Raw genomic sequence first — 57,671 nt, 5'->3', positions numbered from 1 at the left:
ATTAAATTCGTAATTGCAACTCATAACTCATTACTTTTTAAATATGACTTAGCTCGTCAACATTTTGACCTTCTATTTATAGTAGTAAGGTGTGCATTCTGCTGCATCATCCGGACGTGAGTTATGGTGCGCCGAGGCGCACCTTACAGTTTTATTAAAGTATCGCAATTTCTCGACCAAAACATCGATATAAAGTTCGCTGTTGTGGGTTCACAACCATTTTTTAGCCTGGCTGCGCTTGAGATTCAGCTTCTTGAGGATTTTTTAGCAAATGGACGATCGCCTCCCGCAAACCTGTTGCATCTCCCACATTTACCACTTTGGCAAGATCCGGGGCAGCTAAATAATCGACCCTACCTTGAGTCCCAGTCATGACGACCGGGCGCTTGCAGGCTATTGCTTCCAGTAAAACCTGCACTCCAGCAGTATATTTATTGTCCACCAAACAAACTGCAATTTGGTGCTGGCACAAATTATCTAACCTCAGAAAATTCTATCCTCAACTATTAAAAGTGGTAGTGCGGTTAGTCAGTCGATTTTAGAGTTTAGATTTTAGATTTTAGATTGACTCTACACATGGTGAATCTGGGGGTTCTCCGTCATGTCTAAATTTTTTTAATTCCACCAATCCTGTCTGGGGCTTGTATAGCAACGGCCCTCATGCTTAGGAAACCGGGTTTATGGACAACCGGGCGCAAATCCTGTACGAATCAAAAACAGTGACACGCGCCGATCGATTCAAAGGACTTAAGCTTTTATGCTGAAGTTAGCTAAAGAATTTATGTTTAACCTCATGTATATTTCTCCAGAGCAAGACCAAAAAATTCGCTACACCCTACGCGAGTGCGGTCAAGAAGCTTACAAGCTAGCCGCCGAACCTTTTGAAGTTTCCGAGAAAGGGCCCAACGACTACGTGACGAGTATCGATCAATACCTAGACCGACAACTATCGGCAGCATTTAGCGCTTTGTTTCCTGAAGATGGGAGGATCACTGAGGAAAACAGCGCCTCCAGAGCAGCTTATGGGGGCAATTACCAGCGCCTCTGGTGCATCGATCCCCTCGACGGGACTGAAGAATTTATTCGGGGAAAACTTCACTACGCTTCGATGGTGGGGCTGCTGCTTGAAGGGGAACCGGTGGCCGGCTGGCTCTACGCCCCAGCTTTTGACCAAATGTATTTTGGCGGCAAAGATTGGGGATTGTTTCAAAGTGTGGGAACCCAAGCGCCGCAGCCGATCGCGCTGTGCAAACCGCCGGCTCCGACAGCGGAAAATTGTAAAATTATTCTTGGAGACAAAGACCAGAAAAACTACGCCCGGGCAATCGCCCAAAGCATCCCCGGAGCAGAATTTTACTCGCTGGGCAGCTTTGGCTTAAAAGTGATGGAAGTTATCTTCGGTCGAGCTGGTTTGTACCTGTATCTCAACGGCAGAGTTAAAGTTTGGGATACCGCCGGCCCTCTGGCTCTAGCAAAAGCAGCCGGATTGGTTTGTTGCGACTTGCAAGGTCAACCGCTGAGGTGGACTAAAGATGCGATCGAGCCGGAAACTCTGGCCCACACACAGTCAATCGCGATCGGCTGGCCGGAATACATAGAACCTCTGTTGGGTAAAGTTCAACAGGCAGTGGCCGGCTTGTAAACCCGTTTAAGATTAAAGAATCTGCCGATTTTACGTGAACCGGGCCTCTGCACCCTTATCATCAATTAAAGGAGCAACAGATTGTTTGTGTTCCCAAACATCGATCGTTCCCTAGCTGTTGGGTGTCGCCTAATCATATTTCCCACCTCCGCGAGTTTGCATGAAGACAGAAGCTTTCAGTGAGCTGTTCCCTCTATTTAAGGGTGCTAACCCAGAAACCTTGGGAGGGTTGCTATCAAATGCCGTCAAGCATGAGTATCCCCCGGGCCGAGCTGTAGTGATGGAGGATTCTTGGGGCAACGCGATTTACTTTGTCGTGTCTGGCTGGGTAAAAGTCCGCCGCTTGTCAAACGATCGAGCTGTATCAATGGCTATTTTAGGACGGGGTGCCTTCTTCGGCGAAATGGCAATTCTGGACGAATCTCCCCGATCGAATGACGTACTTGCTCTATCGCCAGTGCGACTTCTCAGCGTCACAGCTCAGCGATTTATCCAAACCCTGTTTAAAGACCCGCAATTGCACCACCGGATGCTGCAACTGATGGTACGGCGGCTGCGCCAAACCAATCTCCGCTATCAACTCCGCAACCGCCAGCCAGCGGTTAAACTAGCAAATACTTTAGTCGAGCTGGCAGAAAACTACGGTCAGAAAACTGCTGAGGGCAAAGATATCTTCAATATTCCTTATGAAGACTTAGCTGATGTCACAGATATCACCCTAGATGAAACCAGCAAAATTATGGAAAAACTTGATAGTAAAGGTTGGATCAATATCGATCCAGACCGCCAAACTATCCATTTGATCAACCTCAAGCACTTGATTAATTTGGCAAGTCAATGACTGATGTTACTTGTTTGGATACTTCGTCCGCCGCCGGCAACAGTCAGGGGCAACTAACAGCACCGACAATTCAATATTCGGTGGCGATGCCCAATCCTGAATCCCACCTCTTTGAAGTAACTTTGCGCGTGCAAGGTTGGTCGGAGCAGGTTCTGGATTTAAAAATGCCTGTTTGGACTCCCGGTTCTTACTTGGTTCGAGAGTACGCCCGCCACCTGCAAGATTTTAGCTCACAGGTGGGCGATTCCCTACGGGATAGCTACGCCGCGCGTGCTTTACCTTGGCGCAAGCTCAGCAAAAATCACTGGCAAATCGAGACAAATTCCGTGTCAGATGTCACGGTTTTCTACCGCATTTTTGCCAACGAACTGACAGTGCGAACCAATCATTTAGACTCGACTCACGGTTATTTCAATCCGGCGGCTTTGTGCTTTTTCTTGCCCGGTTTTGAGAGCAACTGCTACACCGTAACCGTTGTGCCGCCGCAGCCCGAATGGCGCACCGTTACTACTTTGCCACCTGTTTCTGGCCAAAATCTTACTTTCGCTGCTGCGGATTTTGACACTCTGGTAGACAGTCCTTTTGAGATTGGCTATCACGAAGTGTACGAGTTTGAAGTGATGGGAAAAGCCCACCAGCTAGTTGTTTGGGGAAAAGGCAATTTAGAACCAGATCGCACGATTCGAGACATCCAAAAAGTGATCGAAGTCGAGGCAAAAATGTTCGGGGGTTTGCCTTACGAACGCTATGTGTTTTTCCTGCATTTGTCCGGCTCTGGTTTTGGCGGTTTGGAACACAAGGAGAGCTGCACTCTCAACTATCCGCGTTTTGGTTTTCGGGCCAAGGAAAAGTATGAACGCTTTATTCAGTTAGTAGCTCACGAGTTTTTTCACCTCTGGAATGTCAAGCGCATTCGACCGAAAGCTCTGGAAGTATTTGACTACGAAAAAGAGAATTACACTCCTTCTTTATGGTTCTCTGAAGGCACTACCAGTTATTACGATTTGGTGATTCCTTTTCGAGCTGGTCTCTACAACGTCAAAGGTTTTTTCCAAGGTATGGCTAAGGAAATTACTCGCTTGCAGACGACTCCGGGGCGCAGCGTGCAGCCTGTGAGCGAGTCGAGCTGGGATGCTTGGATTAAACTTTATCGCCGGGATGCGAACAGTGATAATTCGCAGATTTCCTATTATTTGAAAGGGGAAGTTGTTTCGTTTTTGCTTGATTTGTTGATTCGAGCTAGACACGGCAACGAGCGATCGCTCGACGATGTGATGCGTTTAATGTGGCAGCAGTTTGGCAATGCTAATTCTGCCCAAAATGGCGATTTTGACCTGAAGTCGGAAACAGACGGCAAGTCGGCGCATTTGACATCAAACGGAGAGTTAAATTCTCCTTCGCTGCCCGCAGAAATAGGCTTTACTCCCGAAGAGTTGCAAAGTGCGATCGAGTCCGTCGCAGGCATCGATTTGAGCGACTTTTTTGCGCGCTATATAGACGGCACAGAAGAGTTGCCTTACAACAAATATCTCGAACCTTTTGGGCTGCAAATTTGGGTAGATGAAACTGACCGAAACCCTCGCATCGGTTGGACGTTGGGAGCCGAAAACGGGCGGGAAATGGTTAAATTTGTCGAAATAGGCTCTCCGGCACAATTGGCGGGAATTGACGCTGGGGACGAGTTGCTGGCGATCGAAGGTTTTCGGGTCAATTCAGAACAAGTGAACGAGAGGCTTAAAGATTATCAACCGGGGGACACAATAGAGGTGACAGTTTTTCACCAAGACGAACTGCGGACTTGTCGTGTGACTCTCGCGCCGCCCCGGCCTGGCCGCTACTCGATCGTGCCGGTGGAACAGCCCACCGCTATTCAGAAACAAAACTTTACTGGATGGCTGGGAGTTCCTCTGTCGAAATTGTGACATAAATGAAGGGGAACGGGAAAGAAAAGACAAGAAGGAATCAGGCTCAATTCCTAATTCCCAATTCCCAATTACCAATTTTCAATTCCCAATTACCCATTTTAATTATGCAAACCCCACCTCCTCCATCAATTACGCCCCGCCAGATGAATCTGCTGAGAATTGTTGCCTCGATGGCTTGGGCTGACGGCCAACTCGCGACAGAAGAAGTTGATTTAATGCTCGATCGTTTTTGTCGTTTGTTTGCCCCAGATACCGACGGACAACAAATGCAACAAGAACTGCGGGATTACATCATGCAAAATATCCCCCTTGATGAGTTGATCGGTCAACTAGAAACTCAAGATGAAAGGGAATTAGTCTTGCAACTCGGCTATGAAGTGATTTCTTCTAGTTCTCGCACTCCCGATGAACCCAAAATTAACGCTGAAGAAGCCGCAGCTTATCAAAAATTAGTGCAGTTGCTGAATCTTTCAGAGGATGTGGTCAAGCGTATTGAAGCTGAATCATCGGCTGCAGATACTTCAGAGGGAATTATAGAGAAGATGGCTCACAAATTAGAAAAGTTCATCAAAGGCTAGTTCGGGACTTGCGCGCGCTTGGCTTAAAAACCCGGTTGATTCCTAGATTTCTCGTTACTCAACCTGGAATTTTTCGTATAAACCGGGAATAAGCCCCCCATGCCTAAGTCTTGTTAGGTAAGTATCGGAATAATAATAATTTTCTGAGTGCAACTATTTACAACTAAATCACAAGGGAAATAAACCGGATTGTGACCAAAAATTTCTTGATGGTATAAGCCCCCGGATCGATCCGTGGAATCAATCCAAAATCTAAAATCCTCAAGCCCCCGAATTCATCCGTGGGGTCAATATAAAATCTAAAATTTAAAATCTAAAATCGAATGACTCCCAATTTCCTAGGATATACTAACAAAAAAACATAGGAAATTTAAGAATATTTTTAATCGCCGGGAACGGTAACAGAATTTGCGCCCCTTCCCGCGCGCTGCCTTCCCCTTAAGGAAAATTAGGGATTTTGGCTTTGCCTAAATCCCTAATTTATCTACAGATTTTGGGGGATATCACAGAAAGTGAATCCAACCCGTCATTAGTGAGGTAACTTGCTGAGGGCGTGCCAAGTTCTGTAGCCGACAATTCCATCTTGCGGTAAAGCGTTGCTGAGTTGCAATTGTCGCACTGCTACATCTGTCATCGTCCCGAAGAATCCGTCAATGAAGCCGAAATAGTATCCATTGATTTTCAAGACATTCTGAACAATTTTAACAGCATTACCAGAACTGCCCTTCATTACTACCGGCATATTCACAGGTGCACCAGAGTATAGTGCTTCCCAAGTGATAGGGCCGACAATCCCATCTTCTTTTAAAAAGACGCGGTGTTGATAACCTTTGACCGCGTTTTGAACTTGCACACCGAAGATACCGTCCATCGGGCCGAAATAATATGCCCAATGATATAGAAGCTGTTGTAGTTCCTTGACCGCTTGACCTGTTGAACCCATTTGTAAAGTGGGTTTGTTTACTCCAGTGGTTTCAGCAAATGGCAGACTTGATTGAGCAGTAGTATCGGCGACAAGAGCCATAGTTTCATTGTTCAAGCTTCTTTCTTCGGTATACATAATGTGGTTCCTCTCAAGATTTAAGTTTTGGTCTTTGATATTTCAGGTATAACTGGTGGGCTTTGTGAGTGCACAGTCACTTTTTGGAGTGTCACTCATGTGAGTGTCACGGGTTTGAGTTACCCGTTGGTTTGTCGTAAGGAATGCAAGTTGTAATATTTTGATGAGGACTTTCGTTGTCACTACAAACCAAGGGGTAAGGTGCGCGGTGCGCACCCTACAAAATACCAAGGTGCGCGGTGCGCACCCTACCAACTACTGTTGATTGTTTACTAAGCAAATTCTCGCAAAGCTGGAATTAAATACTGTGTCAAAGTAAAGGCATCTACTCCTAATTCCGTCCGTTCTTTTGTAGCCATGATTGCGGCTTGAGCGTGCCACCAAGCTGCTGTTGCTGCAACTGATTGGGGGGGGGATTTGCGGGCGATCGCAGTTGCTAATAGTCCCCCTAGCAAGCCTGTAAGAACGTCGCCGGTGCCGCCTCTGGCGAGGGCTGGGGTGCTTTCGGGATTGAGGTAGGTGATGGTACGTGAAGCGTAGCTATCCCCTAGGGAATCGCCCTCCTCCTTCCAACTTATGCAAACTCTGGCTCCTTTGAGCAATACCGTTGCACCACAAAGCTGAGCTGCTGCTTGAGTTGCCGCAATTCGATCCTCGCCCGTTTCGTCGGCTAATTCGGGAAATAAACGCTTGAATTCCCCCGGGTGAGGCGTGATAATTGTCAGTGCTGAGCGTTCGGACAAAATGGGGACTGTGCCGAGTTGAGCGAGGATATTTAAACCGTCAGCATCTAAAACCAGAGGTCGATCGCTCTCCAGTACAGATTCTACAGCTATTGCCGCTTCCAATGTCAGACCTGGCCCTGCGGCGATCGCATCATAAGAACTCAAATCAATTGCTACTGGCAACTCGCTAATTGCACCGCTTTGGGTTTCGGGACATCCTATAATTAATGCCTCTGGCAACTGACTGCTTAACATCGATTTAATTGACTCAGGAACCGCAATTGACAGCATTCCGATGCCGCTTGCTCTTGCTCCCAATGCTGCCAAAATTGCTGCTCCGCTGTAGCGGCGGGAACCTGCAATAATTAGTAAGTGACCGTTGGTGTATTTGTGCGAAATTGGCGATCGGGGTAACGGCAAATGCTGAGTTTCCGAGGCAGTTGTAATGCGTTGTATTGCTGGCGTTTCCCCCAATACTGCTGCAATATCTGCTGCGGGAATATCAAAATCAATTAATTCGGAACTGCCGATATATTCTAATGCTCTGTCTTGCATAAATGCCATTTTCCACAAACCCAAACATAATGTATGTTTTGCCCGAATTGCCGTCCCCAAAACTTCTCCGGTATCTGTATGAATTCCCGATGGAATGTCTATACTTAAAATGGGTATATTTAAATTATTTATTTCGTCAATAGCTGCCGCAGTGGCGTTATTAATTTCTCGTTCTAATCCAAATCCAAATAAACCATCTACGAGCAAATCGCAGCTTTTTAGCGCTTCAATTTTGTCAACAAACCGAATATTTAAACAACGCGCATAATCAGCGTGATTTTTTGTGAGTTCTTTGAGTTTAGAAAACGGGCAGTAAATAACTACTTGGAACCCTTGAAAGTGCAATTCGCGGGCAACAACCAAAGCATCGCCGCCGTTGTGTCCGGGCCCAACCAATACGCCGATAATTGGCAATTGAGAATTAACAAGGTTTTTCCCTTCTTCCCTTTTCCTTCTATCAGTTAAATCCCGTCCACTGCTAGTTGCCCCACTTACTTCCACCTTCAAAAGCTGCTGAATGCGTCTAGCAATCAGTCCCGCGACTTTTTCCATTAAAGCTGCGACTGGCATTCCAGCAGCAAAGATTCTCGTTTCTATTTGCCGCATTTGGTCGGCGGTAACAACAAATTTTTGAATAGTCATATTAGTGCTAAAATTTCAGCTAACAGCAGCAGTGGCAGGTTGTAGTATGCTTGTGGTATAATAAAGTAGCTCGATCGAACTAACTCACAGTAAAATAGCAATTTCTCTCAGAATCATGAACAAGATTGTTGTAGGCCTCTCCGGCGGGGTCGATAGTTCCGCAGCAGCCGCAATTTTACACCATCAGGGATATGAAGTGGTGGGTTTAACGCTGTGGTTGATGAAGGGCAAAGGTCAGTGCTGCTCTGAGGGAATGGTCGATGCAGCTAAAATTTGCGAAGATTTGGGCGTTCCCCACCACATTGTTGACAGCCGCGATGTTTTTCAGGCAAGTATTGTCGATTATTTGGTGGAGGGTTACAGTGCAGGAGTTACGCCTTTGCCTTGTTCGCAGTGCAATAAAACTGTGAAGTTCGGGCCAATGCTTAAGTATGCTCGCGAAGAACTCGGAATTGAAAAAATCGCTACAGGGCACTACGCTCGGATTACTTACGATGCTGCTACAGGTCGCTATCAGTTGCTGCGGGCGATCGACCCTGCAAAAGATCAGTCTTATTTCTTGTACGATCTAACACAGGATTTGTTGGCGGGTACGGAATTTCCTTTGGGGGAAATTACCAAGACAGAAACTCGCAGAATTGCGGCGGAATTTGGCTTGACAACTGCTGATAAGCCGGAAAGTCAGGATTTGTGCTTGGTGGAAAGTAACGGTTCGATGCGGGCTTTTTTGGATAAGTACATTGCGCCGCAAAAGGGTGACATTGTGGACAAGTCAGGGCGGGTGCTCGGACAGCACGACGGCGTTCATCACTACACAATCGGTCAGCGGAAGGGACTCGGAATTGCTGCACCGGAACCGCTGTATGTGATTGAACTTGATGCTGTTGGCAATCGGGTAATTGTGGGCGATCGACAGTTGGCAGTAGAATCTGAGTGTACAGTCCAGAAAGTGAATTGGGTTTCTGTAGCTGCACCGACGGCTCCGATTCGGGCTCAGGTACAGATTCGATATCGATCACACCCCGTCCCCGCTACAATTATTCCTGTGGAACCATTCCAAGCAGAGGAAAAAGTCGGCGGTACAAGAGTTAAGTTGATTTTTGACGAACCGCAGTTGAGCATTACTCCCGGACAAGCGGCCGTTTGGTATGACGGAGACGTGCTGTTGGGCGGCGGCATCATCGAAAGAAACCAACTCCCAAATTAAAGTAAGGGGCGGGCTAGAAGCCCACCCCACAAGAAACCACCCACAAAAAAACTCACTCTTTGTGGAACAGGCATCTTGCCTGTTTGTTCTCCCCACCCACAAGAAAATTCACTCTTTGTGGAACAGGCATCTTGCCTGTTCCAAAAGGAAGTTTATTTTTGATTTCACCGGCTCAAATTTACCGAGCTAACTTTTTTTCCAAACGCAAGATACTTCCCCTAGCATTAGTACGGTAAACCCAAGTTTGCCTACCATCAGAGACCACAACCCGCCAACCTTCGACAATCATTTGACCGCAAATTTCATCCGCTTTCGCGAGTCCTAAACAAGTATTCGGCCAACTTTGTCCGCTGGATTCAGTTACTTTCAACTTGTCAGCAGCAATGCCAGTGGAGTCCGACAACTCTTGCCGAACGGCTGCTGCCACGGTTGCGGGCAATTTGTTCGGGGGATTTTGGCGCGTAGCCCCGGTCAAATTACCCGGTTCAGAAATCAGAGTATTAAGTGCCAATACCGAATAGCTAATTTTTTGGGGCACCGCTGCTGAGGAAAATTGCTGCGCGGTTTGCTGCGGTTGCTTTTCCAACTGGGCAAGGGAAGATTTGAGAGCGCCCGCCTTAGCTTCTGCGGTATGTCTTAGCGCCGGATACATTTCCCATACTAGAATCCCTGTCAGCACCAAAGCCAAGATTACAGGATTGGGCTGCTTTTGGTCTCGGTTTTTATTCTGTTGAGATTTATTTATGGAGATTCTTTTCATCATACGCCCTCTGCCTCACTTTACACAATTCGCGATCGCTCCTGAACACTCAACTGCAGATACTTATTTAGACACTCTTGCTGGTGCTATTGGTTCCTTTGTGCAGAACCGACTTGACTGCTAGTTGCTGGTATGGCACAAGTATTTCCTACTCTCTGCCGGCTATTGTGCTTCAGGAAACTTGCACTACCCAGTTATTACTTAATTTTTACTTTTTGTCTCAGGGTATTAAGAAAAATTTATGCTTAAGTAAATATTCTTAAAAGCCTCTAATCCTACCCCCCAATCTCAGTACAAATTACTATTCTTCGTTCCACAACTGCTAAACGTGTTTTAGACTGTGGGAGGCGAGCTGAGCCAATGATATCACAGGGATGTCGCCATATTTGTTGCAACAGGACGAAAACGCATTAGAAATAAAACCAGCTATCGCTGATTAATTGTATTAGCATTGTGGTTTTCTAGAGCGACCGTCCTCGCAACTAATTTAGTAGCAAAGGCTACTTTCTGAGTACAATTTTGTTGACATCTATCCATTATGAATAGGAAATCCCTGGCAATCCATTTAATGAATCGGCTGAGTTATCCTCAAAAAATTCTCCCGATCGGTTTTCTATTTGCAATACCGTTAACCTTGGTCATGTACCTGTTGATTTCCGAAATTAACAGCAGGGTTGATTTTACTCAAAAAGAAATCTAAGGTAATGAATACCTGCGATCACTGCGCCATTAGAGGGAATACATACCGAAACTTCAACAGCTAAATTATCAGAGTTTAAATCCTAATTTAAGCACTTAAAAATATCTCAAAGGTTTACAAGCAAAAGTAGACAAAAACTTTAAAGCCATAGCAAATACAGATAGCCCGATCGGAAACATATCAATGTCCAGTGAAAGTTTTTATAAAATTTATCAAGATTGGCAAAAATTTAAAATTCGTCGCCAGTTGAGTTGAGAAACTTACGCTTTTGTCTATCAACGTTTAGTTACAGATATTGATAGACTGAACGCTCGCGTAGGCGATACTTCTAATCGGATTTCAGACCCAGATTTGGATACATATTATTTAATAGCTACTACTTTGCGTCAGCTTCCACAAATGGAAAAATTTTTGTCATAAATTAGGTTTATTTCTCAAAAAATCAGTCTAAATTCCGATGCCATACCAGAAGAAAGAGCCTAAGTAATTACTCTTACCAGCCGATTGAGAGAAATCAATGATGATTTGGCACTTAATATGGAAGGTACATTTAGCAACAATTATTAGGGGAATCTGCGCTCGGCATTAACACAGGATTTAATAAAATTCAACTCTCTGGTTAAGCAGCTAAATAAGCAACTATATCAAACAATATATCAAAGTGTATCACTAAAATATTACGCATCCATCACTGGAAGCAATTTGGCTTTAAATGCAAGTTTTACAATTGAAATAAACTGTAAATATGTTATATTTTCTTCAGCATTAGCTTGCTTTTATTGTTAACAAAAAAATAATTTTCATTTTAGAGTTAACAATATTAGCTTTTTTTATTTATCTATTTGTTTATTTTTATACAGCAGTTAGGCAAACTTTATTTGTTTTTTACAAACCTAAAAGAAAATGGCAACTGACAATTTCGACCAGACAATTATTTTGGATAACAGAGATGAATAGGGGCAAGTTGTGGGTGCATTTAACAAGATTGCCGATGTCTTAGTTGTGGCCAATCAAAAAGTTACTGTTCTTAACGATTGCCTAAAAGCTGAAAATATGCGAATGAGCGCTGAACTAAACGTTACTCGGAAGATTCAGCAGATGCTGCTACCGAAAAAGCGAGAACTCAAGAAAGTTATCGGCTTAGATATTGCGGGATTTATGGAAGCTGCTGAGGAAGTAGGCGGCGACTATTACGACGCACTCCAGCACAAAGGTAGAGTAAAAATCGGCATGGGGGATGTGACGGGACACGGATTGGAGAGCGGCGTTTTAATGATTATGGTTCAAACGGCTGTCCGAACTTTGCTCGCCTACAATGAACCCGATCCGGTAAGATTTTTAAGTGTTATTAACAGTGTAATTTACGATAATGTGAAGTGAAGGAAATCCGATAAACACGCCAGCCTTGCTTTGCTAGACTATCAGCAAGGAATGCTGAAGTTGACTGCCCAGCACGAAGAAATGATTGTCGTGCGGTGTAACGGTTCTGTCGAGCGCTTTGATACAATCGATTTGGGTTTCCCGATCGGGCTTGATGCAGATCTTGCTGAATTTGTTGCTGATAAAATTGTGAACTTGCATTCAAGAGATGTGGTTGTGCTGTACACTGACGGAATTACGGAAGCTCAAAGTATGGATCAACTGCTTTATGGTTTAGATAGGTTAATAGAGGTAATAGAAAGTTATTGGCAGCGTTCGGCTACCGAAATTAGGCACGCTGTAATTAAGGACGTGCGATCGCACATCGGTAAACAAAAAGTTTTTGACGACATCACGTTGCAGGTATTCAAACAAAAATAACTACTTGGATATCCCTTCTAAAGTTTAAAATATATTTAGTGATATCCCTCATCTCAAACTTTAGCTTTCAAATCGATATGATTCAGATTTTAGGTGATTTCATCGAGCAGCCCGCTAGCCAAGAATACTTAATAATTGGATTTTCTCCGAGTTCGGTTCCTCTCAAGCAGCGGTGGCGGAACAACGGTTTGTCTGCGGATTTTCTGGCTGACTACCTGACGACTTTTTTTCCGGGCAACCAAGATGATCCCTCGACAATTGAAAGACAAGCTCAAATAAAAAGCGCTGTTAGCTACATTGCCAACGAGTTATTGGAAAATGCCATGAAGTTTAATGATGAAACTTCGGAGTACCCGATCGATATTAAACTGCAATTAGAGAGCGACGGAGTGATTTTCTCAGTTGCTAACAGTATCTCTCCGCAAGGTGTGGAGAAGTTTCAGGCTTACATTCAACAGTTGCTGACCTCGGAACCCAGCGAACTTTACATTCAGCGGCTGGAAAAAAATGCTGCTGATGAAAGCTGCACCAATTCTGGATTGGGTTTGTTGACGATGCTCACCGATTATAGCGCCAAACTTGGCTGGAAATTCCAGACCATGCAAAAAGACCCGCAAGTAATTGCAGTGACAACTATGGTGCAATTAACAGTATAACCAACGCTGGCGATCGATAATATCTAAGGAACTTTTTTTTGTGGCTATGGAAATTAATACAGAAGATTACGAGATCTGTTACGATCCAACAACGGCAACCGTGAGTTTTATTGGATCTCTAAGGCTGAGCGGGCCTGCGGAGTACGCGCCGATAGCGCAATTTCTGACTCAGGTTGCCGACTTGGAACCGACGAAAATTACCCTCAATTTGCAGCAGTTAGAATTTTTGAACAGTTCTGGCATCAATATGCTATCAAAGTTTATTATCGAGGTCCGCAAAACAGCCAGGGTGCAAATGGCGGTACAAGGCTCTCAAAGCATAGGTTGGCACGGTAAATCTTTGAGGAATTTCCAACGCCTGATGCCTGGTTTGCAATTGGATTTTCTATAGAAAAACGATTACGTTTAGGGTGTGAGCTGTAGAGAAATTTTTTGTTAGTCGAGGCGCAAATTCTCGAGTTATGCTGGAAGAACAACCATCTAGAGAACAGCTACTTTTGGAGATAGAAAGATTGCGCCAGCAAGTGGAAGACTTGAAGGAAGAAAAAGCGGATCTGGAAATCTTGCTGGAAACTACTGCTCAACATTCCGATACCGTTGAAACAGAGTTACGATCTCGCGCATTCGAGGCCGTGCGCGAAGGCGAAATCAAGCTGGCTCAATTTCTCGAAGCGATCCCCATAGGTGTGCTCGTGCTGGATTCTCAAGGCAGACCTTACTATGTAAATCACGCCGGACAGCAGTTACTCGGTCAAGGAGTTTTGCCCTTAAATGCAGTTGAGGATTTGTCAGAAAGTTATCAAATTTATATTGCGGGAACTGAGACTATTTACCCTTTCGAGAATTTGCCGATCGTCCGAGCTTTGAGGGGCGAAAACGCGACGGCTGAAAATCTGGAAATTCATCAACCCCACAAGAAAGTTCCCCTTGAGATTTGGGGAACGCCAATTTTTGACGAGGGTGGCAAAGTTGCTTTTGCGATCGCAGTTTTTCAAGATGTCACGGAACGCAAAGAAGCTGAAGCCGATCGCCATTTATTTATTAAGAAACTATTTGACCTCAACCAAAATTTAGAAAAATCCCTGGATGCCGAATCAGAGCTAACTGATGCCTACGGTAGATTTGTGCCTCACCAATTTCTAAATTTGTTGGGATATGAAAGTATTATAGATGTCCATTTAGGCGACCAAGTGCAGCAGGAAATGTCGGTGCTATTTTCTGATATTCGCGATTTCACGACGCTTTCAGAAACTATGACTCCCCAAGAAAATTTTAAATTTATCAATGCTTATCTTTCGCGGATGGAGCCTGCCATTACTAGCAATAACGGGTTTATTGACAAATACATCGGCGATGCAATTATGGCTTTGTTTAGTGACTTTGCCGATGATGCAGTAAAAGCCGGTATTGCAATGCTAAATATCCTCAGAAATTACAACGAATACCGTCAAGGTGTCGGCTACGTCCCGGTTAAAATTGGAATTGGCATCAATTCGGGTTCTTTGATGCTGGGGACAGTTGGGGGTAAAAGCCGAATGGACAGCACTGTGATTAGCGATGCTGTTAATTTAGCATCTCGCATTGAAGGATTGACCAAAGATTACGGCGTACCTCTATTAATTTCTCAGCAGACGTTGGAACGGTTACGAAATCCCACAGATTATGCTATTAGGATTGTGGATAAAGTACAGGTAAAAGGAAAATCTCAATATGTCGTAGTCTATGAGGTATTTGATGCAGATCCGCCGGAAATTTTGTCGGCAAAGCTAGCAAATTTGTCTGTATATAATGAAGCTATGTTACTGTGCGATCGCAAGGAATTCCGAGAAGCGGGAAAATTATTTGAAGAGTGTTTGCGAACAAATCCCAGCGATCATGTAGCTCGCATTTACCTGAAACGCTGTCGGGATTGGCGATCGCTCCTCAAAGGAATTTAAAGCAAGTTAGTCTATTTGAGATTTTAGATTGACTCAATATAGCCATCCTCGCATCACTTGTGAATTTCTTACTTTCTCAGAGCGGGTTCGGGGAGGGTTGGGGTGGGATAAAAAAATTACGACTCCTGTAAGGATTGCTATATATCTTGAGAGTGACGACTGACCTCTGGGATCTGCCAAAGGTGTAAAATATAAACAGCTTTATACCTGTTACTTCTGGGGGTTCTCAAAATAGAACGGCTTAGGGCTCAAAAACCAGCGATGGGTAATTTGGTACGAGAACGGTGGCCAGCGCTGAACCTGTATCAAAAAAAGTTGGCGGATGAATTAGGAATGACCTTTCCCTGATTCATCGTTGGGAAAATGGACACCCTAGGCCTTCTCGCTTGGCACTCAAGGAAAGTTAGATATTGCTGGATGAGTTAGGTAATTTGCCAGATGCAACGCTTCGCGGATGCAGTCAGGCGCTGCGAGCAAGATATTTTTCTGATAAGGAGTACAAAGGGTGAGTTTAGAGGGAATCAACAGCATTTTCAGAGTTAGACTACTTCCCTATGGTGTGGCGACCCTCTCCGTGGCTCTAGCACTGGCGCTAACCCGATCGCTTTTACCGTGGATCTACCCAACCACGACACCCCTGTTTTTCATCGCGGTGATAGTGAGTACCTGGTATGGCAGTTTCGGGGCTGGGTTGCTGGCAATAATTTTATCCACGCTGGCAATTAACTATTTTTTTATTGAGCCGTTCTATTCCTTACAGATAGTTAATGTAGAGACAATTCTTCGGATCGGTATGTTTTTGCTCGCGGCAGGATTGATCGCTTCACTCAATCAATCGTGCCGCACTGCTATAAAAAACGCGAAAGCAGCCTTGCAAAATTTACAGGAGGCAATGGAAGTAGAACAACAGGTGCGCGACGAAGCAGCACAAGCTGCGGCGACTGAGGCAAAAGAACAACTAGAAACGGTACTTTCTAGCATCAACGATGGGTTTTATATCCTCGATCGCGATTGGCGCTACACCTATGCCAACGATCGCTACTGTGAAATGGTTGGAATGTCGCGGTCAGCGCTTCTGGGTCAGAACATTTGGGAGCTATTTCCCGCTGCCGTTGACACCGATGCTTACGTGCAGTTTCATCGGGCAATGCACGAACAAAGGCCGCTCCAGTTTGATTATCTCTACTCACCTTGGAACGGTTGGTATGACTACCGAATTTACCCTTCGCCCCGTGGACTTACCGTTTTGCTTGCTGACATTACCGATCGCAAACAGGCCGAACTCCTGCTAATCGAGCAGAAACGACTGCTGGAGTCGATCGCATTCGGACAGCCACTAGACGACTGTCTGGCAGGGGTATGTGACTCAGTATCCAGGCTGAATCCGGGTACCCGCGCGGGCTTCCTGCTAGCAGATGCTCAGGGGCTGACGTTTAACAGATCCATTACTCCAGACTTTCCAGCGTCTTTTGGTGAAGGACTCCAAGATGCTCCGATTAACGATTTGTGCATTGGAACCTGTGGCGAAGCAGTGTATAGCGGCCAGCCCGTGACCTGCGCCGACATTGCTAACGACGATCGCTGGTCGCAAGGATGGCGAAATTTATGCGTGGCTCATGGCATTCTAGCGTGTCATTCTCAGCCCGTGTTCAGGCACGACCATCTAGCTCTGGGGTCGCTGATGCTGTGCTTTAGCGAGGTGCGGAGGCCGACGGATTGGGAACATAAACTCGCCGAGTTCGGTACCCAAGTTGCCAGCATCGCCTTCGAGCGCGATCGATCGTTCCAGGCGTTGCGCGAGAGCGAAGAACAGCTCCGATTGGCTTGCGAAGGCGGCAATTTTGGTTTGTGGTATTGGGATATAGAAACAGACACGCTGAGTTTTACGGATAGAGCCAAAGCGATGTTTGGTTTACCTGTCAATACAGAAATGTCGATGCAGGTGTTTTTAGAAGCCGTGCATCCCGACGATCGCCCATTCCTTCACACAGTCCTCAGTGAGTTAAAAGCGAATCAACCGCATACTGAAATAGAGTATCGGACGCTGTGGGGCGATGGCACCGTTCGTTGGATTTTGGCAAAGGGCGATTGCGCCTACAACGCTGATGGCATCATAATTTCGACCCGCGGCGTATTAATAGACATCAGCGAGCGCAAACAAGCCGAAGAAGCGTTGCGTCAAAGCGAAGAGCAGAGCCGGAACATTCTGGAAAGCATTGATGATGGATTCTTTTCCCTCGATGAGAATTGGCGTTTCACATACCTGAATCGGTCAGCGGAAATTCTGCTAGACCGCACTTCGGGCGATCTGATGCGGAAGAATTTGTGGGAAGAATTCCCAGGACTCAAGGGCAGCGAGTTTGAGCGGGTTTATCGGCGCGTGGCCAACGAGCGCGCGGCTTTATCAGTCACGGCGTTTTATCCCGACCACGATCGGTGGTATGACGTTCGCACCTACCCTGCCGCGAACGGGATTACCATTTATTTCCGAAATGTAACCGATCGAAAACTTGCCGAGGAGGTATTGCAACAACGAGAAGCAGAACTTCGTTTAGTTACCAATGCCGTGCCTGCCTTGATCACCTTTGTAGACTCAGACCAATGCTACCGCTTCAACAATCGAGCATATGAAGAATGGTTTGGATATCCGGCAACGGAAATCTATGGCAAGCACCTTCAAAAGGTTTTAGGCGAAACTGGCTATGAAGGGATTCGTCCTTATGTTGAGCAAGTCTTGGCAGGAGAGGAAGTGACCTTTGAAACCCAAATTCCCTACAAAGATGGTGTAACCCGTTATGTCAATGCAACCTATGTTCCCCGCTTCAATAGCCAGGGAAAAGTTGAAGGGTTTGTAGCACTGGTCAACGATATCACCGATCGCAAACAAGCCGAAGCCACACTACGGGAGAGTGAGGAACGGTTCCGGCTGATGGCAGATGCCGCCCCTGTGCTGATTTGGATGTCGGGCACCGATAAACTCTGTTATTACTTCAACCTCCCGTGGCTAAACTTTACCGGACGGACGATCGAGCAAGAAAGGGGCAATGGTTGGGCAGAAGGAGTCCACCCCGACGACTTTGAGCGGTGTTTAGGCACCTATGTGACTGCCTTTGATGCCCGTCAACCGTTCAAGATGGAATATCGCTTGAAACGCTTTGATGGCATATACCGTTGGGTTATGGATGAAGCTGTTCCTCGCTACGGATTGGAAGGTGAGTTCTTGGGGTACATAGGCTCCTGTGTTGATATTGAAGACCACAAGCAAGCTGAGGAAGCCCTGCGCCAGAGTGAATCCCGCCTCCGTCTGATTTTTGAAAGCGCCAAAGATTATGCCATCTTCACCCTCGACCTTAACGGCATCATTGCCAGTTGGAACTCAGGGGCAGAAAGGCTGTTGGGCTATACCGAGACAGAAGCTATTGGTTGCCCCATTGGGATGATCTTCACGCCCGAAGATAACGAACAAGCACAACCCGAGTACGAGAGGCAAACAGCTCTACTGCAAGGACGGGCAGAAGACGAACGCTGGCACGTCCGCAAAGATGGGAATCGCTTTTGGGCGAGTGGATTGATGATGCCCCTGCTTAATGAAGCCGATTGTCCGCAGGGATTTGTCAAAATCATGCAGGACAAGACCGCACAACGGCAAGCAAGTGAGCGACTGCAATTGCTGTATGAAACTACCCGCGATCTCATGAAGACAGAACAGCCTCTGGCTTTGATGCACACGCTATTCCGCAAACTTGCAGTGCAACTCGATCTGCACTCTTACTACAACTTCATGGTGGAAGAAAAAGACAACCGCCGGATGCTGCATTTGAGAAACTACGAGGGCATCTCTGAAGAAAGGGCGCAGGCGGTCGCATGGATCGAATTAGGGGAATATCTCTGTGGATTTGTTGCCCAAACGCAGGAGCAACTTGTCTTGAATCAAGCCGAACTCTCCACTCATCCGAATGCTAAAGCAGTCTCTGAACTGGGCATGACGGCTTACGTGGGTCAACCGTTAATCGCTCAAGGGCAGTTATTAGGAACGCTCTCATTTGCCAGTCGGACTCGGACAAACTTTACGCCTGCAGAAATCGAGCTGCTGGGATCTACCTGTGACCAAATCGCGATCGCTCTGGAACGGGCAAACCTGAACGATTCACTCCAGCAGCAAGCGGAACAGCTAAGACAGGCAAATCGCATCAAAGATGAGTTTTTAGCGGTACTGTCCCATGAATTGCGATCGCCCCTCAATCCCATCCTGGGGTGGACAAAGCTGCTGCAAACTGGCAAGCTGGATGCGGCCAAAACTGCACAGGCGTTAGCGACGATCGAACGCAATGCCAAGCTGCAAACTGAATTGATTGAAGATTTGCTTGATGTCTCGAAAATTCTCCAAGGCAAGCTCAGTCTTAATATTCGTCCAGTCGATTTAGCTTTAACTGTGGAATCGGCGATCGAAACTGTCAATTTGGCTGCTGTTGCCAAATCCATTGATATTCGGACTGTGTTAGATCCTCAGATTGGACAAATTTTGGGGGATTCGGGCCGTTTGCAGCAAGTTGTGTGGAATCTTGTTTCCAATGCGGTCAAATTCACCTCAGCCGGAGGGCACGTTGAGGTGAATTTGACTCGTGTTGGCAATCACGCTCAAATTACGGTGGCGGATACAGGGATTGGCATCGCACGGGAGTTTTTACCCTACGTGTTTGACTACTTCCGGCAAAAAGATGGCGCTACAACCCGCAAGTTTGGTGGCTTGGGATTGGGGCTGGCGATCGTGCGGCATCTAGTGGAACTCCACGGTGGCACCGTTGGGGCACATAGCCTCGGTGAAGGGTTAGGAGCTACCTTTACCGTCAGACTGCCCCTATCAGGGAAGGTAAGACAAGAAAACTCTCTTGCAGCACTTTCGGAACGATCGACTGCGGATGAACCGTTATCCGGGATGCGGATACTTGTGGTAGATGATGAGCCGGATATGCGAGAGTTGATTTCCTTTTTGCTAGAAGATGCAGGTGCAGAGGTTCTGACTGTTGCGGTCCCTCAAGAAGTCCTCACAGCGTTGACTAATTTCCAGCCAGATGTCCTGTTGAGCGACATTGGAATGCCGGGGATGGATGGCTATATGCTGTTGGGCCAAGTGCGAACCCTGCCGCCAGAACGGGGTGGGCTGATTCCCGCGATCGCCCTGACTGCCTATGCGGGGGAGTTTAATCAAAAGCAAGCTTTGCAAGCTGGATTTCACCGACATCTGGCAAAGCCGATCGAACCGGATAAATTAATTAAGACGATCGTCGCACTTGTTAGCAAGAACAGTCATCGCCCAGCAAGCTCTAAGGATTGATGCGATCGAGATCAAACTGATCGAACATCACCAAGCTTTCAAGTTGCTGTGGTTAGGCAGCGATATTTGTATTACAGGAGAATCTACGAATAAATCCGGTTTCTCCTCTAACAGTGCGTAAGTCCTGATAATATAATCAATAATTTGGAGTGTCAAAAAAAGACGATGGGAATTAACAAGCACCAGCCTAGAATACATATAAAACCTTCAGTGATTAAAGCGATAGCTCTGTTCTTTCTGTGCTGCTTGTTAACTGCAAGTTGTGGACAGGGATCACGTCGATCGGTGAATGCGAGCGGCGAAAATGCTAATAACCGCATTACTATTGGCACAACCTTAAAATTGCGGACGATCGACCCTGCGGACGGTTACGAAACATTATCAGGACAATTGCTGCGAAATTTGGGCGATACTCTCTACAGCTACGAGTCTGGAACTACAAAGTTAATTCCCCACTTAGCGACAGCGATGCCAAAAGTTAGCCAAGACGGATTGACATATACAATCCCCTTGCGTCAAGGCGTTATTTTTCACGATGACACACCGTTTAACGCCACTGCAATGGAATTTTCCTTGCAGCGGTTTATCAAAAATGGTGGCAGTCCGGCTATGTTGTTGAGCGATGCAATAGAATCGGTAAAAGCCACGGGCGAATACGAATTAACTTTTCAACTCAAAAAGCCTTTTTCTGCTTTTCCTTCCCTGTTGACATTTTCCGGTATGTGTGCTGTTTCTCCGAAAGCATACGAGATTGGACAGGGTAAATTTAAACCCGATACGTTTGTGGGAACTGGACGTTACAAGCTGGCGAAGTACGGCAGCGATTCTCTCAAGTTTGACGTGTTTGACAAGTATTGGGGGGAAAAGCCGGTTAATCAAGGAATTGACATTTTGCTGCTTTCTAGTTCGTCAAATTTGTTCAATACTTTTCAGACTGGTGCCGTTGATGTGGCTTATTTGTCTCTGGATGCAGATCAAGTTCAAAGCTTGGACCAGGGAGCAAAAAAAGGGAAATGGCAGGAAATCGCGGGGGAAAGCAGTACGGTTAATTACATAACGCTGAATACCAAGTCTAAACCGCTGGACAAGTTAGAAGTCAGACAGGCTATCGCAGCAGTGATGGATCGCCCGGTGATTAACGAGCGCGTACTGCGGGGACAAGCACAACCGCTTTACAGTCTGATTCCCACAAACTTCGACGTTCAAAAACCAGTTTTTAAAGAACTCTACGGTGATGCCAACACGACAAAGGCTAAGGAACTTTTAACGAAAGCGGGATACTCGGCCACCAATCCTTTCGTTCTGCCAATTTGGTATGCTTCAGCTTCCACAAAACGAGCTTTAGTGGTGAGCATGATGGAGGCGCAAGCTAAACTCAAAATGGACGGGATAATGAAGGTAGAAATTAATAGCGTGGAATCTCCGACTTTGTTTCAAAACATAGAGAAGGGAATTTATCCTGCGGTTTTAGTGGATTGGTCCGCCGACTTTTTTGACGCTGACAATTACATCCACCCGTTTTTAGATTGTGCGACAGGTTCCGAGGCTGAGGGCTGTTCCAAGGGTCAAAGTCAAGGTCAGGGTTCGTTTTATTATAGCGATCGGGTAAATCAACTAATCGACAAGCAACGAAAAGAAGCAAATCCTGAAACCCGCAAAGCCCTGTTTGCCGAAATTCAAGACATACTGGGTCAAGATGTACCTTTCATCCCTCTTTGGCAGGATAAGGACTATACTTTTGCTCAGAACAGCATCACCGGCGTCCGTCTCGAACCGACGCAATCTTTTCCTTTCTGGTTCCTGAAAAAGCAATAATTCTTTACAAGAATTTCCCGCAGTTGAAACGTTAGTAATTATTGCATATTTTGTACACATTAGGGTGATGATTGTCACAGTTTATCAAAGAGACTGATCACCCTAACCTATTTAATAATGTGGGATATTATTAAAAGAGAGATATTGCTGAGGGTGGGTATATGAAACTTGGGATTTTAACAACAACAGGGCTGGTAATTGCGATGGGCTTAGCCTCGGGAGTAAAGGCAGAAAACGTATCCCACGTCAAGCAATTATTAGAAACTAAAAAATGTAACCAATGCGACTTGACAGGAGCGCAACTTGCTGGTATGAATCTGAGCGGGGCAGATTTGAGCGGTGCGAATCTCAGAGGTGCAAATTTGAACGGTGCAAATTTGGACGAAGCCAAACTGAATGAAGCAAATCTAAAACAAGCGAAATTGCAAGGTGCGAGTTTAATTGGGGCTAAAATGCACGGGGCTAATTTGGAGGGTGCTGATTTGAGCCGCGCTAATTTGAGTTTGGCGGGTTTAGTGATTGCTAGTTTAAAAAATACGAATCTCACCAGCGCTAATTTAATCGGCGCTAATTTAGAAAGCGCCAATTTGGCGGGTGCAAACCTGAGAAATGCTCGCCAGTCTGTAGCGAATTTAGCGAATGTCAGCCTCAGAGGTGGCAGTTTGTCGGGAATAGACGTACAGGGAGTCAACTTGCGGGATGCAAATTTGACCAATGCAAATTTGAACGGTGCAAATTTGAACGGTTCGGACTTGACAGGTGCTAATTTAAAGAATGCCAATATGGCAAATGTAGATTTGAAAAACGCTTCTTTGCCGTAGGACGATCGCCACTTGCTATATCAACTTCTCGTGCTTAACAAACTTAATATAATAACGTAGGGGCAATTCTGAAATTGCCCCTACAGTTTTAATTGTAGGATTTATCTTGTTCCCGATCGCTGCGTAGGTCAATCTATTTTAGATTTTAGATTAAAGAATAGAAGCATTGAGCCCACAGATAAATTCGGGGGCTTGTATCCTGGATGCTTTGCGTCATGGTTCGGTGTGCGAAGCTTTTCCCTGGCGTCTGCGATTGCGCTTCATATTTGGCTTTAGGATCAATCTTCCTCGTGACTATCTTGGGCGAAGCGGATAATGTCATCATCGCCGAGGTATTCGCCATTTTGGATTTCAATCATCACCAGGGGAATAACGCCTGGATTTTCTACGCGGTGAGCAGTATTCATGGGAACATAGGTTGACTGTTTCTGCATGAGAATCGTCTCTTTGTCGTCGCAGATAACTTTAGCGGTACCGGAGACGACAACCCAGTGCTCGCTGCGGTGATAGTGCATTTGGGTGCTGATGTGGTGTCCCGGCTTGACTTCAATGCGATTGATCTTATAACGATCGCCCGCGTCTATGACTGTAACTTGGCCCCAGTAGCGGGTTTGTGTGCGATCGTCAATTTTTTCGATTGTGTCCACTGTTTCCACCATGCTGTTTATCTCGCTAACGGTGTCTGTAAAAATATCTGTAGTTCAAAGTATAGCAGGGATAGGGTAAGTGCGATCGATTTAAAGATTACTGAATTAGTTGCCACTCGCGAGCATCAATAAATTGCGACAAATGCCCCACATTTGTTGTAGCAATTACCACCTCATTGCCTTCACTGGCCTCCAATATTGCTTGAGCCGCCAAAATCACATCCCCGTCAAGTGCATTGGCTTCTGCAGTTGGTCTTCCTCTCCTTCTCGCATCAGCCCACAACTGAGCCGCTAAAAGCATTACTTCTGTAGTCAAATGACGGCAGGGGATTTGCGATTTAAGTTCATCAAGTCGTCTAATGCGTGCCGGCTTACCTGCACGGATTAATTCGCGCCTCACCTCATAGTCAGCAATTTCAGGGAGCATTACAATGTAACCTTTCAGGGGCAAAGATTGCAGCCAAAGTTTGCCCTCTTGATATAAAGGAGAGGTGGCTTTGGGATTGGTAACAATTCCTAACGGCCCAGAATCTAAGAACACTATTCTGCTCATGGAATGCTCTTATATATGCACGGGATTTTCTTCTAGTGCCTTGCGGAGAACTTCAGCGGTTTCTGTTTGCTCCTGTTCATCTCCATCGTCAACCCAAGACTGTAGCAATTTGCTCAGAGCTTGGTGCTGCTTTAGGGGATCGAGGGTCTTAATTTCATCTGTAGCTTTTATCGAACTATCGGGGGTTCCTGGCTTCATTTCTAATGTTTCGCGAAATAGCCGAATCATCTGAAGTAAGTTTGGCCAATATTCTCTCGGAGTTTGCTGAATCTCCCGCAAAAAATCTACAATTTCTTCGCCTATGCGAGTTTCTGGCGCTGAAGTTGCTGTCGCTTGGCTTTCGCTGATTAAAGCTTGCTCAGGCATAATCACTTTTCTCCTTTCTCAGATTTATATGAAGTTCGATTGATTTACGAAAAGGGGAGGGGGGCGGGTCGATCAATATCCTGGACGTGAATTAGAGATGCAGGCGTGAACCCCTACTGCCCTTATAAACAAAGGGCGGGCCATAGCCCGCCCTTTGTTTACTTACTCAACACACCATCTGGAATTCCCAAAATATCCTCAATTCGAGGCATATCTTCCAAAGCAATCACTCGCCCTTCATCCTCAAAACCAGCAATCTGATCGAAATTCAAATAGCGATACAAGTCACTAGCAAAAGGATCGATTCTCTTCGACACAATGTCATTGTATTCTTGGACTGTGGGAATGCGACCTAACAGCGAACAAACAGCCGCCAATTCCGCCGAACCGAGATAAACTTGTGCATCTTTGCCCATGCGGTTGTTAAAGTTGCGAGTAGAAGTGGAAAAAACCGTTGTCGCATCTTTAACCCGCGCTTGATTGCCCATACAAAGACTGCAACCTGGCATTTCTGTACGCGCTCCAGCGGCTCCAAAAATGCTGTAATAACCTTCTTCTTTGAGTTGCTGTTCGTCCATGCGAGTTGGCGGACAAATCCACAGGCGAGTTTTCACTTCCCCTGCACCTTCCAACACCTTCGCAGTGGCGCGGTAGTGACCGATATTTGTCATGCAAGAACCGACAAATACTTCGTCAACGCGATCGCCCGCAACCTCACTCAACAACTTAACATTATCAGGGTCATTCGGAGCCGCCACAATGGGTTCTGTAATGTCGTTCAAATCTATTTCGATGATTTCAACGTATTCCGCATCAGCATCAGCCTCCAGCAGTACCGGATTTGCCAGCCATTCCTCCATCTTCGCTACGCGGCGCATCATCGTCCGCGCATCTTGATAGCCCCGCGCCACCATGTTTTTCAGCAGCGCGACATTGGAGCGAATGTACTCGGAAACAGTCTCTACGCTCAATTTAATCGTGCATCCAGCGCAAGAACGCTCGGCAGAAGCATCGGTCAATTCAAAAGCCTGCTCGACCTTCAAATCGGGCAAACCTTCAATCTCCATAATCCGCCCAGAAAAGACATTCTTCTTATTCTGTTTCGAGACTGTCAGCAAACCTTTTTGAATCGCCACATAGGGAATTGCATTCACAACATCCCTGAGCGTTACTCCCGGCCGCAATTCACCTTTAAACCGCACTAATACTGATTCCGGCATATCCAAAGGCATGACGCCCAAGGCAGCAGCAAATGCCACCAGTCCCGAACCAGCCGGAAAGGAAATTCCCAAAGGAAAACGAGTGTGAGAATCGCCGCCGGTTCCCACTGTATCCGGCAATAACATTCGATTCAGCCAGGAGTGAATAATGCCGTCTCCCGGCCGCAAAGCGATGCCGCCCCGCTGTGACATGAAATCGGGTAATTCATGGTGAGTTTTGACATCAACTGGTTTGGGATAAGCGGCGGTGTGGCAGAAACTTTGAATTACCAAATCGGCGCTAAATCCCAAACAAGCAAGTTCTTTTAATTCGTCCCGAGTCATAGGTCCGGTAGTATCTTGCGAGCCGACTGTTGTCATGACTGGTTCGCAAGATGTACCGGGACGAACGCCGGACAAACCGCAAGCTTTGCCTACCATTTTTTGTGCTAAAGTGAAGCCTTTGCCCGTATCTACTGGGATTGTGGGACGGGTAAAAATAGTGCTAGGTTCTAGTCCTAAAGCTGCGCGGGTTTTGTCGGTTAAAGTTCGTCCAATTAATAGAGGAATTCGACCACCGGCACGAACTTCGTCTATAATTGTGTCGGGTTTGAGGGTGAAGGTGGAGATGATTTCTCCGGCTTCGTTGGTGATTTCGCCTTTGTAGGGATGGATGGTAATTACCATTCCTGTTTCCATTTGGGAGACATCACATTCGATCGGCAATGCGCCGGAATCTTCAGCGGTATTGAAGAAAATCGGGGCGATCGCACTTCCTAAAATATAACCGCCACTGCGTTTGTTCGGCACAAACGGAATATCATTGCCAATGTGCCAGAGTACGGAATTAATCGCCGATTTCCGTGACGAACCGGTACCGACAACATCACCAACATAGGCTACGGGATGACCTTTTTGCTTCAAGTCTGCAATGGTTTGCAAAGCTCCTGGCATCTTACTTTCGAGCATCACCAAAGCGTGTAGGGGAATGTCCGGCCGCGTGGTAGCATGAGGTGCAGGCGATAAGTCGTCAGTATTGGTTTCTCCAGGAACTTTGAAGACTGTAACGGTAATCGCTTCTGGCAACACAGGACGACCTGTAAACCACTCGGCATCCGCCCAAGAATCGACTACCTGCTTGGCGTAGGGATTAGTATCAGACAAAGCTATAACGTCGTGGAAAGCGTCGAATACTAACAACGTTTTGCTCAGTGCCCGGGCGGCGGTGGCGGGAATGGCGATTTCGGCAGTGGGGTTGAGCAAATCGATTAAAGATTGGACGTTGTAACCGCCCATCATTGTCCCCAGCAGGTAAACTGCCCATTTGGGAGCAATTAGGGGGCTGTGGATTTCGCCTTTAGCAATGCCAGTTAAAAAACCAGCTTTGACGTAGGCGGCGCTGTCTACTCCGGGCGGGACGCGATCGCGCAATAATTCTATTAAGGTTTCTTCTTCTCCAGCCGGCGGATTTTTCAGCAGTTCACACAGTTCCGATGTTTGCTGGGCGTCTAGCGGCAGCGGTGGAATTCCCAAAGCGGCCCGTTCGGCAGCGTTACGGCGGTAAGATTCAAGCATTTCTCCTCTCTCCTAGGATAGTATTCGGTGGTTGTTTGTAGGTGACTTTACTTTTTAGATTAGGAGCTTCCGCTGCACATTGGGTAAAGTACCTCGCTCTTATCAAAACTTAACGCAACTTTAAAAACAGTAGATTGTCATACCAAAGACAGATGTGGTCTTTAACGAGAGAGCTGCATATCAAACTTCAGCCGAGCAGTTTAGGGGCGTTCAGTTGCATAGTTCTGGTTAAGATTAATGTGTTGTGGGCTACTGTAGATCGTCCTCTGCATCTGAAATCGTCATTTACCAATAATCTGGACTGTTTTTAGTTCGTAGTTTGAAACCCTTGATTGTCCGTTGATAGCTCGATTGGCGAATCCCCTTGAAACTTTTATTCTACGAATGCTAATTAAAAACCGTCCGCAGTATTGATTGACCACAAGTTTAAAAAAGTTGTCCTGCTAATGGATCGATTAAACAATGGAAAGTTTTATCCCTGAAAAGTCTGAAGACTGTCACGGCTGGGCGTCCAAGCCAGACTTGTACAAAGAGCTGCAAGGAACCAAAGAATTACTGCTGACTATCGCCAACTCGATGCCACTGCCCCTGATTGTCAGCAGTCTGGCGGACGGCACAATTCTTTATAGCAATGATTTATGCCGTCAGGCTTTCGGGTTCACAGGATTCAAGTCGATCGACCGCCAAAAAGCCGAAATGCTTTACCACAAACCTGCAGAGCGCCAGGAATTGCTGTTGCGGCTCGCCCGCAACGGACACGTCCGCGAGACAGAAGTCCGGCTTAAAAAAGCTGACGGCACGCTGTTTTGGGCAAGTGTATCGATGCGGTATCTGACATTGGTGTCGGGGAAAGCTGTTCTGTCGGTGTTCACCGACATTACGGATCGGAAACGAGTCGCCGCCAAGGAGCAGGAATTGCTCACCTCAATCCACTCGCGGGCGCGCCAGCAAGCGGCCGTCGCTTACTTGGGGCAGCAGGCCCTGGCAGAAACAGATTTGTCCGCACTGATGGACAAAGCTGCGGTTTTAATTGCTCAAACCCTGGACGTTGATTATTGCCAGTTGTTAGAACTGTTGCCCTCTGGTCATGCTTTTCTGCTGCGAGCGGGGGTTGGCTGGCAGCCTGGCCTCGTCGGAAGCGCTACTGTTGCCGCTTCTGCTCGATCGCAAGCAGGTTACACATTGCTAGTGGGCGAACCGACAATCGTCGAAGATTTGCGGGTGGAAACGCGCTTTAGCGAGTTGCCACTGCTGCACAATCACCGGGCTGTCAGCGGCGTTACTGTGATCATTCCCGGCAATCGGGGACTGGGGAGGAACTGGGGACAAGCAGAACCAGCGAACAGTTCCTCCTCGCCGGCCTGGGGCATTTTGGGGGTTCATACCAGCCAAGGGCGGGTTTTCAGTCAAGATGACGTTTATTTTGTAGAAGCGATCGCTAACGTATTAGCTGCGGCGATCGAGCGCATTATATCGCAAGAGCGCTTACAAATGATGGAACGGGCGATCGAAAGTTGCAGCAACGGCATTGCAATTACCGACGCAACCGTAGCAGATAATCCAATTATTTATGTCAATCCCAGTTTTGAGCGGATTACTGGTTATCGCAGAGACGAGTTAATCGGGAAGAATTGCCGATTTTTGCAGGGGACAGACACTGATAGCCCCGCTGCCAAAGAATTGCGAATTGCGATTGAAGAAGGTAGAGAATCTCAAGTTATATTACGCAACTTTCGGAAAGACGGCACGCCTTTTTGGCACGAACTGTCGATCGCTCCGGTTTACAACTCGCGGCGACACTTAACCCACTTTATTGGAGTGCAAACAGACATTACCGACCGCCAGCGATCGGAAGAAGAATTATTTTTAAATTCTCAAGCTTTAGCAGCTTTTAGCGCTAATCTCAAACACTTGCACCGGATTACAACTTATCATTATCAAAACTTTGAAGAACTGGTTGACGATTATCTAACAGCAGGCTGTTTGATGTTTGGACTTTCAAGGGGCATCATGGCTGAAGTTGACAACGAGACTTTTATTGTTCGAGCAGCTAAAACAGAGTTAGAATACTTTGTGCGAGGTTTAGAATTGAACCTTAGCGATACTTACTGCGCGGCAGTCATTAAACTTAACAAAACAGTTGCGTATTCTCATATAGGAGCAGATATTGAGATGCGCGAACATCCTGCTTATCAGAACTGCCACGCGGAATCTTACATTGGAACGCCGATATTTGTTAACAATAAAACTTACGGCACTTTAAGTTTTAGTTCGCCAGAAATCAAGAAAAGAAAGTTCAAGTACGAGGAAATAGAAATTATAGAATTGATGGCTCAAAGTATTGGAAAGATTCTGGCGGTTCACCAAATGGAACTCGAACGCCAGCAAGCTGAAAAAGAGCGATGCGAGTTAATAGTATCTCTCAAAGAAAGTGAAGAACGCTATCGCCGTTTAGTAGAACTATCTCCCGAAGCGATCGCCGTTCACAGTCAAGGGAAAATCGCCTACATCAATGCTGCCGGCGCGAAACTCCTCGGTGCGAGCTCTCCCGAAGCGCTCATGGGCTTTCCAATATTGCATTTCGTGCATCCAAACTATGTAGAAATAGCCACAGAGCGCATTCGGCTAGTCGAGACAGAAAATCAGCCAATCGAGCTTGCCGAACAAAAACTGATGCGGCTCGACGGACAAATAATAGACGTTGAAATGGCCGGCATCCCCGCTACTTATCAAGGCTCGACGGCCGGCCAGATTATTATCCGAGATGTCACCGAGCGCAAGCGAGTAGAACGGCAACTGCTGCACGGCGCTTTTCACGATGCGCTGACGGGTTTGCCCAACCGGGTTTTGTTCATCGACAGGCTAGGACAAGCCATCCGCCGCTCCAATCAGTCCCCCGATTACAAATTTGGTTTACTTTTCCTAGATTTAGACCGCTTCAAAGTAGTTAATGATTCTTTAGGACACGTTTTAGGCGACAAATTGCTAATCGCCCTTGCGGAGCGACTGCAAACCTGCGTCCGGGTTTCTGATACCGTCGCCCGGCTGGGAGGAGACGAATTCACCATCCTGCTAGACCATATTCAGAGTCTCAGCGATGCCACCCTCGCAGCTAAAAAGATACAAAAAGAACTGACGAAGCCGTTTCATCTCGAAGGGCACGAAGTATTTACAACCGCTAGCATTGGCATTGTTTTCAGTCGAGGCGAAGCCACCGCCAGTGGCGCATCAAATTCGTACACTCACCCGGAAGAATTCCTACGCGATGCTGACATCGCTATGTACCGCGCTAAAGCTTTGGGTAAGGCCCGCCACGAAGTGTTTAATTTGGCGATGCACGACCAAACTATGTCGCTGTTGCAGTTAGAAACTGACCTGCGGTTGGCTATTTTGGGCAAGGAGGAATTAGGAGAGAGCAAGAATCAATGTTCGCACTTTATTGTGCACTACCAACCAATTGTTTCGATCGCCAGCGGTGCGCTCGAAGGTTTTGAGGCCTTGGTGCGCTGGCACCACCCTGTTCGGGGTTTAGTTCCACCGTCTACTTTTATCCCTGTAGCTGAAGAAACAGGTTTGATCGTGCCTCTGGGAGTCTGGGTGTTGCGGGAAGCTTGTCAGCAATTGCGGATTTGGCAAGAAATGTTAACCGAGGAACAGGGAAGAAGTCCAATGGAAGTCGGAACAAGACCCTTCCACTCCCTTCGGCTTGACTCAGGGCAAGTCGCTCAGGCTAACCAGAAGGAAGAAGGCGCTTCGACTTCGCTCCGGGTAACAACAGGGAAGAACGGAACGGGCAATGTAGGGGATTTAACTGATGTAACAGATACAGGGAATGAGGAACACGGAACTTTTACTGAGCGTAGTGCCACTATTGGTCACAGGGAAGAAAGAATAGGTAAAAAATTACCAATTCCCAGTTATCAATTCCCGATTACCGATTTCCACTCATCTATTACCAATTCTCAATCCCCAATTACCAATACTTCGGCTACGTTCATTACCACCTCCCAGGTACCAATTCCGAATTTTAAATTACCCATTATTGATCCTTCGCAATTAACAATGAGCGTCAATCTCTCTCCTAAACAGTTAGGTATGCCGAATTTAATCGACGAAATCGATGAAATTTTAGCAGAAACAGGCTGCGATCCGAGCTGTTTAAAATTGGAGATTACTGAAAGTGCGATCGTGGAAAATGTGAAGAAAGCCAATATTGTGCTAGCCCAATTAAAAGGTAGAAATATTCGATTGTCGATCGACGATTTCGGTACTGGCTATTCGTCTTTGAGCTACTTGCACCGTTTTCCGCTGGATACACTGAAGATCGATCGATCTTTTGTAAGCCGCTTGGGGGCTGTCGAAAATGGTGACGACGGGGGTCAGCCTTTGCAGATTGTGCGGGCGATCGTAACTTTGGCTCACAATTTGGGATTGAATGCGATCGCCGAAGGTGTAGAGACAAGCGAACAGTTAGCACAGCTTCGAGAACTCGACTGCGAATTAGCTCAGGGATATTGGTTTTCTAAACCTTTGGACAGTTCTGCCGTGACAGAAATCCTGATAAATCTCGGTAATAAAGCAATTATGGACTGAGTGAGGTACAGATTGGTAAATAGTGCGTCACCCCGTGAAGACATTTTTGCTACAAACTCACAATCTCAAAACTGATGCACCAAGGAATAAATGGTGCATCAAAATTAAATTTTTGGTGACGATCAAATCTGTTAGCATCGGAATTATTAATCTGCGTGAATCCGCGTTAATCCATTGTCATCTGCGGCCATCAATTATCTTTTTAAAACCGCAGATGATAGCAGATAAACACAGATTAACGCAGATGAATTAGATTAATTCCGGTTGCACCGTCGGTGATTGTTGACTATTGACTGGATTTTATCAAGACGATGCTACCGGATTTGAAATGGTTTAAAATTACCAAACTGACGCACAGTAACGCTTTTGCAATTGCCAATTGCCAATTACAACTTACCAATTCCCCATTAACAATTAGCTTTGAGGGGAATCTCGATCGTTAATTCTGTACCTTGTCCCGGAGAAGAAGTGCATTTGAGCGACCCGTTGTGTCTGTCTGTAACAATTTGATAGCTAATCGACAAGCCCATCCCAGTGCCTTTACCCACAGGTTTAGTGGTAAAAAACGGGTCAAAAAGCCGAGTGCCGACTGTCTCCGGTATCCCCGGCCCGTTGTCAGAAATCCGAATGATTACCTTGCCCGCTGGCGATATTTCAGTGCGGATGCGGATGTGGCTCGGCTGTTGCCGCATTTCCTCAGCAGAACGGCGCTGATCCCGTTCTTCCAAAGCATCCAAAGCATTGCTCAAGATGTTCATAAATACTTGATTTAACTGTCCGGCATAACATTCTACTAAGGGAAGTTGAGCGTATTCTTTAATCACCTGAATTTCTGGATGATTGTGTTTAGCTTTGAGCCGGTGCTGCAAAATCATCAGGGTGCTATCTATGCCGTCGTGGATGTTGACTGCTTTCTTTTCCGCTTCGTCCATGCGGGAAAATGTGCGGAGAGAAGCAACAATTTGCTGAATTCTGTCTGCACCGACTTTCATTGAAGAAAGCAACTTTGGCAAGTCTTCCATCAAAAAGTCGAGTTCAATCTTGTCTACTTCCTGTTGAATTTCCGGGACGGGATCGGGATAGTGGTTTTGGTAAAGTTCGATTAGGTGCAGCAAGTCTTGGGTATAGTCGTTGGCGTGGCTGAGATTGCCGTAAATAAAGTTAACTGGGTTGTTGATTTCGTGGGCGACTCCTGCCACAAGTTGACCGAGACTTGACATTTTTTCATTTTGAATTAACTGCGATTGAGTGCTGGTTAATTTCTGCAATGTTTGCTCTAATTCGCGAGCTTTATTGCGAGTTTGGGCGTAAAGATCGGCTTGGTTGAGAGCGATCGCCAATTGAACTGTAACCGCTTGCAACAATTCTACTTCGCTGTCGCTCCAGGGGCGTACAGCAGCGGAGTGGGAGCAGGTAACAACACTCACGATTCCCGAAAGTGCCTGCATCGGAATTGCCAATATAGATTGGTAGCCCATAGACTTAAGAGACTTTCTCCAAACAGGATCTGCGATTGCTTCGACATCATCGACTTGGAGCGTTTCTAGACGCAATATCGGTTCTCCTACAGTGCCGAAGTCAGAAGCTTTATAGCAACCTATTAAATCGGGAAGTTCTCTTGTATGAGATTCTTTAATAATTTCCCAGAAAGGCTCTTCCCCCTCGCAGCGATACCAGCTAAAGTTGCAACGATCGATCTGCATGAAAGCCCGAATTTCTTGGACGGCGACAGCAATAATGCTGTCAAAATCGAGAGAATTGCGGATTTGAGTCGTGAGGTTGTTGAGCAATTTTTCTCGCTCGGCCTGCTGTCTGAGCCGGGCTTCCGATCGCCTCAAGGCAATTTCTCCCCGCTTGCGATCGGTAATGTCTTCGGTGACAGCTAATAGATATTGCGGTTTGGCATCAGCATCGAGTATTGATGTTTTCTTGGTATGAAATATCCGTGTTTCTCCCTGCCTCGTTTCAATCTCTTCTTCGGCGATTTCTACAATTTGCCCGTTGTTGAGCACTTCACGGTCTTTGGCGGTAAAAAAATCAGCTTGTTCTGTTGGGAAAAAGTCGTAATCATTTTTGCCAATCACTTCTGCTGCACTGAAACCGAGTAACTGTTCAGCTACTGGGTTCCACAGTACAAATCGCAGTTCTTGGGCATCCTTGGCAACCACTCCTACAGGTATGGTTTTGAGTACGGACTCCATAAACTGTTGGGCGTGTAGGAGTTCTGCTTCTGCCTGTTTGCGATCGCTAATATCTCGGACGTTGGCAATGATGCTGAGATTACCGTTGAGATGAATTCTGGATAGGGCAATTTCTGCATCAAAAGTTGAACCGTCCTTGGGACGCCTCGCTTTCCATTCCACGCGACCTGTTTCGCCGGCTAATACTCTTTCCCAAAGTTCTCCCATTTGTTCAATGGGATTGTCGCCACTTGAATAGTCCTTTTTAATTGATAATTTTGTTGCTTGTTCTGGGGTAACTCCGTACATTTCTAACATTCGATTATTGAAATCGATAATATTTCCTTCTAAATCGTGAATCAAGATAGCATCGTAGACATTGTTAAATATGGTTCTCAAGTTTTGCTCGGAAACTTGTAGCGCTGCTTCTGCCTGTTTGCGATCGCCAATTTCTTGTTCTAATTGCCTGACTGCTAGGGAAAGTTCGGCCGTGCGATCGCTCACTCTGTCTTCTAACTCGACTGCTGCTTGCCGCAGTGCTGCTTCGGCGGCTTTGCGATCGGTAATATCGAGCACCGTACCGAACAGTTTTAGTACCTTGCCGTTCACATCGGTTTCGGCTCTGCCCACGGCGTTCACGTGTCGCAAGATGCCGTCGGGACGGTAAAGGCGAAAGTCAAACTCAAAAGGGATGCCTGTTGCGAGTCCGTGCTGCACTTGAGTTTGCCACAATTCCAAATCTTCTGGATGAATCAGAGCTACCTGTTCGGCTATGTTGGGCGCGATGGGGGCCGGTTCGAGCCCGAAGATGCGGAAAAGTTCTTCCGACCAAGTGAGGGTTTCGGTGGATGCGTCGAGTTCCCAATTGCCGACATGGGCGAGTCTCTGGGCTTCTTTGAGCTGCCGCTGGCTGTTGCGGATGGCGGTTTCGGCAACTTTGCGATCGGTGATGTCGAGAAAAACGCCGCAAAATATTATTTCGTCGTTCTCGCTGCGGGTGGGCATCGAGTCGCCTTGCCACCAGCGAATCTCGCCGTCGGGCTTGACTAACCGCCCCTCATAGTGCCAGGGACAAAGATTTTCTACGGCTTCGTTGACGGAAGCGAGGTGGCTTTCCGAGTCTTCGGGGTGGATGCGAGAAATGAATGTATTTAAGTCTCGCGTCATTTCTGCTGCTGTGACGCCCGTGATATCGAAGATACGATCGCTGATGTAGTCAACTCTCCACACTCCCTGGCTGCTGCAAAATTGGAACAGAGCTCCGGGGATGGTGGCCGCGATCGTCCGGAACCTGGCTTCGCTGGCCGTGAGGGCGGCAAAAGTCTGGCGCAGTTCGGCCGTGCGTGCTTCTACTCTGCGCTCTAGTTCTGCGTTGGCGTGTTGTAAGGCTGCTTCTGCTCGCTTGCGATCGGTAATGTCGGTGGCTGTACCGGTCGTGCCGAGGAAGTTTCCGGTTTCGTCGTAAAGGGCAATGGCGTTAAACATTAAATGTTTCATGCTGCCGTCTTTGGCGATTTGGGTGGTTTCGTACTGGAAAATTGATTCTCCGGTTACCAGGCGGGCGAAAACTTCTAAATCTTTCAGGCTTTGTTCTGGTGTCACAAAGTCGGAGAACGGCCGACCGATCATTTCTTCTGGTTCGTAACCGTAGATATACTTAACGGCTGGGTTGACGAAGGTGTAGCATCCTGAAGCATCGACCGACCAAATCATGTCTTGGGATGTTTCTACCAGGCTGCGGTATTTGCTTTCGCTGGCTTTGACGGCTTCTTCTGTTTTTTTGCGTTCCGTCATGTCGCGGGAGACGGCGATTGTCATGACGATTTGGTCGTCTGCGTTGCGGATGGGTGTTTTGACTGTACTAAACATTCGCACTTCTTGATCGTGCCGCGTGATCGGTTCTTCAGAAATTTCTAGAGTCTGTCCGGTTTCAAATACGAAGGCGTCATCTTTAATGTACTCGAGAGTATGGTCGGGAGCGGAGAAAGGTGCGTCTACGATTCCTTGAAGTTCATCTTGAGTCATGCCGTAGTAGTCGCGGAATGCTTTATTAGCCCAGACGATTTTTGATTGAGGGCCTTTGACTAATACTATATCGGCGATGGAATCGAGAATTTGGTGATATTTTTGCTCGCTGTCGCGGAGTTTCTGCTGTGCCGCTTCGATTTGTGCTATTTGCCTCTGGGTTTGCAAGTGCAGTTCGGCTTGGTGGATGGCAAGTGTTAAATGGTCTCCTACTTGTCTGGCAAATTCGATTTCGTCTTCTTGCCACTGGCGGGGTTGACCGCAGGAGTGAATGCACAGCAATCCCCACAGGTGTTGCCCTTGCAGCAGCGGTACGACTAAGTTGGCTCGGATTTGAAACCGCTTGAGGATTTTGAGGTGACAAGGGCTCAACCGGGCTTTGTAGATGTCCGTGACTGCTTGAACGTATCCTTTGGTGTATTTGGTTGCAAATTGTTCGCCGAAACAGTAGTCGCGGACTCTTGCTCCCAAAGATGGGCTGTATTGGGGCAGTACGTCTTCGGATACTACTTCGCCCTCATTCCATTCGGATTCGGGAAGAAAACGGTAGACTGCGACTCGATCGGCATTTAGGAGTTGCCGAACTTCGGTGGCTGTGATTTTGAATATTGTTTCTAAGTCTAGGGATTCACGAATTTTGCTAATAACTCCCATCAGCGCTTGCAGCTTTTTGAACCAGGTTTGAGACTGCGTTTGTCTTTCTAGGTGAGCTAGTTTCTCGCGCAGGTTGGTTACTTCGTGATACAGGTATTCATGAAACATAATGCTTTTTCTTTAGTTATTTTGCGGTTTGGTATCGAGGTTGATGGCATCTCAATAGCGCTCTGCAAGTTGAGTCTGGTAACTCAAAAAGGCAAAGAACATATTTTCCTCCTTCTGCTACCACTTAGCAGCTACTCAGGCTGCATTTCCGTATTTTTTCTAGATTGGGAAATCAATCGAGCATCTTAGGTTCCGTACATTTACTGAAAAAAGGCATAACTTGCTACGTCATAACTTGTCAATTATTGAGAATAATGCTAAGCAAACTTACACATAAACTCGGTTTTTTAACGTAATTAAGTCAGGGAAGCTCCGAAAGTGGAACGAAGAAATCCGGTTCCATTGCGCGATCGGCAGGAGCATCTCTGACTAATTTTGACATTTTGTGGCTCGCCTTCGGTTGCAATTGTCACCTTTTTATTATTACCGAAAACTCTAGCAAGGATTTCTTTGTTTTGGCGAGCGAATATCCTGTTGGGTTCGCCTCTATTAAAATTTGTCTAAACTTAGACCCTCGCCTTTTCTAGAGTTTTAAGTAATGCTTGATTTATCTCTCCTAAATTAGATTTTTTACGACCTTTAGGGTAACCAAAAGTTTGAGATATTTTTTCTTGCATTCTCATTTTTTTATATAAGGAATAGAATTTTTTTTAAAATGATTAAAATTCACCGAATCAGAGGTTAGTTTTCTGTCAAACAGTTGAGGTAGTTGCAGCCTATGGTTAAATTGGCTCAACTCAAGGGCGATTTCCTACCGCAACGGGCCCGAACGCGCGTTCGGGATAGCTTCGTACGCGCGGAGACTGTTTGCCGGATTTTTGTGATTTTTGACAACTGTAAAAATTTTCAATAATACAAATATTTAGGGTATCACATTTTTGGGTAAAGTAAAGGTATTTCAAGCTCGATCAATAGAAAGGGCGATCGCGACGATTAAAGTGTGGGCAAAGTAATGATAAATTTCATATAAACTCACATTTCACTTTCTACCTTTAAAGTGCCACCGTGTTGTTGGGCAATAATATCGCGAGTGAGAGATAAGCCAAAACCAACAGCCGAATCAGTGGGTTTATTAATAAAGAAAAGATGGCAGATTTTTGCTTTAATTTCTAGATAAACTCTGATGTATTGTCGCGCAGATAAAGTTTAACTGCTTTTGCCATTTTTTGCGTTTTTACCAAATTTTTCAGAGTAAATTTTATGTTTATTGATCGGTTCCTTGCAGCTCATTTTTCTGGGTTGGAAATACAGCAGAACAAGCATGAGCAATGATATTTTTTATCAAAGCGCGGTTGAAATCCGAGAAGCCTACTTCCGACAGAGCGATCGCCCTGTCATACTCAGTATAAATTATTATATTGAAGTGGCGAGCAGGATGCTATGTTCGACGAACTGCTACAAACTTAATAAGCCTTTTTCAGTATTGCCCTGGCTTCCTCAATATTTTGGGCAACCAATTTGCCCGACTCGATAAAGGCTGCTCTTTCAGTATCGCTGAGTTCAAGTTCCACTATTTGTTCGACTCCCTGATATCCCAAGCGGCAGGGCACTCCTAAAAAGATATCTTGCACCCCGTATTCGCCGTGCAAATAAACGCAGCAAGGTAAGAGTCGCGACTGATTAAATAAAATAGATTCTACCATCAAACAGACAGCAGATGCGGGTGCAAAATAAGCACTACCAGTCTTCATCAATTCTACAATTTCTGCGCCGCCGTGGCGAGTTCGTTGTACGAGTCGATCGATCGCCCCAGCATCCATAAGTTGATTGATGGGAATACCGTTGACAGTAGAATAGCGGGGCAAAGGAACCATCAAATCGCCATGAGAACCGATGACAGTTGCATTGATTTCAGCAATTGAAACGCCCAATTCCATTGCTATAAAAGTTTCAAAGCGGGCGGAGTCGAGAACTCCTCCCATACCCATGACTCGGTGTTTTGGCCAATCCGCTGCTTCCCACGCTAAATAAGTCATGATATCTAGGGGATTTGTGACTGTGATTAAGATTGCTTCGGGAGAATGCTCGATCGCCTGTTTTGATGCTTCCGTGACAATTCGAGCATTAATTTTAATTAAATCTTCCCGATTGATACCGGGTTTGCGCGGAACTCCGGCGGCAATTACTATGATATTTGAGTTAGCTGTATCTGTATAATCATTTGTACCGACAATTTGGCGATCGTGGCGTTCCACTCCCCTGGCTTCCATCAAATCTAAAGCAACGCCCTGCGGCCAACCCTCCACAATATCTAGCAATACTACATCTGCCAGATTTTTCTCAGCAATTCGCTGGGCTAAGGTGCTGCCGACTTTGCCTGCACCAATAATTGATACGCGGGTTGATGGAGGATTTGTGGGGGAAATCATTAGATTTTAGATTTTAGATTTTAGATTTTAGCAATCAGCTTAATTGGGGAAAGGTGCGCGGTGTGCACCCTTCGCTACATTAAGAGCAGTGATGTTTAGTTTTGGTGAGTTACTTAAAATCTTCGAGTTGATCTACCCGCAGCCAAATATTGGGAGTGGGAACTTTGCCAAATTTGACGAAGGCATAGTCGCCGCGAACATCCATCACTTCGCCCTTTGTTTCAAATATATACGAGGAAAAGCGCTGGTCGCTGGCTTTGGCTTCTAGACTGTTTTCCAATTTTTCGCGTACAGCGCGAACTATACTGCCTTTCTTGATTGCCATAACTTGCTTTGTTTAGTTTAAAAAACTATACAAATTTTAATCTAGATTTGGCTTGAAAGTCACTCTGCGATTGAAATGGCTACTAAACAAACGAAGTCCGCCTACGCGGACTAAGGAATAAAGGGGTGCGATTCGTGGGGTAAATCTAAAATCTAAAATCTAAAGCCTAAAATCCATTGACTGCTTCCTATGTCTGACAAATGGGGCAAAAATGAGTCGATCGCCCTGCTAATTTTATACGTTCGATGGTTGTGGAGCAAGTGCGACAGGGTTGACCGGCGCGATTGTACACCCAAGCGACGCCGCCGTAGTTGCCGTTGACACCTTGGACGTTGAGAAAATTGCTAAAAGTCGTGCCGCCCGATGCGATCGCCTTCTGTAAAACTTGAATAATAGCTGTATGGATGCGCCCTATTTGCTCTGCGGTTAAATCCGCGCACAGAGTTGTGGGCATCACTCCCGACAAAAACAAAGTTTCGTCTGCGTAAATATTGCCCAAACCAGCTATCAGTGCTTGGTCTAACAAAGCTGTTTTAATTGGTCGCGCCCGCCGGTGCAGCTTGCGGGTCAAATATTCTGTTGTAAACTCGTCGGAAAACGGTTCGGGCCCTAAAAGTTTCAGACCGATGACTGTGCTGGAAACCTCGGTTTCTTCAGGCACGTACCACATTTGCCCGAAGGTGCGCTGGTCTACAAACCGCAATTCTTGGTTTCCTTCAAAGAATAGCCGCACTCGCGCGTGTTTTTGCAGGGGTTCGGATCTGTTCACCCACAGCAGTTGTCCGGTCATCCGCAAGTGAACGCCCAACCAGCCGGCTTTTGAAGGAAGGAGGAAGGAAGAAGGAAGAGGGGAAGAGCTTGGAGTTCGATCCCTAGATTCTCCCCCTTTCCCTTTCTCTCTTTCTCCTTCTGGGAATTGAGATAGTTCTGCCAGGAGGTATTTGCCGCGTCTGTACCAGCGGGCGATCGACTTTCCTTTGAGTTTCGTCAAAAAATCGGTCGCAGAGATTGAGCGGGCGATCGTGCTATTTAACAACACGTCCCCGCCCAACATTTCTCGATCGAGGGTTGCTTGATTCAAACCCCGGCAAATAGTTTCAACTTCTGGCAGTTCTGGCACAATTAGCGCTGTTCTGTTCCTTGACCCTGAGGCGAACCTTCGACGGTACCGGGCTCTTCGGCGCCGGGTTTGCTGTCCGTCGAAGTTTTCGGCTGCGAGGGGGCTCCTCCGCTGCCGGTTTTCCGAGTTTTCTCGTCGAGCGTGGTTTGTTTGCCGCCGGAAGCTACAGCAGTCGCTGTTTTCGCTTTTGCTTTGGGTGCCGCCACTTCCACTAATTCGCTTTCGGCGTAGTTGTTGGTGTTGACGCCTGCATAATTTACGTTGTTAAAGCGAACGATAACTGGGTATTTAATGCCGCTTTGGTCTACCGTAGCAACGGTGCCCACTTCTTGATACCAGTAGGATTCTTTGCGGAGAATCCGGACTGTTGAACCGCGTTGAACCATGAGCTTTTTTTCCTTTGCGATGAATAAACGGATCAAGCCATTTTTTTTACTCTAGTCGATCGCGCGGCGCATTTAAAGTCTGCAACGAATTTTTTACCTCCCGCGCCGTTTTTTGTCTGCTGTTTGTAAAGAAAAGTAAATACTTTGGTAGGGCGATCGCTACCGTTGCAAAATAAATAAACCCACATTATCCGTCAAATAAAAGCAGTGCGAGCGAGTTGAAAAAAAACTTTACAAATAGTTGTGAATTGCTACAGTTAAAAGTTCTGCGAAATTCTGATAAGTAATGACTGAACCTCACGCAACAGTAATACTCGCGATCAGTGCTGACGGTAAAATAGCAGATGCAGTACGATCGCCCGCGAGATTCGGTTCTGCCAACGACAAAGCCCACCTCGAACAGCAAGTAGCAGCAAGCGACGCGGTTTTGTTCGGCAACGGCACTTTACAGGCTTATGGGACGACGATGAGAGTGATTTCGCCGGAATTGCTCAAACAGAGGGAACTGCAAGGGAAGCCACCACAACCGGTGCAAATTGTATGTTCGCGATCGCCCCAATTTGACCCCAACTTGCGATTTTTCCAGCAACCGGTACCTCGGTGGCTGCTGACGGGGCAAGACAGTAGGCATACCGCATTGCCGTCTCCCTACCCGATGACAAACAGTAAGTTCGATCGAATTATCTATGCGAAAACCGCAGGTGGAGAGATTGATTGGATTGATGCGTTTCAACAGCTAGCAAGCTTCGATATCAAACGCTTGGCGATTCTGGGTGGGGGGAAACTGGTAGCCTCTGTGCTGGCGGCAGGCTTGGTAGACGAACTTTGGCTGACGGTTTGCCCGTTAATTTTGGGCGGCGCGGATGCACCGACACCTGTGGAGGGAAAGGGTTTTTTGGCGGATTTAGCTCCAAAATTGGAACTTTTGGCGGTTAAACAGATGGGACAAGAGGTATTTTTGCATTATCGGGTCGATCGAACTAACTGAAGCTCAAACGTACTCGGAGACTAGGGTTTGACGATTAAGCCCTCCGATCCCCCCTAGCCCCCCTTAAGAAGGGGGGAACCGGAGGCGCTCAAAGTCCCCCTTCTTAAGGGGGATTTAGGGGGATCGGGTTTCGGACAAAAGCGAGATTTGTCAGGTTTCAAGGTTCAGTTGACACCAGTTGCCATTCAGCTTTCCCAGCGATCGAAGAATTGTATTAACTTAAATGAAGTTCGATCGCTCTACGCTCAAATCTCCCTATGCTGAAACAGCCAAAACCTGAATATTCTGTAGCCTGGATTAGCAAAATAGGCGAAATCCCGCAAGCGTCGTGGGATGCCCTGGCGATGCCACTAAAAACTCCATTTCTGGAATGGGATTGGCTGAACAATCTCGAAGTATCGGGCAGTGCAACAGGTAAAACCGGTTGGCTACCGCATCACTTAACAGTCTGGCGAGACAAACAGTTGATTGCTTGCGCGCCACTTTATGTCAAAAGTCACAGTTACGGGGAATTTGTATTCGATAATCAGTGGGCGGATTTAGCCCAACGTTTGGGTGTTCACTATTATCCCAAATTGATGGGAATGACGCCGTTTACTCCGGCTGAAGGCTATCGGTTTCTTATTGCCGAGGGGGAAGATGAAGACGAATTAACCGGAGTAATGGTAAGCGCGATCGACCATTTTTGCGATCGCCACAATATCTCTGGTTGCAATTTCCTTTATGTCGATCCAGAATGGCGCGAAAGAATGGAAAGCCACGGTTTCAGCAGTTGGCTGCACCACAGTTATATTTGGCAAAATCAAGGCTATCAAAATTTTGACAATTATTTAGGCGCATTTAATGCCAACCAGCGCCGCAATATCAAACGCGAACGCAAAGCAGTCGATCAAGCTGGTTTGTTGATAAAAACGCTGACGGGCGATGAAATTCCCCAAGCCATGTTTGCTCAAATGTATGCTTTTTATGAGAATACTTGCGACAAATTTGGTTGGTGGGGAAGCAAGTATCTGACTAAGCGATTTTTTGAACAGTTGCACCACAATTATCGCGATCGAGTTTTATTTGTAGCCGCCTACGACAAGGAAGATGAGAGACAGCCGGTGGGTATGTCTTTTTGTTTGTATAAGGGCGATCGACTGTACGGCCGTTATTGGGGCAGTTTGCAGGAAATCGACTGCTTGCACTTCGATGCTTGTTACTATACGCCGATCGAATGGGCGATCGATCGGGGCATCCAAAGCTTCGATCCCGGTGCCGGCGGCCGGCACAAAAAACGGCGCGGCTTTCCAGCTACGCCAAATTATAGTTTGCACCGATTTTATAACAACCGTCTGGCCCAAATTCTCAAGTCTTATATCGGTCAAATCAACGAAAGAGAACAGGAAGAAATTGATGCAATCAACGAGGATTTACCTTTTACTAAGTTACCTCCGTTGTTACTCGGCGATTGACGGCTGACTGGGAATTTGGAATTGGAAATTGGGAATTACTAACAGCCCATCGGTGTCAACATAATACTAAAACCCTGTGTATATCTCGTTGGTATCGAAGTTTCGCTCCCCCTCGCATCCCCCTTAAGAAGGGGGACTTTGAATGCTCTTCCCCCTTTATTAATGGGAGTTATAGGGGACGTAAGAATACTCTTGTCCCCCTCTTATTAAGGGGGGAGCGAAACTAAACTATAAACGAGATTTTTTATGGGTTTTAGTCTTAAGTTGAGACGAATGGTAACAGTCAACCGTCAACCGTCAACCAATTAACCTAATTCAAAAATACTCTCCCATCTTCCTGAATTTCCAGGGATTTTGTATCAGCGGCCACCTCAGTTGTCGCGCCGAAACTGACTTGCAACATTCCCGGCATTGCGGTTGCTTGGGGGCGAACCAGCACCAATCCGCCGTCTGGGCGCTGGTAAGTGAGGGTGATTGGCACTGGGAGGGTTTGAAGCAAAATTTCCGATTGTTCGCCCAGAGTGCGCGGCTGGGTCACGCCTACGATTTGATAATTGATGACAGCATTGGTGGTATTCACCAGTTTAATTACTATCCCGCCTTCGGCAGGCGTAACTCGCGCACTGGGCAGGGGAAAGCGGGGAGGCGCGTCTGTGGGTGTAGATGGCATCCCGCTGAGGCCCGGACTTGCAGCCGGAGTTGGTTGGCTGACGGGTTCTTCAGTGGCTGCGGGAGTCTCTGAGGGAGTCTCTGCGGGTTGGGAAACCGGTTTTCCTTGTTGGGGCGGGGGGCCGCCGGCGTGGGAAAGTGTTGCGAGACTAACGAGTAAACCTCCGCAGGTGGCTGCTAGCAAGCTGATTTTTTTTAACGGTAGATTGTGGCGAAACATAAATAACTCCTCACAAGTTCGATCGAGGTTTTCCAACAACGTTTATGTTAATCTATGGCGGAAATGAATTTTAATAGCTGGGTTTGGGCGCGAGGTAGGAAGAATCAGGGTTTGAGGGGTAGATTTTTTTTAAACCGCAGAGGGCGCAGAGGAAGAGGGGAAGTTTTAAAGGCGGAATTGTTCTGATTTGTGGGCGGGGAGGGTGACGGTAACGGCGGTACCTCGATCGACTTGGCTGTCAATGCGGATTTGGCCGCGGTGATTTTCGACAATTGCTTTGGCTATGGCTAATCCTAAACCGGAACCAGCGGCGCTGCGGTGGGTGCGGGCGGGATCTGCGCGATAGAATCGATCGAATAAATGCGGCAGGGCTTCTGCGGAAATTCCGATGCCGGTGTCTGTTACTTTTATTTGCAGCGCTGGGTGTAACATTGGCGAATTTCTTTTGTTTTTAGCTGCCACCTCCAATTCTACTTGAATTTGACCTCCAGAGGGGGTGTACTGCACGGCATTGCTGACGAGATTCGTAAAAAGTCGGGCTAGTTGATCCCAGTCGCCCAACAGTGTAAAGTTTTCCTCAGCGTTGGGCAGATCGACAATTTCCAAAGAAAGAGAGAGATTTTGGGTTGTGGCGATCGCCTGTTGTTCTTCAATTACCTCCATCAGCAAAGCATCGAGAGGAACCTCAATCCACTGCTGCTGCACGATACCGCTATCTTGTCTGGCTAAAAACAGCAAATCGTCAACCAAGCGCCCCAAACGGCGCGTGAGACGTTCGATAACTTGTAGCTGTTGATGCTGCTGCGGTTCGATATCCGGTTCCGCTAAAGCTACTTGAACGTTAGTTTGAATAGTGGCGATCGGATTTCTGAGTTCGTGAGAAGCATCAGCAGTAAACTGTTTGAGACGCCCGTAAGATTCCCGCACAGGTTTCATAGCCAATCCCGACAGCAGCCAGCCAATAGCTGCAACGCAAATTAGAGTTAAACTCGCGCCCAAAATCAAATCGAGAATTAATTGGCGGATGGGTTTTGTCACTTCAAACCAAGGATGGCTGACTCGCAAATATCCAAGAACTTGGCGGCCGCTTTGTACTCGCTGCGTTACTTGTCTGAGGGAATAGTTTTGATCGGACTGTAACTTATTATTAATTATCCAAACTGTTTCGCCGGTACGGTTAGCGTGAATGGGAATATTCAGCGGTTCCGATAATGTAGACCACAGCAATTCACCCGTAGGACTGAACCATTCTAAATCTATGTGGTCGTCTTCTACTGCATCGGTGCTATCTCGAAAACTCGCTTGAATATTAACTTGCAATTTAATTTTATCTGTGGTATTGGGGAAAGTTAGCGGTTCGATAACGAGAGTTCGCTCTATTACTTCTACAACATGATTGAGAGTGTCATCAATGCGATCGATCAAAGTAGTGCGGACGTAGAAATAGAAACCCGTGGCAAATACAAGTAACAATACAGCAGTAACGGCAGTGTACCAAATAGCGAGGCGGCGGCGGGTAGCTTGAAACATATTGCGAAGGAAGTTCGGCAACGGATTGTGTAATAGATTCAACAGATTTAACCGATTTAATAACTATAACCTTCTTCTATTATTTTCTTCTCTTCTTCTGTTCCTTCGTGTTCTTTGCGCCTTCCCGGTTCGTTAAAAAAAGCCTTGTTCGCAAAATATTCCAAAAAACTCTAACAAGTTTCCATTTTTGATACTTCAGGCAGATGTGGAGGTAGGTGTCAGTGTAGTAGTCTATTCGCGAAACTTTTTAGGTAAAAGCCTGTGAACAAATTTTTATTTCGAGCTGCGATCGGACTATTAATGGCATTTTTTGGGGCAATTACCTATTTTACAAACGACGTACAAAATCCCGTAACAGGAGAGAGACAGCGGGTGCAGCTTTCTCCCCGCCAGGAGATAGTTTTGGGATTGCAGGCGCGAGATCAAATGGCAGCCAAGCACGGGGGGCTTTATCCCAGCCAAAGTATTCAGCAGTATATCGATCGAGTAGGAGCACGAGTTGTCAACGGTTCGGCGGCGAAACAAGCAGGTTATCCGTTTGAATTCCACCTGCTGCGAGATGCCCAAACTGTCAATGCTTTTGCTTTACCGGGGGGACAAGTTTTCATTACTGCGGGGCTGCTGCGCCGGCTAAATTCCGAGGCTCAGTTGGCCGCTATACTAGGGCACGAAAGCGGTCACGTTGTGGCGCGCCACGGTGCGGAACACTTGGCAAAACAGCAGTTGGGCAGGGCTTTGGTAACGGCGGTTGGGGTGGCTACTAGCGACGATCGCGGTGGGGGTCAGCAAGCAGCATTAATTGCTCAAGCTGTCAATCAAGTTGTCGGTTTGCGGTACGGTAGATCGGATGAACTTGAGAGCGATCGGCTCGGTTTTCGGTTTATGACGGAGGCGGGTTACGATCCTAGAGGTATTGTTGAGGTGATGCAAATTCTCGGTGCTGCTAGGAAGGGCGAAGCGCCGCCGGAGTTTTTGAGTTCTCACCCCAACCCCGAAAACCGAGTTCAAAAGTTGCAAGCTTTAATCGCGCAAAATTACCCTAACGGCGTTCCAGCTAATTTGGTGTCTGGACGCGAGGAGTTTGCTAAGAATTTGTCTGGCGGTTAGCAATAATTGCATAGGGCTTTACAAAAGTTATTACTAAAGGCGGATCTAAGTTCGGCTGGGAGTTGGCACGATCGACTTAATGAGCGATCGAGCAATTGGAAAGTTGAAAACCATGATTCAATCTTGGATGATTATCGGCGGCGTGACTTTCTCAGTCGCCATGGGCACTCTGTTTTTTAAACTGCGCGATATTAACTGGGCAGTCAAACTTCAAAGACCCGATTGGATGTTTTTTGAGCCTGCAATTCCGTTAATTTGGACGGTAATTTTTGCTTGCGGGGCCGGCAGCGCTACTTTCGTGTGGGAACAGGAGCCAGGGAGCCTTAAAACATGGCTGCTGATGGCTTTGTACTTACTTTTAGAAATTGTAACAGTTGCTTATATTCCTGCTACTCTCAGAGCCAAAAGTCTCAAAGTAGGAACAATTTTGGGAGGGGCTGGCGAGATTTTGGGAGTTGTGCTGGCCTTGGCTGTTTTGCCGATTTCTCAAACCGCCGCTTTGTTACTTTTGCCTTACGCGATTTGGGGTGCGATCGGCACTTATACTACTTGGGAAATGATTCAATTAAACCCAGAAGCTGCATAAATATTCGGTGTTCTTCGGCGCACCCTACAGACTATAACCCTCTTCTCTTCTATCCCTTTGTGTCCTTAGCGTCTTCGCGGTTCGTTAAAAAAAACATTGTTAATAATAGCAAATCCGTGCTAGCGGGTTAACCCACCCGAAAAAGTGAGGAAATCCGCTTAACAGTGTGTGGGTATTTGATGAGAAAATAGATGAATAAAACAGCGTTAAATCAAAGGATGACAGTTATCAATGGCCATTAAAGACCAGCCCCAAGCACCTCGTTTTCGACAAATTAGCAATGTCTTGTTATTGCTCTCAAGTTTGTTTCTGCTGGCAAACATCTTTTTACCGAATTTGTTCGGTCCCCAAATTCCGCAAGTGCCTTACAGCTTGTTCGTCCATCAAGTACAAGAACAAGATGTAGTCCGAGCTTCGGTAGGCCAAAATGAAATTCGCTACCAACTCAAAGGCGAGGGTGACAAACCCGGTCAAGTGCTGTCAACTACTCCAATTTTTGACCTGGAACTGCCTAAACTTTTGCAAGAAAAAGGCGTTGAATTTGCGGCAACTCCGCCGGCTAAAAATGGCTGGATCGGGAGTGTTTTAAGCTGGGTGGTTCCGCCGCTGATTTTTGTGGCGATTTTTCAATTTTTTATGAACAGACAGGGTGGCGGACCGCAGGGTGCGCTGTCGCTCGGCAAAAGCAAGGCTAAGGTCTATGTAGAAGGCGAATCGGCTAAAATTACTTTTGCTGATGTGGCTGGAGTAGAAGAAGCTAAAACTGAATTAGTCGAAGTTGTTGAATTCCTGAAAACTCCTGACAGGTTTACGGCAATTGGCGCGCGAATTCCGAAAGGCGTGCTGTTAGTCGGACCTCCGGGAACTGGCAAAACGCTGCTAGCAAAAGCAGTGGCTGGTGAAGCTGGCGTGCCGTTTTTTAGCATCTCCGGTTCGGAGTTTGTGGAACTGTTTGTAGGTGTTGGTTCTGCAAGAGTTAGAGATTTATTCGAGCAGGCTAAGAAACAGGCTCCTTGTATTATTTTCATTGATGAATTGGACGCGATCGGCAAATCTCGTAGCAGTAACGCTAGCTTCGGTGGGAATGATGAACGCGAACAAACTCTCAATCAATTATTAACTGAAATGGACGGTTTTGCTGCGGGCAATACTACGGTAATTGTGCTGGCTGCAACTAACCGCCCGGAAAGTTTGGATGCTGCTTTGTTGCGCCCTGGTCGTTTCGATCGCCAAGTTTTAGTCGATCGCCCGGATTTATCCGGCCGCGAAGCAATTTTGAACATTCACTCTCAAAAAGTGAAGTTGGGCCCGGATATTGACTTGAAGGCGGTCGCCACTCGCACCCCCGGTTTTTCGGGCGCAGATTTGGCAAATTTGGTCAATGAAGCTGCCTTGCTAGCTGCTCGCAACAAGCGCCTAACTGTAGCTCAGGAAGACTTTTATGAGGCGTTTGAGCGCGTTGTCGCTGGCTTGGAAAAGAAAAGCCGGGTGCTCAACGAAAAAGAGAAAAAGATTGTGGCTTACCACGAAGTCGGGCACGCGATGGTGGGTGCTGCGATGACTGGCGGCGGCGAAGTGTCAAAAATCTCGATCGTCCCGCGCGGTATGGCTGCACTGGGTTACACGTTGCAAGTACCGACTGAAGACCGTTTCTTGTTGGATGAATCGGAATTGCGGGGTCAAATTGCGACTTTGTTGGGCGGGCGATCGGCTGAGGAGGTCGTGTTTGGTAGCATTACTACTGGGGCTTCAAATGATTTGCAAAGGGCGACCGATCTAGCTGAACGGATGGTGACCACTTACGGGATGAGTAAGGTTTTGGGGCCTCTAGCTTACGATCGAGGTCAACAAGCAATGTTCCTCAATGACGGTATGGGAAATGCCCGCCGCGCGGTAAGTGCTCAAACTGCGGAGGCGATCGACCAAGAAGTGAAGGAAATTGTCGAAACTGCACACCAACAAGCTGTGGATATTCTGAAAGCAAATCGGGAATTGTTGGAAACAATTACGCAGAAGCTGTTGGAAACTGAAGTGGTGGAAGGCGATGCACTTCGCGAATTTCTCCATCAAGTGCGGGCTTTAGATAAGGTTACGGCTTGAGGTTAATAGGGTTTAATTAAACCGCAGATGAACGCAGATGATTCCAAATCATCTGCGTTTTGCGATCGCACTCCACGATGAGCCGACTGAAACAGACAACGGCAAACGGACAAACCCGCGTTTGTGCGATCGCCAGTAATCGTATTAAGGGAGAGCAATCACAGGGCGCTCTCCCTGATACTCAAATCAAAATAAATGAGCACTGACATCTCACGAATTAGCTGCAAAAACGAAGAGCAATCGCATGAAACCAATGCAGCAATTACATTATGATTGGTCTGGCGATCGAGTTGGGCTGATAAAAGGCTAATGGCAAGACTCTATTATCGAGGCATGGCAGAAGAAAACGGTAAACCCAAAATGGGACGCAGCGCGAGGCTACTGGGAGTCAGACACGGTACTGATATTGATGTTGAGCAAGTCCCCAAACACTGGTTGGATGAACAAGGTTATTTACTACCAGAAACAGAGCGCAAGTCTTCAGAGGAGTCTGTCACTGTAGCCATTAGAAACACAAAAGGAATGTCTGTATCCCTCTCTATCGAAGGCTTACCACCATCCCGAAAACCCCCAAAATTTGGCGGAACAGGAAAAGATCCTCTTTGGCAGATTGACGACAGCAAGATCCTCGGAGATATTGAATCTGTGCAAGATAGTCCAACTCATGTCAGTATGTTGCCAAGCGCTACAATGCTTTTAGAGAAATATGAAGCAGCCCTGGCCCAGACACAGAACGAATGGGAGAAAGTTTGATAGTTTAATTTACTCAAGGGGAGAACAGCAATGGTATGGGTGTTTAGCTTATCGGCTGAATGTGGCACAAAGCAATCGGAAGCACAGCAATTTGCTCAATATTTCAATAAAACTTTCTGCGTGCTCTCAAACGGTAGAGTTTCCCAATGCCGGGCAGAAATTTTTCAGGATATAGAAGAAAATTGGTGGTGTCGAGTTTGTCCAAGTGGCATCAGTGAGATTGGAATTAACACTCCAGAAAGTGCTTATTTAATGACGGAAATAGGTATATTTCTGTATCAGAGTTTGCGGTTGGCTCCACCGTTTCGGTATGCTTTAGTTGGTATGGAAGTAGATGAGTTTAGAACCTACAGCGAATTGATTGAAGAGCCTGGCTTGGCTTTTCCTGGATTGATTTTAGCTGAAGCTGTTTGGCAAGCAACGGGAGCATCTTCGGTTTTTCAATCGTTCAGTCTGGGATATGTTTGGAAGCCCTATGAAGGTGAAGTTTATAGACCACTACTAGCATCACCGGACTTAAAGAACAAGCCTGATGAATTGCTGCGTGGGGTAAATCCTTTCAATAAAGGCATCACGCCTCACAGTAAAGACAAAACTGTGCGATATTTACGGCCAAAGCGACCGCCCTTTACCTATCGAAATCACAGTCCGATATTTACGGAAAAAGCCATCGCCCTTCACCTATCGAAATCGAAGAATTAGTCGCTCCATACAGCGATCGTTATAAACATACAGAAACCCGGTTGCTTCAAAACACCGGGTTTCTCCATATTGTTGCTGCATTTTCGACCGATCAAATTCCGTTTATGTAAGCCATAACAGGAGAACCTTGCTGCTGCTGCTGCGCGATTTCCAAAAGGCGTTGAATGCGCTCCTCTGTCGGCGGGTGAGTGCGGAAAAGAGACTGCAAACCTTTAGTCGAAAAAGGATTCACAATCAGCAGCGGCGACATCGCAGGATTGCCGTGCATGGGAATTTCATGACCCATTTTCTCCAATTTTTGCAGCGCGTTTGCTAAGCCGATCGGGTTATTGGTAATTTCCACCGCACCGCTGTCGGCTGCAAATTCCCTCGTCCGAGAAATCGCCAATTGAATTACGGTTGCTGATAGTGGCGCTAAAATGATTAAAAACAGCAAACCAAACGGATTCGCGCCTTGTCTGCTGTCCCGCGTTACCGGGCCGTAAAGCGCTCCAAAAGTCAGAATTCGCCCGACAAACGTAATTGCACCGGCAATTGTGCCTGCAACTGCTTGAGTGAGGGTGTCGCGGTTGCGGATGTGAGTAAGTTCGTGCGCTAAAACCCCTTCTAATTCTTCGCGGGAAAGCAGCTTGATGATGCCTTCAGTAACTGCTATTGTCGCGTGTTCCGGGTCTCTTCCTGTGGCGAATGCGTTCGGAGATTGAGTGGGAACTAGAAATATTTTAGGCACCGGAATTTGGGCTTTTTCGCTTAGCGATGCTACCATATCGTAGATTTCTGGTGCTTCGCTGCGGGCGATCGGCTGAGCGCGGTAAGCCATTAACGCGGCGGTGTCGGAATAGTACCAAGAGCTAAAACTTGAGAAGGCGGCTAGCGCTAAACCGATGTAAAGTCCTTGCTCGTTGCCGATTAAATAATAACTTCCTAAAACGAGAAGACCGCTTAGAAGTCCTAAGAGAGCGGCTGTTCTGAGTTGATTTGTTCCTAACATGGCGGGTTGAGGGCGATCGAGATTTTGATATTTTTGAGCTTGTTATTAGGTTTTCATACTTGGGGGCGATCGCGTCTCTATCTGCCGAAATAACTGCTGCCGCCAATAGTAGTATTTCACCTTTTCAGTCAGAAACAGGGAATGCTTCGGGAGAATCTCTCGCCTGCTCTCAAGAGGCAGCATAGCAGCATGATATGAGATTTCCCGGCTCTGCTTGAAAACGAGATTAAACGAGATAACCATTCTCAATATGTTTTGAATGCAATTATGGTATAATTAGTTAATATGAGATAGTAAAAATTCCACATAAATCATGACTATCGATATAGAAATTTTTCAAACAGTCGTTAAGATGCCAGAATTTCTTAAACAAGAGATATTGCATTATGCACAATATCTACTGGAGAAACACGCAAAAACTGAATCATCTCAAGAACAATTTGAACAACCTCATGGTTATGGTAGTTGGGCAGGTCAGATTGTTATGTCTGATGATTTCGATGAGCCCCTGGAAGATTTAAAGGAATATATGTAACATGGAATCCCTTTTAGATACTCATGCCTTTCTGTGGTATTTGCTTGGCGATTCCAATCTAAGTAGTAAAGCAAAAGAAGCGATCGATACTAAAACAGGTTTGTATTTTAATATTGCCAGCCTTTGGGAAATCTCTATTAAAATCAATGTCGGTAAGCTTCAACTGAATCGACCATTTTAAGACCTGCCGAAGGAATTGCAATACATTCACGCTCAAATTCTACCAATTACACTTGAAGACACTGAGATTTACGCAGGTCTTCCTCTGTATCATCGAGATCCCTTCGATCGCATTCTGGTAGCACAGGCGATAAATCATTCGCTGGTTTTGATTAGTCGCGATGAGGCTTTTGATGCTTATCCAATTCAGCGAGTTTGGTCATGAAAAACGCAAAAATTTTATAAGGAACTCCACCTAACAAAAGAGAATAGCCAGATACCAGACTTCTTTAAGAAGTAGAGTATCTGCCTATTCGGTTGAATTCTCGAACCCTAAACCGCTTGCACTTGCTTTTCCTCAACAGCAACAGGTTCTTGATAGACGGTTTGAGACTCATTAGCCAAAAACTCGGCTAATTGAGCTTCGATTTCATCCCGCACAATCTGGCGGTATTCGAGGAAATGCTCGTTGTGAGCACATACTGTTAAATAGTGATCCCAAACAGCAGGATTGCGTTTGAGAATGCTGAACAAATGATGCCAGAACTTCCACCGAGTTTTGCGCTTGACTCCTTGCCGCCAAACCACAGTTAACAGTGCTCGCAAGTCGATCCAACTGGGAACTCTTGCAGGTATATTTGCTGTAGGTGCACCCAACATTAAGAAATGGCGATAAGTCCGGTCTAAATATTTCTCAGCATCGTACACTTCGCAAAATGCCTCGACATATTCGCGGGCAATATCTTCGAGAGGCCGCGTCGGGATAAAGTTCATCAAAGTAGTCTGATTGAGGTTGCCCGATTTGTCGCGCAACCGCCCTTCTTTTGCTAGTCTGTGGGACAATGCAGTGTGCGGCAAAGCTTGCAGCATTCCAAAGGTTGTACTCGGAATTGCTGCTGCTTCGGCAAACTGGACAATCCGCTGGCCGGCACCGGGTTTTTCGCCGTCAAATCCGATGATGAATCCGGCCATTACTCGCAAACCGGATTTGGCAATTAACTCTACGGATTCTATCAGAGAATTGCGGGTATTTTGGAATTTTTTGGTCATTTGCAGGCTTTCTTCATCGGGAGTTTCAATCCCTAGAAATACTGCATTAAAATTGCACGCTACCATCATATCCATCAATTCTTGGTCTTGGGCTAAATCGATGGATGCTTCTGTGTTGAAGGTAAAGGGGAATTTGTGTTCTTCTTGCCAGACTTTTAAGTCTTTTAGCAACAGTTTGACGCTGCGTTTGTTGCCGATAAAGTTGTCGTCTACCATGAACACGCCGCGCCGCCAGCCTAAGTTGTAGAGACAGTCTAATTCTGCTATCAATTGCTGGGGGGTTTTGGTGCGGGGTTTGCGGCCGTAGAGGACGATGATATCGCAGAATTCGCACTGGAAGGGACAACCTCGGGAAAATTGAATCGACATAGAGTCGTAGGCGTCTAATTCCAGCAAGTCGAAGCGGGGGACTGGAGTTGTAGTAACATCGGGTTTTACGCCGTCCGATCGATAAATTCCGCTTTTTTCGCCGCGCGCTATTGCTTCGACGAACATCGGCAAGGTGATTTCGCCTTCGTCTAGAATCAGGTAATCTATGCCCGCTGCTTGAGGTTCTTCAGGTACGGAAGTCGGGTAAGGGCCGCCGCAAGCTACGGATTTACCGCGCCGTTTTGCTTCGCGAATTATGTCTAGCAAATCTTCTTTTTGGACAATCATTGCGGACAGAATAACGAGCTCTGCCCATTCCCATTCTGCTTCGGTGATTTGTCGGATGTTGCGATCGACTAACTTAAATTCCCATTCTTGGGGTAAAATAGCTGCTACAGTTACCAAACCCAGCGGTGGCAGCAGCACTTTACGATCGACTAATTCTAAGATTTTCTCGTAAGACCAAAATGTTTTCGGAAACAGCGGGTAAACTAGAAGAACTCGCATTATATGTTAAACCTCACATCAGTAAACAACTTGCGATCGGGCTGGCGTGTTTGAGAGTTTGATCGACTCTCAAGACTTCATGTTAAGGCTAAAATTACGATCTTGCACTCGATCGAATATCTGGCGATGGGTCACACCCCCTAAGCCACACACAATGAGCGCAATTTTTAGCTTGCAGTTCCCTGTTAAAGTTTGCAAATGCTGATATCTTATCGTATTTGACCCTTAATTGACGATAATCGCATTTAAAAAGCATGGGATTAAGGAAAAAAAAACTGGAAAAACTTACCTTATTCGTAAGATGCGCCTCGGCGCACCCTACATATATCTCGTAAGATACACATTCCCTCTTCCCTGTTCCCTTTTCCTTCTAATTTGAATCTTTGCCCGGAATCCCGCTAGTTCTTAACATATCTGCCACTGTGCCGCAGTAACTAGGCATTCCTATGCTTTCGGGATTCACCAGATTTTGATAGGTAAAATGGCGGTAGCTGATGCAAAATCTATCCCAAGCAGCCACCTGAATTCGGAACAGCCAAATAAAGAAATCTGCTAGCCAAGGTGACAGAGTAATCCGAAAAAATATGTTTTTATTCAAATACTGGCAAGCTTGTTCTACCACTTCATTAGCTGTAATCGCCGGATTTCCTAGCACAAAATGTCGCGGTTCCTCGGAAGCCGGCGGATGTTCAACTAAATAATTAACTACTTTAGCAATATCTGCGCCGTGGATGAAGTGAAAACTTCCATCTGCCTTAAACCAGCGAATCAAACCAATCCATTTGGCGACAAGTGGCAGACCAGATGACAAGTGAGAAACTGGTTTTTCTGCATCTCCTCCCAATACTAATGTCGGGTAAAGTGCTGTAATTGGAGGCACATTTGTCAAGGCTGATAAATGTACCATGCAGTTGTATTTTGAGCTAATATAATCTGTCCCCAGTTCCCCGGCTTCTTTGAGCAAATTGTTGTCTCTACCGAGAATGCTGGCCGTTGAAAAATAAATTACTTGTTGGCAAGTCTGTGGCGAAAGTAGTTGAATTAGCCGGAGAGTTTTGGTTACGTTAACGTCAAACACTTCTTGAGTTCCTCCCCAAGCAGTGGCAGCTAAAATCGCTACATTTATTGTTTGGAGAAGTTCGGCGTGTTGATCGATATCTCGCATATCGCCTTGTAATATATGGATGCCGGGGCGGGCTTTCCAGTCAAATTTTAATTTTTCTGGGTTGCGAACTAAGAGGTAAAGTTCGTGGTTTGTTTCTTGAATCAAAGTTTCGGTCATGTAGTGACCGATACAGCCACTTGCACCCGTCACAAAAATTTTTTTGGAGTTCATTTTGCCGCAGGGGAAGAGGGAGGATTTGAGGATTTTTCGACGGTAGGGAGACGGCATGACCTATTAGTGGCAACTTAAACCTCAAGTCCATGAGGAATATCCCTTTTATTCGAGTCCAGATCCCCCTAAATCCCCCTTAATAAGGGAGACTTTGAGTGCTTCATATCCCCCCCTTATTAAGGGGGGTTAGGGGGGATCTAGACTTTGATACAAACAACAGAGACAGTCGGTTTTACGTTAAGTTGACAGCAATGGGCTCTTGGAGTGTCCTACAAATATCAGATGCAATTAACCGGATTCGCTCCGATTATATTATCTTTTTCCACCGTAGGGATACGCCATTGCCGTATCCCTACAAATATGAGTTGCAATTAACCGGATTCGATCGGATTCTACAATCGCAATCAATTTCAAGCAGCAACTGCAAGCAATTTGTCGGCTTGTTTTGCGGTTTCAAAGAAGAAACGCACGTTATCTTCGGGAGTTCCCGGTAACACGCCGTGTCCCAAATTGAGGATGTGTCCGCGATGACCAGCTTTGCGAATTGTATCAAGAATTCGATCGCGAATAAACGGTTGAGAACCAAACAACACGCCGGGATCGAGATTTCCCTGAACGTTCATGTTGGGGCCCAAACGCTTGCGCGCGTCGGCCATATCAACTGTCCAATCGACGCTGATGATATCCGCGCCGGATGTTGTCATGCGTTCGAGGAGGCCGGCGCTACCGGTGACTAACAGAATTAGCGGTGTGTCGGGATGGGTTTTTTTGACTTGCTCGAATACTTGTTTCTGGTAAGGTAGAGCGAAGGTGTCGTAGTCCTGCGGAGAAAGTTGGCCGGCCCAGGAGTCGAACATTTGCACTACTTGCGCGCCGCAGTCGATTTGATAGCGCACGTAAACGGCGATCGCATCTGCGAATTTCGACAGCAACTGATGCAGTAAAGTTGGATCGGAAAATGCCATGTTTTTGATGATGGCATAATCCTTAGAACCTTTGCCCTCAACCGCATAGGCTGCCAGCGTCCACGGCGCGCCCACAAAACCGAGCACGGTGGATTTGTTGCCGACTTCCTCGCGCAGGGATTTGAGGATTGTTTTGATAAACGGCAAGCTTTCTTCCGGGTTCAGCGGTTGCAGGTTGTCGATTTGCTGCTGAGTGCGGATGGGTGCGTGGATAATCGGGCCTTTGCCTTCGGCGATGTCCATGTCGATGCCCAAACCGGGCATAGGGGTGACAATATCGGAAAACAGAATTACGCCGTCGGGTTGAAACGCGCGCCACGGCTGAAGGGAAACTTCGATCGCAACTTCGGGAATTTCGGAACGTTCGCGAAACGAGGGATACTTTTCTCGCAAATCTCGATAAGCCTTCATGTAGCGGCCGGCTTGACGCATCATCCACACGGGCGGGCGGTCTAGGGTTTCGCCGCGGGCTGCCCGCAACAACAAGGGAACTTCATTTAATGCCGACATTTTAACTTTTCTCTACCTTAGATATTTCAATGCCTTTGGTA

Annotated in this window: 40 protein-coding genes and 2 pseudogenes; 23 read left to right on the top strand and 19 right to left on the bottom strand. The window is 46.5% G+C overall.

Annotated elements, in window-relative coordinates:
• Positions 1-223: 223 nt before the first annotated feature.
• Positions 224-472 (bottom strand): hypothetical protein, encoded by a 249-nt coding sequence (locus QUA23_RS00660; protein ID WP_333110278.1) that lies wholly within the window; start codon positions 470-472, stop codon positions 224-226.
• A gap of 285 nt (positions 473-757) precedes the next feature.
• On the opposite strand from QUA23_RS00660, the gene QUA23_RS00655 reads away from it, so the two are divergent.
• From QUA23_RS00655 to QUA23_RS00640, 4 genes are all read left to right on the top strand, one after another.
• Complete coding sequence (locus QUA23_RS00655) at positions 758-1,642, top strand: inositol monophosphatase family protein (protein ID WP_333072740.1); 885 nt, start codon at positions 758-760, stop codon at positions 1,640-1,642.
• Positions 1,643-1,802: 160 nt separating this feature from the next.
• The gene (locus QUA23_RS00650; RefSeq protein WP_332985141.1) at positions 1,803-2,483 is read left to right on the top strand and encodes a Crp/Fnr family transcriptional regulator; all 681 of its coding nucleotides are present in this window, start codon (positions 1,803-1,805) and stop codon (positions 2,481-2,483) included.
• Entirely contained in the window at positions 2,480-4,405 is a 1,926-nt protein-coding gene (locus QUA23_RS00645) for a M61 family metallopeptidase (RefSeq protein WP_333072739.1), read from the top strand. Before QUA23_RS00650 ends, QUA23_RS00645 begins: the two co-directional genes overlap by 4 nt.
• A gap of 107 nt (positions 4,406-4,512) precedes the next feature.
• Complete coding sequence (locus tag QUA23_RS00640; protein ID WP_333072738.1) at positions 4,513-4,986, top strand: TerB family tellurite resistance protein; 474 nt, start codon at positions 4,513-4,515, stop codon at positions 4,984-4,986.
• A 529-nt stretch (positions 4,987-5,515) separates the two neighbouring features.
• Here the strand turns inward: QUA23_RS00640 and QUA23_RS00635 are convergent.
• Both QUA23_RS00635 and QUA23_RS00630 read right to left on the bottom strand, forming a co-directional pair.
• Positions 5,516-6,046: a peptidoglycan-binding protein gene (locus QUA23_RS00635; protein WP_333072737.1), complete on the bottom strand. Its 531-nt coding sequence runs from the start codon at positions 6,044-6,046 to the stop codon at positions 5,516-5,518.
• 272 nt (positions 6,047-6,318) lie between these two features.
• Entirely contained in the window at positions 6,319-7,968 is a 1,650-nt protein-coding gene (locus QUA23_RS00630) for an NAD(P)H-hydrate dehydratase (RefSeq protein ID WP_333072736.1), read from the bottom strand.
• A 115-nt stretch (positions 7,969-8,083) separates the two neighbouring features.
• On the opposite strand from QUA23_RS00630, the gene mnmA reads away from it, so the two are divergent.
• Positions 8,084-9,175: a tRNA 2-thiouridine(34) synthase MnmA gene (gene mnmA / locus QUA23_RS00625; RefSeq protein ID WP_333072735.1), complete on the top strand. Its 1,092-nt coding sequence runs from the start codon at positions 8,084-8,086 to the stop codon at positions 9,173-9,175.
• A gap of 178 nt (positions 9,176-9,353) precedes the next feature.
• Here the strand turns inward: mnmA and QUA23_RS00620 are convergent, their stop codons facing one another.
• Positions 9,354-9,938 (bottom strand): hypothetical protein, encoded by a 585-nt coding sequence (locus QUA23_RS00620; protein WP_333072734.1) that lies wholly within the window; start codon positions 9,936-9,938, stop codon positions 9,354-9,356.
• A gap of 1,750 nt (positions 9,939-11,688) precedes the next feature.
• Here QUA23_RS00620 and QUA23_RS00615 point away from each other — a divergent pair.
• The 7 genes and pseudogenes from QUA23_RS00615 (at position 11,689) to QUA23_RS00585 (ending at position 22,999) form a co-directional block, all read left to right on the top strand.
• A pseudogene (locus QUA23_RS00615) lies at positions 11,689-12,435 on the top strand (PP2C family protein-serine/threonine phosphatase).
• Between the two features lie 77 nt (positions 12,436-12,512).
• On the top strand, positions 12,513-13,091 hold the full coding sequence (locus QUA23_RS00610; protein ID WP_333072732.1) for a DUF6272 family protein: 579 nt from the start codon (positions 12,513-12,515) through the stop codon (positions 13,089-13,091).
• Positions 13,092-13,137: 46 nt separating this feature from the next.
• Positions 13,138-13,482: a slr1659 superfamily regulator gene (locus tag QUA23_RS00605; protein ID WP_333072731.1), complete on the top strand. Its 345-nt coding sequence runs from the start codon at positions 13,138-13,140 to the stop codon at positions 13,480-13,482.
• Between the two features lie 70 nt (positions 13,483-13,552).
• Entirely contained in the window at positions 13,553-15,028 is a 1,476-nt protein-coding gene (locus QUA23_RS00600) for an adenylate/guanylate cyclase domain-containing protein (RefSeq protein WP_333072729.1), read from the top strand.
• Between the two features lie 505 nt (positions 15,029-15,533).
• Positions 15,534-20,363 (top strand): PAS domain S-box protein, encoded by a 4,830-nt coding sequence (locus tag QUA23_RS00595; protein ID WP_333072728.1) that lies wholly within the window; start codon positions 15,534-15,536, stop codon positions 20,361-20,363.
• Between the two features lie 165 nt (positions 20,364-20,528).
• Entirely contained in the window at positions 20,529-22,178 is a 1,650-nt protein-coding gene (locus tag QUA23_RS00590) for an ABC transporter substrate-binding protein (RefSeq protein WP_333072727.1), read from the top strand.
• Positions 22,179-22,339: 161 nt separating this feature from the next.
• Positions 22,340-22,999, top strand: coding sequence for a pentapeptide repeat-containing protein (locus QUA23_RS00585; RefSeq protein WP_333072726.1), 660 nt, complete (start codon positions 22,340-22,342; stop codon positions 22,997-22,999).
• A 278-nt stretch (positions 23,000-23,277) separates the two neighbouring features.
• Here QUA23_RS00585 and QUA23_RS00580 read toward each other — a convergent pair whose 3' ends face one another.
• From QUA23_RS00580 to acnB, 4 genes are all read right to left on the bottom strand, one after another.
• The gene (locus QUA23_RS00580; protein ID WP_333165736.1) at positions 23,278-23,658 is read right to left on the bottom strand and encodes a cupin domain-containing protein; all 381 of its coding nucleotides are present in this window, start codon (positions 23,656-23,658) and stop codon (positions 23,278-23,280) included.
• A gap of 85 nt (positions 23,659-23,743) precedes the next feature.
• The gene (locus tag QUA23_RS00575) at positions 23,744-24,199 is read right to left on the bottom strand and encodes a nucleic acid-binding protein (RefSeq protein ID WP_333072725.1); all 456 of its coding nucleotides are present in this window, start codon (positions 24,197-24,199) and stop codon (positions 23,744-23,746) included.
• A gap of 9 nt (positions 24,200-24,208) precedes the next feature.
• Positions 24,209-24,565, bottom strand: coding sequence for a hypothetical protein (locus QUA23_RS00570; RefSeq protein ID WP_333072724.1), 357 nt, complete (start codon positions 24,563-24,565; stop codon positions 24,209-24,211).
• Between the two features lie 158 nt (positions 24,566-24,723).
• Complete coding sequence (acnB, locus tag QUA23_RS00565) at positions 24,724-27,339, bottom strand: bifunctional aconitate hydratase 2/2-methylisocitrate dehydratase (protein WP_333072722.1); 2,616 nt, start codon at positions 27,337-27,339, stop codon at positions 24,724-24,726.
• Between the two features lie 462 nt (positions 27,340-27,801).
• Here acnB and QUA23_RS00560 point away from each other — a divergent pair, with 462 nt between their 5' ends.
• A complete protein-coding gene (locus QUA23_RS00560; RefSeq protein ID WP_333072721.1) occupies positions 27,802-31,932 on the top strand; it encodes an EAL domain-containing protein in 4,131 nt (1,376 codons plus the stop codon).
• Positions 31,933-32,339: 407 nt separating this feature from the next.
• Here QUA23_RS00560 and QUA23_RS00555 read toward each other — a convergent pair whose 3' ends face one another.
• The 5 genes from QUA23_RS00555 to QUA23_RS00535 form a co-directional block, all read right to left on the bottom strand.
• On the bottom strand, positions 32,340-36,899 hold the full coding sequence (locus QUA23_RS00555) for a PAS domain S-box protein (protein WP_333072720.1): 4,560 nt from the start codon (positions 36,897-36,899) through the stop codon (positions 32,340-32,342).
• Positions 36,900-38,302: 1,403 nt separating this feature from the next.
• Positions 38,303-39,268, bottom strand: coding sequence for a malate dehydrogenase (gene mdh / locus QUA23_RS00550; protein WP_333072718.1), 966 nt, complete (start codon positions 39,266-39,268; stop codon positions 38,303-38,305).
• Between the two features lie 109 nt (positions 39,269-39,377).
• The gene (locus QUA23_RS00545; protein WP_015178120.1) at positions 39,378-39,593 is read right to left on the bottom strand and encodes an NAD(P)H-quinone oxidoreductase subunit O; all 216 of its coding nucleotides are present in this window, start codon (positions 39,591-39,593) and stop codon (positions 39,378-39,380) included.
• Between the two features lie 187 nt (positions 39,594-39,780).
• The gene (locus QUA23_RS00540; RefSeq protein ID WP_333072717.1) at positions 39,781-40,713 is read right to left on the bottom strand and encodes a DNA-formamidopyrimidine glycosylase; all 933 of its coding nucleotides are present in this window, start codon (positions 40,711-40,713) and stop codon (positions 39,781-39,783) included.
• A gap of 2 nt (positions 40,714-40,715) precedes the next feature.
• Positions 40,716-41,099, bottom strand: a complete 384-nt coding sequence (locus tag QUA23_RS00535; RefSeq protein WP_333072716.1) for a photosystem I reaction center subunit IV — start codon at positions 41,097-41,099, stop codon at positions 40,716-40,718.
• 286 nt (positions 41,100-41,385) lie between these two features.
• Between QUA23_RS00535 and QUA23_RS00530 the strand changes: the two genes are divergently transcribed.
• Both QUA23_RS00530 and QUA23_RS00525 read left to right on the top strand, forming a co-directional pair.
• On the top strand, positions 41,386-42,087 hold the full coding sequence (locus QUA23_RS00530) for a dihydrofolate reductase family protein (protein ID WP_333072715.1): 702 nt from the start codon (positions 41,386-41,388) through the stop codon (positions 42,085-42,087).
• Positions 42,088-42,344: 257 nt separating this feature from the next.
• Positions 42,345-43,541: a GNAT family N-acetyltransferase gene (locus tag QUA23_RS00525; RefSeq protein ID WP_333072714.1), complete on the top strand. Its 1,197-nt coding sequence runs from the start codon at positions 42,345-42,347 to the stop codon at positions 43,539-43,541.
• Positions 43,542-43,851: 310 nt separating this feature from the next.
• Here QUA23_RS00525 and QUA23_RS00520 read toward each other — a convergent pair whose 3' ends face one another.
• Both QUA23_RS00520 and QUA23_RS00515 read right to left on the bottom strand, forming a co-directional pair.
• Positions 43,852-44,430, bottom strand: a complete 579-nt coding sequence (locus QUA23_RS00520; protein ID WP_333072713.1) for a hypothetical protein — start codon at positions 44,428-44,430, stop codon at positions 43,852-43,854.
• 165 nt (positions 44,431-44,595) lie between these two features.
• Positions 44,596-45,960, bottom strand: coding sequence for an ATP-binding protein (locus QUA23_RS00515; RefSeq protein ID WP_333072712.1), 1,365 nt, complete (start codon positions 45,958-45,960; stop codon positions 44,596-44,598).
• A gap of 261 nt (positions 45,961-46,221) precedes the next feature.
• On the opposite strand from QUA23_RS00515, the gene QUA23_RS00510 reads away from it, so the two are divergent.
• From QUA23_RS00510 to QUA23_RS00490, 5 genes are all read left to right on the top strand, one after another.
• Positions 46,222-47,067: a M48 family metalloprotease gene (locus QUA23_RS00510; RefSeq protein WP_333072711.1), complete on the top strand. Its 846-nt coding sequence runs from the start codon at positions 46,222-46,224 to the stop codon at positions 47,065-47,067.
• Between the two features lie 79 nt (positions 47,068-47,146).
• Positions 47,147-47,653, top strand: a complete 507-nt coding sequence (locus tag QUA23_RS00505) for a TspO/MBR family protein (protein ID WP_445243459.1) — start codon at positions 47,147-47,149, stop codon at positions 47,651-47,653.
• Between the two features lie 231 nt (positions 47,654-47,884).
• Positions 47,885-49,753 (top strand): ATP-dependent zinc metalloprotease FtsH4, encoded by a 1,869-nt coding sequence (gene ftsH4, locus QUA23_RS00500; protein WP_333072710.1) that lies wholly within the window; start codon positions 47,885-47,887, stop codon positions 49,751-49,753.
• 309 nt (positions 49,754-50,062) lie between these two features.
• On the top strand, positions 50,063-50,506 hold the full coding sequence (locus QUA23_RS00495; protein ID WP_333072709.1) for a Tse2 family ADP-ribosyltransferase toxin: 444 nt from the start codon (positions 50,063-50,065) through the stop codon (positions 50,504-50,506).
• A gap of 30 nt (positions 50,507-50,536) precedes the next feature.
• Positions 50,537-51,208, top strand: coding sequence for a hypothetical protein (locus tag QUA23_RS00490; protein ID WP_333072708.1), 672 nt, complete (start codon positions 50,537-50,539; stop codon positions 51,206-51,208).
• 91 nt (positions 51,209-51,299) lie between these two features.
• On the opposite strand, the gene QUA23_RS00485 is transcribed toward QUA23_RS00490, so the two are convergent.
• Positions 51,300-52,199: a M48 family metalloprotease gene (locus tag QUA23_RS00485; protein WP_333072707.1), complete on the bottom strand. Its 900-nt coding sequence runs from the start codon at positions 52,197-52,199 to the stop codon at positions 51,300-51,302.
• Between QUA23_RS00485 and QUA23_RS00480 the strand changes: the two genes are divergently transcribed.
• From QUA23_RS00480 to QUA23_RS00470, 3 genes and pseudogenes are all read left to right on the top strand, one after another.
• Entirely contained in the window at positions 52,187-52,384 is a 198-nt protein-coding gene (locus QUA23_RS00480; protein WP_333072706.1) for a hypothetical protein, read from the top strand. The genes QUA23_RS00485 and QUA23_RS00480 overlap by 13 nt on opposite strands.
• 128 nt (positions 52,385-52,512) lie before the next feature.
• Positions 52,513-52,734 (top strand): type II toxin-antitoxin system VapB family antitoxin, encoded by a 222-nt coding sequence (gene vapB / locus QUA23_RS00475; protein WP_333072705.1) that lies wholly within the window; start codon positions 52,513-52,515, stop codon positions 52,732-52,734.
• Between the two features lies 1 nt (position 52,735).
• Positions 52,736-53,119: pseudogene (locus tag QUA23_RS00470) on the top strand (type II toxin-antitoxin system VapC family toxin).
• A gap of 107 nt (positions 53,120-53,226) precedes the next feature.
• Here the strand turns inward: QUA23_RS00470 and QUA23_RS00465 are convergent.
• From QUA23_RS00465 to hemE, 3 genes are all read right to left on the bottom strand, one after another.
• Positions 53,227-54,819, bottom strand: coding sequence for a B12-binding domain-containing radical SAM protein (locus QUA23_RS00465; RefSeq protein WP_333072703.1), 1,593 nt, complete (start codon positions 54,817-54,819; stop codon positions 53,227-53,229).
• A gap of 370 nt (positions 54,820-55,189) precedes the next feature.
• A complete protein-coding gene (locus tag QUA23_RS00460) occupies positions 55,190-56,155 on the bottom strand; it encodes an NAD(P)-dependent oxidoreductase (protein ID WP_333072702.1) in 966 nt (321 codons plus the stop codon).
• A gap of 410 nt (positions 56,156-56,565) precedes the next feature.
• Entirely contained in the window at positions 56,566-57,630 is a 1,065-nt protein-coding gene (gene hemE / locus QUA23_RS00455; RefSeq protein ID WP_015178097.1) for a uroporphyrinogen decarboxylase, read from the bottom strand.
• Positions 57,631-57,671 lie beyond the last annotated feature (41 nt).

The sequence above is a fragment of the Microcoleus sp. Pol1C5 genome, assembly GCF_036701115.1.
GTDB lineage: Bacteria > Cyanobacteriota > Cyanobacteriia > Cyanobacteriales > Microcoleaceae > Microcoleus.
This window is presented reverse-complemented; position numbering and strand designations above follow the sequence as displayed.

Excerpts from the sequence above, each read along its gene's own strand:
- QUA23_RS00630 (WP_333072736.1), bottom strand. The coding sequence starts at position 7,968 with ATGACTATTCAAAAATTTGTTGTTACCGCCGACCAAATGCGGCAAATA.
- QUA23_RS00610 (WP_333072732.1), top strand. The coding sequence starts at position 12,513 with ATGATTCAGATTTTAGGTGATTTCATCGAGCAGCCCGCTAGCCAAGAA.
- QUA23_RS00555 (WP_333072720.1), bottom strand. The coding sequence starts at position 36,899 with ATGTTTCATGAATACCTGTATCACGAAGTAACCAACCTGCGCGAGAAA.
- QUA23_RS00640 (WP_333072738.1), top strand. The coding sequence starts at position 4,513 with ATGCAAACCCCACCTCCTCCATCAATTACGCCCCGCCAGATGAATCTG.
- QUA23_RS00560 (WP_333072721.1), top strand. The coding sequence starts at position 27,802 with ATGGAAAGTTTTATCCCTGAAAAGTCTGAAGACTGTCACGGCTGGGCG.
- vapB (WP_333072705.1), top strand. The coding sequence starts at position 52,513 with ATGACTATCGATATAGAAATTTTTCAAACAGTCGTTAAGATGCCAGAA.
- QUA23_RS00530 (WP_333072715.1), top strand. The coding sequence starts at position 41,386 with ATGACTGAACCTCACGCAACAGTAATACTCGCGATCAGTGCTGACGGT.
- mdh (WP_333072718.1), bottom strand. The coding sequence starts at position 39,268 with ATGATTTCCCCCACAAATCCTCCATCAACCCGCGTATCAATTATTGGT.
- QUA23_RS00460 (WP_333072702.1), bottom strand. The coding sequence starts at position 56,155 with ATGAACTCCAAAAAAATTTTTGTGACGGGTGCAAGTGGCTGTATCGGT.
- QUA23_RS00485 (WP_333072707.1), bottom strand. The coding sequence starts at position 52,199 with ATGTTAGGAACAAATCAACTCAGAACAGCCGCTCTCTTAGGACTTCTA.
- ftsH4 (WP_333072710.1), top strand. The coding sequence starts at position 47,885 with ATGGCCATTAAAGACCAGCCCCAAGCACCTCGTTTTCGACAAATTAGC.
- QUA23_RS00490 (WP_333072708.1), top strand. The coding sequence starts at position 50,537 with ATGGTATGGGTGTTTAGCTTATCGGCTGAATGTGGCACAAAGCAATCG.
- QUA23_RS00545 (WP_015178120.1), bottom strand. The coding sequence starts at position 39,593 with ATGGCAATCAAGAAAGGCAGTATAGTTCGCGCTGTACGCGAAAAATTG.
- QUA23_RS00655 (WP_333072740.1), top strand. The coding sequence starts at position 758 with ATGCTGAAGTTAGCTAAAGAATTTATGTTTAACCTCATGTATATTTCT.
- QUA23_RS00535 (WP_333072716.1), bottom strand. The coding sequence starts at position 41,099 with ATGGTTCAACGCGGTTCAACAGTCCGGATTCTCCGCAAAGAATCCTAC.
- QUA23_RS00650 (WP_332985141.1), top strand. The coding sequence starts at position 1,803 with ATGAAGACAGAAGCTTTCAGTGAGCTGTTCCCTCTATTTAAGGGTGCT.
- hemE (WP_015178097.1), bottom strand. The coding sequence starts at position 57,630 with ATGTCGGCATTAAATGAAGTTCCCTTGTTGTTGCGGGCAGCCCGCGGC.
- QUA23_RS00515 (WP_333072712.1), bottom strand. The coding sequence starts at position 45,960 with ATGTTTCAAGCTACCCGCCGCCGCCTCGCTATTTGGTACACTGCCGTT.
- QUA23_RS00600 (WP_333072729.1), top strand. The coding sequence starts at position 13,553 with ATGCTGGAAGAACAACCATCTAGAGAACAGCTACTTTTGGAGATAGAA.
- QUA23_RS00580 (WP_333165736.1), bottom strand. The coding sequence starts at position 23,658 with ATGGTGGAAACAGTGGACACAATCGAAAAAATTGACGATCGCACACAA.
- QUA23_RS00635 (WP_333072737.1), bottom strand. The coding sequence starts at position 6,046 with ATGTATACCGAAGAAAGAAGCTTGAACAATGAAACTATGGCTCTTGTC.
- QUA23_RS00605 (WP_333072731.1), top strand. The coding sequence starts at position 13,138 with ATGGAAATTAATACAGAAGATTACGAGATCTGTTACGATCCAACAACG.
- QUA23_RS00525 (WP_333072714.1), top strand. The coding sequence starts at position 42,345 with ATGCTGAAACAGCCAAAACCTGAATATTCTGTAGCCTGGATTAGCAAA.
- QUA23_RS00505 (WP_445243459.1), top strand. The coding sequence starts at position 47,147 with ATGAGCGATCGAGCAATTGGAAAGTTGAAAACCATGATTCAATCTTGG.
- QUA23_RS00645 (WP_333072739.1), top strand. The coding sequence starts at position 2,480 with ATGACTGATGTTACTTGTTTGGATACTTCGTCCGCCGCCGGCAACAGT.
- QUA23_RS00620 (WP_333072734.1), bottom strand. The coding sequence starts at position 9,938 with ATGATGAAAAGAATCTCCATAAATAAATCTCAACAGAATAAAAACCGA.
- acnB (WP_333072722.1), bottom strand. The coding sequence starts at position 27,339 with ATGCTTGAATCTTACCGCCGTAACGCTGCCGAACGGGCCGCTTTGGGA.
- QUA23_RS00495 (WP_333072709.1), top strand. The coding sequence starts at position 50,063 with ATGGCAAGACTCTATTATCGAGGCATGGCAGAAGAAAACGGTAAACCC.
- mnmA (WP_333072735.1), top strand. The coding sequence starts at position 8,084 with ATGAACAAGATTGTTGTAGGCCTCTCCGGCGGGGTCGATAGTTCCGCA.
- QUA23_RS00520 (WP_333072713.1), bottom strand. The coding sequence starts at position 44,430 with ATGTTTCGCCACAATCTACCGTTAAAAAAAATCAGCTTGCTAGCAGCC.
- QUA23_RS00570 (WP_333072724.1), bottom strand. The coding sequence starts at position 24,565 with ATGCCTGAGCAAGCTTTAATCAGCGAAAGCCAAGCGACAGCAACTTCA.
- QUA23_RS00590 (WP_333072727.1), top strand. The coding sequence starts at position 20,529 with ATGGGAATTAACAAGCACCAGCCTAGAATACATATAAAACCTTCAGTG.
- QUA23_RS00585 (WP_333072726.1), top strand. The coding sequence starts at position 22,340 with ATGAAACTTGGGATTTTAACAACAACAGGGCTGGTAATTGCGATGGGC.
- QUA23_RS00575 (WP_333072725.1), bottom strand. The coding sequence starts at position 24,199 with ATGAGCAGAATAGTGTTCTTAGATTCTGGGCCGTTAGGAATTGTTACC.
- QUA23_RS00465 (WP_333072703.1), bottom strand. The coding sequence starts at position 54,819 with ATGCGAGTTCTTCTAGTTTACCCGCTGTTTCCGAAAACATTTTGGTCT.